The organism is Cystobacter fuscus (genome assembly GCF_044360685.1).
In the GTDB taxonomy this organism is placed as follows: Bacteria; Myxococcota; Myxococcia; order Myxococcales; family Myxococcaceae; genus Cystobacter; species Cystobacter fuscus_C.
The window spans coordinates 5407664-5463160 of the sequence record NZ_CP043491.1 but is presented as its reverse complement, the minus strand read 5'-3'; the positions used below and the strand labels follow the sequence as shown (position 1 = coordinate 5463160).

53 protein-coding genes, 2 tRNA genes and 1 riboswitch (2 of these 56 only partly in view) are annotated in these 55497 nt (G+C 68.0%); of the genes, 15 read left to right on the top strand and 40 right to left on the bottom strand.

Features of this window, described 5'->3' with window-relative positions:
• Positions 1 to 90 carry the beginning of a DUF3616 domain-containing protein gene (locus tag F0U63_RS22355; RefSeq protein ID WP_395847933.1) on the bottom strand. Its footprint begins 990 nt before the window's first position, so 90 of the gene's 1080 nt are visible here — the first part of the coding sequence; the start codon lies at positions 88 to 90; its stop codon lies beyond the left edge, outside the window.
• Between the two features lie 148 nt (positions 91 to 238).
• On the opposite strand from F0U63_RS22355, the gene F0U63_RS22350 reads away from it, so the two are divergent.
• Positions 239 to 451 carry a hypothetical protein gene (locus tag F0U63_RS22350; protein WP_395848406.1) on the top strand — a complete coding sequence of 71 codons (213 nt, stop codon included), beginning with the start codon at positions 239 to 241 and terminating at the stop codon, positions 449 to 451.
• A gap of 302 nt (positions 452 to 753) precedes the next feature.
• Complete coding sequence (locus F0U63_RS22345) at positions 754 to 1380, top strand: TetR/AcrR family transcriptional regulator (RefSeq protein WP_395847932.1); 627 nt, start codon at positions 754 to 756, stop codon at positions 1378 to 1380.
• Between the two features lie 98 nt (positions 1381 to 1478).
• Here the strand turns inward: F0U63_RS22345 and F0U63_RS22340 are convergent, their stop codons facing one another.
• Entirely contained in the window at positions 1479 to 2006 is a 528-nt protein-coding gene (locus tag F0U63_RS22340) for a GNAT family N-acetyltransferase (protein WP_395847931.1), read from the bottom strand.
• Positions 2007 to 2083: 77 nt separating this feature from the next.
• Entirely contained in the window at positions 2084 to 2368 is a 285-nt protein-coding gene (locus F0U63_RS22335; RefSeq protein WP_395847930.1) for a DUF427 domain-containing protein, read from the bottom strand.
• 109 nt (positions 2369 to 2477) lie between these two features.
• On the opposite strand from F0U63_RS22335, the gene F0U63_RS22330 reads away from it, so the two are divergent.
• Positions 2478 to 2840, top strand: a complete 363-nt coding sequence (locus F0U63_RS22330; protein WP_395847929.1) for a DUF3565 domain-containing protein — start codon at positions 2478 to 2480, stop codon at positions 2838 to 2840.
• Here F0U63_RS22330 and F0U63_RS22325 read toward each other — a convergent pair.
• Complete coding sequence (locus tag F0U63_RS22325) at positions 2834 to 3742, bottom strand: LysR substrate-binding domain-containing protein (RefSeq protein WP_395847928.1); 909 nt, start codon at positions 3740 to 3742, stop codon at positions 2834 to 2836. The genes F0U63_RS22330 and F0U63_RS22325 overlap by 7 nt on opposite strands.
• A gap of 121 nt (positions 3743 to 3863) precedes the next feature.
• Here F0U63_RS22325 and F0U63_RS22320 point away from each other — a divergent pair, with 121 nt between their 5' ends.
• Entirely contained in the window at positions 3864 to 4574 is a 711-nt protein-coding gene (locus F0U63_RS22320; protein ID WP_395847927.1) for a glutathione S-transferase family protein, read from the top strand.
• Between the two features lie 339 nt (positions 4575 to 4913).
• Here the strand turns inward: F0U63_RS22320 and F0U63_RS22315 are convergent, their stop codons facing one another.
• The gene (locus F0U63_RS22315; protein WP_395847926.1) at positions 4914 to 6770 is read right to left on the bottom strand and encodes a chondroitinase-B domain-containing protein; all 1857 of its coding nucleotides are present in this window, start codon (positions 6768 to 6770) and stop codon (positions 4914 to 4916) included.
• Positions 6771 to 6998: 228 nt separating this feature from the next.
• Here F0U63_RS22315 and F0U63_RS22310 point away from each other — a divergent pair, with 228 nt between their 5' ends.
• Positions 6999 to 7598, top strand: a complete 600-nt coding sequence (locus F0U63_RS22310) for a hypothetical protein (RefSeq protein WP_395847925.1) — start codon at positions 6999 to 7001, stop codon at positions 7596 to 7598.
• A 97-nt stretch (positions 7599 to 7695) separates the two neighbouring features.
• On the opposite strand, the gene F0U63_RS22305 is transcribed toward F0U63_RS22310, so the two are convergent.
• Positions 7696 to 8484 carry a hypothetical protein gene (locus tag F0U63_RS22305; protein ID WP_395847924.1) on the bottom strand — a complete coding sequence of 263 codons (789 nt, stop codon included), beginning with the start codon at positions 8482 to 8484 and terminating at the stop codon, positions 7696 to 7698.
• 76 nt (positions 8485 to 8560) lie between these two features.
• Between F0U63_RS22305 and F0U63_RS22300 the strand changes: the two genes are divergently transcribed.
• Positions 8561 to 8833: a hypothetical protein gene (locus tag F0U63_RS22300; RefSeq protein WP_395847923.1), complete on the top strand. Its 273-nt coding sequence runs from the start codon at positions 8561 to 8563 to the stop codon at positions 8831 to 8833.
• A gap of 67 nt (positions 8834 to 8900) precedes the next feature.
• Here the strand turns inward: F0U63_RS22300 and F0U63_RS22295 are convergent, their stop codons facing one another.
• The 3 genes from F0U63_RS22295 to F0U63_RS22285 are packed head-to-tail and all read right to left on the bottom strand — an operon-like array spanning position 8901 to position 11798.
• Positions 8901 to 10706, bottom strand: a complete 1806-nt coding sequence (locus tag F0U63_RS22295) for a serine/threonine protein kinase (protein WP_395847922.1) — start codon at positions 10704 to 10706, stop codon at positions 8901 to 8903.
• A gap of 16 nt (positions 10707 to 10722) precedes the next feature.
• Positions 10723 to 11583 carry a DUF2381 family protein gene (locus tag F0U63_RS22290; protein ID WP_395847921.1) on the bottom strand — a complete coding sequence of 287 codons (861 nt, stop codon included), beginning with the start codon at positions 11581 to 11583 and terminating at the stop codon, positions 10723 to 10725.
• Between the two features lie 47 nt (positions 11584 to 11630).
• A complete protein-coding gene (locus F0U63_RS22285) occupies positions 11631 to 11798 on the bottom strand; it encodes a hypothetical protein (RefSeq protein ID WP_395847920.1) in 168 nt (55 codons plus the stop codon).
• Positions 11799 to 12192: 394 nt separating this feature from the next.
• Here F0U63_RS22285 and F0U63_RS22280 point away from each other — a divergent pair, with 394 nt between their 5' ends.
• Entirely contained in the window at positions 12193 to 13212 is a 1020-nt protein-coding gene (locus F0U63_RS22280; RefSeq protein WP_395847919.1) for a hypothetical protein, read from the top strand.
• Between the two features lie 271 nt (positions 13213 to 13483).
• Here the strand turns inward: F0U63_RS22280 and F0U63_RS22275 are convergent, their stop codons facing one another.
• From F0U63_RS22275 to F0U63_RS22255, 5 genes are all read right to left on the bottom strand, one after another.
• Positions 13484 to 14743: a toll/interleukin-1 receptor domain-containing protein gene (locus tag F0U63_RS22275; protein ID WP_395847918.1), complete on the bottom strand. Its 1260-nt coding sequence runs from the start codon at positions 14741 to 14743 to the stop codon at positions 13484 to 13486.
• Positions 14744 to 15080: 337 nt separating this feature from the next.
• Positions 15081 to 16238: a trans-sulfuration enzyme family protein gene (locus F0U63_RS22270; protein WP_395847917.1), complete on the bottom strand. Its 1158-nt coding sequence runs from the start codon at positions 16236 to 16238 to the stop codon at positions 15081 to 15083.
• Positions 16150 to 17277 (bottom strand): trans-sulfuration enzyme family protein, encoded by a 1128-nt coding sequence (locus F0U63_RS22265; RefSeq protein WP_395847916.1) that lies wholly within the window; start codon positions 17275 to 17277, stop codon positions 16150 to 16152. Before F0U63_RS22265 ends, F0U63_RS22270 begins: the two co-directional genes overlap by 89 nt.
• Before the next feature lie 39 nt (positions 17278 to 17316).
• Complete coding sequence (gene thrA, locus F0U63_RS22260; protein ID WP_395847915.1) at positions 17317 to 19818, bottom strand: bifunctional aspartate kinase/homoserine dehydrogenase I; 2502 nt, start codon at positions 19816 to 19818, stop codon at positions 17317 to 17319.
• 325 nt (positions 19819 to 20143) lie between these two features.
• Positions 20144 to 20265: riboswitch (SAM-I-IV-variant riboswitch) on the bottom strand.
• Between the two features lie 143 nt (positions 20266 to 20408).
• Positions 20409 to 21566 carry an RICIN domain-containing protein gene (locus F0U63_RS22255; protein ID WP_395847914.1) on the bottom strand — a complete coding sequence of 386 codons (1158 nt, stop codon included), beginning with the start codon at positions 21564 to 21566 and terminating at the stop codon, positions 20409 to 20411.
• Between the two features lie 484 nt (positions 21567 to 22050).
• Here F0U63_RS22255 and F0U63_RS22250 point away from each other — a divergent pair, with 484 nt between their 5' ends.
• Together F0U63_RS22250 and F0U63_RS22245 are read left to right on the top strand one after the other, a co-directional pair.
• On the top strand, positions 22051 to 23124 hold the full coding sequence (locus tag F0U63_RS22250; protein WP_395848405.1) for an SGNH/GDSL hydrolase family protein: 1074 nt from the start codon (positions 22051 to 22053) through the stop codon (positions 23122 to 23124).
• 94 nt (positions 23125 to 23218) lie between these two features.
• Positions 23219 to 23920 carry a 2OG-Fe(II) oxygenase gene (locus F0U63_RS22245; RefSeq protein WP_395847913.1) on the top strand — a complete coding sequence of 234 codons (702 nt, stop codon included), beginning with the start codon at positions 23219 to 23221 and terminating at the stop codon, positions 23918 to 23920.
• Between the two features lie 57 nt (positions 23921 to 23977).
• Here F0U63_RS22245 and F0U63_RS22240 read toward each other — a convergent pair.
• From F0U63_RS22240 to murJ, 4 genes are all read right to left on the bottom strand, one after another.
• Positions 23978 to 24051 (bottom strand) — tRNA-Met (locus tag F0U63_RS22240).
• 88 nt (positions 24052 to 24139) lie between these two features.
• Positions 24140 to 24213 (bottom strand) — tRNA-Met (locus F0U63_RS22235).
• A gap of 107 nt (positions 24214 to 24320) precedes the next feature.
• Positions 24321 to 26336, bottom strand: coding sequence for a S1 RNA-binding domain-containing protein (locus F0U63_RS22230; RefSeq protein WP_395847912.1), 2016 nt, complete (start codon positions 26334 to 26336; stop codon positions 24321 to 24323).
• Between the two features lie 249 nt (positions 26337 to 26585).
• The gene (murJ, locus tag F0U63_RS22225; protein ID WP_395847911.1) at positions 26586 to 28289 is read right to left on the bottom strand and encodes a murein biosynthesis integral membrane protein MurJ; all 1704 of its coding nucleotides are present in this window, start codon (positions 28287 to 28289) and stop codon (positions 26586 to 26588) included.
• Between the two features lie 144 nt (positions 28290 to 28433).
• On the opposite strand from murJ, the gene F0U63_RS22220 reads away from it, so the two are divergent.
• The 3 genes from F0U63_RS22220 (at position 28434) to F0U63_RS22210 (ending at position 32377) form a co-directional block, all read left to right on the top strand.
• Entirely contained in the window at positions 28434 to 29849 is a 1416-nt protein-coding gene (locus tag F0U63_RS22220; RefSeq protein ID WP_395847910.1) for a sigma-54-dependent transcriptional regulator, read from the top strand.
• Between the two features lie 178 nt (positions 29850 to 30027).
• On the top strand, positions 30028 to 31053 hold the full coding sequence (locus F0U63_RS22215; protein WP_395847909.1) for a peptidoglycan DD-metalloendopeptidase family protein: 1026 nt from the start codon (positions 30028 to 30030) through the stop codon (positions 31051 to 31053).
• A gap of 118 nt (positions 31054 to 31171) precedes the next feature.
• Complete coding sequence (locus F0U63_RS22210; RefSeq protein WP_395847908.1) at positions 31172 to 32377, top strand: hypothetical protein; 1206 nt, start codon at positions 31172 to 31174, stop codon at positions 32375 to 32377.
• 12 nt (positions 32378 to 32389) lie between these two features.
• Here the strand turns inward: F0U63_RS22210 and rsmI are convergent, their stop codons facing one another.
• The 9 genes from rsmI to rlmN all read right to left on the bottom strand — a co-directional run bounded on the left by rsmI (position 32390) and on the right by rlmN (position 39308).
• A complete protein-coding gene (gene rsmI / locus F0U63_RS22205; RefSeq protein ID WP_395847907.1) occupies positions 32390 to 33220 on the bottom strand; it encodes a 16S rRNA (cytidine(1402)-2'-O)-methyltransferase in 831 nt (276 codons plus the stop codon).
• An 8-nt stretch (positions 33221 to 33228) separates the two neighbouring features.
• On the bottom strand, positions 33229 to 33612 hold the full coding sequence (locus F0U63_RS22200) for a YraN family protein (protein WP_002625295.1): 384 nt from the start codon (positions 33610 to 33612) through the stop codon (positions 33229 to 33231).
• Positions 33613 to 33652: 40 nt separating this feature from the next.
• On the bottom strand, positions 33653 to 35599 hold the full coding sequence (locus F0U63_RS22195) for an ATP-binding protein (RefSeq protein ID WP_395847906.1): 1947 nt from the start codon (positions 35597 to 35599) through the stop codon (positions 33653 to 33655).
• Between the two features lie 98 nt (positions 35600 to 35697).
• Positions 35698 to 36090, bottom strand: coding sequence for a 50S ribosomal protein L19 (gene rplS / locus F0U63_RS22190; RefSeq protein WP_002625297.1), 393 nt, complete (start codon positions 36088 to 36090; stop codon positions 35698 to 35700).
• 122 nt (positions 36091 to 36212) lie between these two features.
• The gene (gene trmD, locus F0U63_RS22185; RefSeq protein ID WP_395847905.1) at positions 36213 to 36947 is read right to left on the bottom strand and encodes a tRNA (guanosine(37)-N1)-methyltransferase TrmD; all 735 of its coding nucleotides are present in this window, start codon (positions 36945 to 36947) and stop codon (positions 36213 to 36215) included.
• Positions 36947 to 37468, bottom strand: coding sequence for a ribosome maturation factor RimM (gene rimM, locus F0U63_RS22180; protein ID WP_395848404.1), 522 nt, complete (start codon positions 37466 to 37468; stop codon positions 36947 to 36949). Before rimM ends, trmD begins: the two co-directional genes overlap by 1 nt.
• Positions 37469 to 37488: 20 nt before the next feature.
• Entirely contained in the window at positions 37489 to 37767 is a 279-nt protein-coding gene (locus F0U63_RS22175; RefSeq protein WP_395847904.1) for a KH domain-containing protein, read from the bottom strand.
• A 25-nt stretch (positions 37768 to 37792) separates the two neighbouring features.
• Entirely contained in the window at positions 37793 to 38056 is a 264-nt protein-coding gene (gene rpsP, locus F0U63_RS22170; protein WP_095987204.1) for a 30S ribosomal protein S16, read from the bottom strand.
• Between the two features lie 88 nt (positions 38057 to 38144).
• Positions 38145 to 39308, bottom strand: a complete 1164-nt coding sequence (rlmN, locus tag F0U63_RS22165) for a 23S rRNA (adenine(2503)-C(2))-methyltransferase RlmN (protein WP_395848403.1) — start codon at positions 39306 to 39308, stop codon at positions 38145 to 38147.
• 156 nt (positions 39309 to 39464) lie between these two features.
• Here rlmN and F0U63_RS22160 point away from each other — a divergent pair, with 156 nt between their 5' ends.
• On the top strand, positions 39465 to 40187 hold the full coding sequence (locus F0U63_RS22160; RefSeq protein WP_395847903.1) for a dienelactone hydrolase family protein: 723 nt from the start codon (positions 39465 to 39467) through the stop codon (positions 40185 to 40187).
• 84 nt (positions 40188 to 40271) lie between these two features.
• Here F0U63_RS22160 and ndk read toward each other — a convergent pair whose 3' ends face one another.
• From ndk to F0U63_RS22120, 8 genes are all read right to left on the bottom strand, one after another.
• Positions 40272 to 40715, bottom strand: coding sequence for a nucleoside-diphosphate kinase (ndk, locus tag F0U63_RS22155; protein ID WP_071903179.1), 444 nt, complete (start codon positions 40713 to 40715; stop codon positions 40272 to 40274).
• A gap of 41 nt (positions 40716 to 40756) precedes the next feature.
• On the bottom strand, positions 40757 to 41659 hold the full coding sequence (sucD, locus tag F0U63_RS22150; RefSeq protein ID WP_071903178.1) for a succinate--CoA ligase subunit alpha: 903 nt from the start codon (positions 41657 to 41659) through the stop codon (positions 40757 to 40759).
• Between the two features lie 24 nt (positions 41660 to 41683).
• Positions 41684 to 42844: an ADP-forming succinate--CoA ligase subunit beta gene (gene sucC / locus F0U63_RS22145; protein WP_395847902.1), complete on the bottom strand. Its 1161-nt coding sequence runs from the start codon at positions 42842 to 42844 to the stop codon at positions 41684 to 41686.
• Between the two features lie 212 nt (positions 42845 to 43056).
• Positions 43057 to 43890 (bottom strand): succinate dehydrogenase iron-sulfur subunit, encoded by an 834-nt coding sequence (gene sdhB / locus F0U63_RS22140; RefSeq protein ID WP_395847901.1) that lies wholly within the window; start codon positions 43888 to 43890, stop codon positions 43057 to 43059.
• Positions 43891 to 43906: 16 nt separating this feature from the next.
• Positions 43907 to 45787, bottom strand: coding sequence for a succinate dehydrogenase flavoprotein subunit (sdhA, locus tag F0U63_RS22135; RefSeq protein ID WP_395847900.1), 1881 nt, complete (start codon positions 45785 to 45787; stop codon positions 43907 to 43909).
• 261 nt (positions 45788 to 46048) lie between these two features.
• Positions 46049 to 46990: a malate dehydrogenase gene (mdh, locus tag F0U63_RS22130; protein ID WP_395847899.1), complete on the bottom strand. Its 942-nt coding sequence runs from the start codon at positions 46988 to 46990 to the stop codon at positions 46049 to 46051.
• A 22-nt stretch (positions 46991 to 47012) separates the two neighbouring features.
• On the bottom strand, positions 47013 to 48308 hold the full coding sequence (gene icd, locus F0U63_RS22125; RefSeq protein WP_395847898.1) for an NADP-dependent isocitrate dehydrogenase: 1296 nt from the start codon (positions 48306 to 48308) through the stop codon (positions 47013 to 47015).
• Positions 48309 to 48383: 75 nt separating this feature from the next.
• Positions 48384 to 49145 carry a class I SAM-dependent DNA methyltransferase gene (locus tag F0U63_RS22120; RefSeq protein ID WP_395847897.1) on the bottom strand — a complete coding sequence of 254 codons (762 nt, stop codon included), beginning with the start codon at positions 49143 to 49145 and terminating at the stop codon, positions 48384 to 48386.
• A 213-nt stretch (positions 49146 to 49358) separates the two neighbouring features.
• On the opposite strand from F0U63_RS22120, the gene F0U63_RS22115 reads away from it, so the two are divergent.
• Positions 49359 to 49958 (top strand): hypothetical protein, encoded by a 600-nt coding sequence (locus tag F0U63_RS22115; protein WP_395847896.1) that lies wholly within the window; start codon positions 49359 to 49361, stop codon positions 49956 to 49958.
• Positions 49959 to 49968: 10 nt separating this feature from the next.
• Here the strand turns inward: F0U63_RS22115 and F0U63_RS22110 are convergent, their stop codons facing one another.
• Complete coding sequence (locus F0U63_RS22110; protein ID WP_395847895.1) at positions 49969 to 51042, bottom strand: type IV pilus twitching motility protein PilT; 1074 nt, start codon at positions 51040 to 51042, stop codon at positions 49969 to 49971.
• 186 nt (positions 51043 to 51228) lie between these two features.
• Here F0U63_RS22110 and F0U63_RS22105 point away from each other — a divergent pair, with 186 nt between their 5' ends.
• Positions 51229 to 51624 (top strand): STAS/SEC14 domain-containing protein, encoded by a 396-nt coding sequence (locus F0U63_RS22105; protein WP_395847894.1) that lies wholly within the window; start codon positions 51229 to 51231, stop codon positions 51622 to 51624.
• Between the two features lies 1 nt (position 51625).
• Here the strand turns inward: F0U63_RS22105 and menE are convergent, their stop codons facing one another.
• The 4 genes in view from menE to menH are tightly spaced (at most 5 nt apart) and all read right to left on the bottom strand, a layout consistent with a single transcriptional unit that may run on beyond the window.
• Positions 51626 to 53068: an o-succinylbenzoate--CoA ligase gene (gene menE / locus F0U63_RS22100; protein ID WP_395847893.1), complete on the bottom strand. Its 1443-nt coding sequence runs from the start codon at positions 53066 to 53068 to the stop codon at positions 51626 to 51628.
• Complete coding sequence (menC, locus tag F0U63_RS22095; protein ID WP_395847892.1) at positions 53065 to 54138, bottom strand: o-succinylbenzoate synthase; 1074 nt, start codon at positions 54136 to 54138, stop codon at positions 53065 to 53067. The genes menE and menC overlap by 4 nt, the downstream gene beginning before the upstream one ends.
• Before the next feature lie 5 nt (positions 54139 to 54143).
• Entirely contained in the window at positions 54144 to 55055 is a 912-nt protein-coding gene (locus tag F0U63_RS22090) for a 1,4-dihydroxy-2-naphthoate polyprenyltransferase (protein WP_395847891.1), read from the bottom strand.
• A protein-coding gene (gene menH / locus F0U63_RS22085; protein WP_395847890.1) for a 2-succinyl-6-hydroxy-2,4-cyclohexadiene-1-carboxylate synthase crosses the window boundary here: on the bottom strand, positions 55052 to 55497 show its final stretch. It continues 454 nt past the right edge of the window; only the last 446 of its 900 coding nucleotides appear in the window; its start codon lies off the right edge, out of view — the gene reads right to left on this strand; it ends in the stop codon at positions 55052 to 55054. The genes F0U63_RS22090 and menH overlap by 4 nt, the downstream gene beginning before the upstream one ends.

Sequence of the window (55497 nt, the reverse complement as noted above, 5' to 3'; positions counted from 1 at the left end):
GAACACCGCCGCGGAGAGATCCTCGTGGAGCTCCTCCTTGCCGGAATCGAACCGCAGCAGGACACGACCGAGGAGTGGAGCATGCAGCATGGAAGTCCTCCGGGCTGGAAGCCTTCCGCTTAAGCATGACCCTCGGGCGAGGCAATAGCGGCGGCCTCCACCTGTTCTGGCGCCAACCCGGGCCCGGTGACCAAAGTCGCGATAGGAACAGGCCGTGGCCGACTTCACCCAAGAGCAGATGGATGCGGCGCTCCACCGCGCCAGCCAGGAGCTGTGCTTTCCTTCCTACTACGAGGCCTGTGTCCGGCCCCTGCTGCGCAACCCCGAGGGGCCTTGGCCCCGGTGTTGTGCTGGCGGCTGCGAGCCTTGTGCACAGAGCTTGATCCGCGTCGCGCTGCGCACGCTGGAGCTCCTGGGCACGCCCCGCGTGACGCCCCTTCCGGAGTGGTGATGCGGAGCGCCGCGCCCCGGGCGCTCATGCCGGAGTGCACGTCGTCGTCGGTGCGTGTCGCTCCCTCGCCCTGGGCCCAGAGGAACTTCCCGTTCTCGAGGATCAGCGGATGCGGCACGCTCCGGGCGACGTGCTGAAGACCGCGCCGATCCTCCGGGTTCCTACCCTTAGTAAGTTACCAAAAGCAGGACCGCCACGGTTTTTTCGGAGGGAGGGCCCGGGGGCGGCGACACGGCTCGTGCCGCGCGCCTGGCGGCGCGTTACAGTGACTTGACACCGGTTCAGGTGCGAGCCGCGCTGCCATGAGCGAGACATCCAGCAAGAAGCTGCCGAAGGCCCAGAGGCGCGACCAGTTGCTCGACATCGCGCAGACCATCGTGCGCGAGGAAGGGACGGATGCGTTGACGCTCGGCTATCTCGCCCAGCGAGCCGGCGTCAGCAAGCCGGTGGCCTACGAGCACTTCAAGACGCGTTCCGGGCTGCTCATCGCGCTCTACGCGGAGATAGACGCCCGGCAGGTCAAGGTGCTGAGGGAAGCGCTCGAGCGCACACGGCGCCGGCTGGAAGACGTCGCCCACGTGGTGAGCCACGCCTACATGAATTGCTACACCTCGGTGGGTCCGGAGTGGCATGCCATCTCGGCCGCGCTGAAGGGCGACGAGGAGATGGAGGCCTTCCAGCGGGAGCTGCTCGACAGCTACGTGGCCCTCTATCGAGAGGCGTTCGCGCCCTTCACGAACCTGTCGAAGGAGGAGCTCCACCTGCGCTGCGTCGGAATCGTCGGCGCGGCGGAGGCGATTTCGCGGGAGATGATTCGAGGCCGCGTCGAGGAGGCCAAGGCCGCCTCGACCCTGGCCGCGCTCATCATCCGGGGGCTCTCCACGCATCCGAATCGGGCGAAAGGGAGGTCTGTGGAGGGTGAGGGCTGAAGCGCTGGCACCTCGAGGCCCTTCCCCTCTGGCGTCTGCCCGCGGTGTGGAGGCAGGCGCGGGGGCCGGGGTTGGCCTCAATGTGTGTCAGGAGGACTTCATCGCGCGAAGCGCAAGACGAAGGCCTCGAGGAACACGGAGGGCGTGTCCAGGTCGGCCGACGGCTCGCGGATGAATCCGCGGCGCTGGTACATGCGCGCCACGCCCTGCGCGCCCCGGCGCACGTGCAGGCAGATGGCCGAAACGCGCCAGTCCTCGCGGGCCATGCGCTCGGCCTCCTCCAGCAGGGGCGTCGACAAACCCTGGCCGTGGAATTCCACGGAGGTGGCCAGGTGCCGCAGGTCCGCCGCGTCCGGCAGCCACGCCTCCGAGCCCGGTGCCCCCGGTGGCCACAGCGCCACCGTGCCCACCACACTGCCATCCACTTCGGCCACCAGCACCTTCGCCACCGCTCGCTTGCCCGCGACGTCCCGGAGACTGCGCTTGCGCTCCTCCGTGTAGACCACCTCCGGTAGCTTCTTCGCGTACTGGGTGATGAAGGCCTCCACCAACAGCTCGCCCACGACCGCGTCGTCCTCAAGCCGGGCTTCGCGAATGACCACCCGCTTCTGCAGATCCGTGCTCATGCGGCGGCCTCTATCATGCCAGGCACCTTTCGGTGTGACGCTGACGGACCGTGCCCCAAGGGCCCTCCGATGGATGCTCAGGGAGTGAGCTCGACGTCTCCCCAGAACCCGATCCAGTGGTCAATCCGCTTCATCGACGCCTGGGGTGCCTCGTAGGACCAGGCCGCGCGCTCGCTCCGGCCGCTCGCGTCCGAGACATCGTAGAACTGGACGCCATGCGGACACGCCCGGTCGCTGTCCGTCTTCGGCGCGGGCCGAAGCAGCCCCATCTGGACCGACGCGCGCGGAAAGTAGTGGTAGCCACCGACCTCGACGGTGTCGGAGCTCTCCGCGATCACCCTGCCTCGTAATGTCGCTCTCATGTCGCGAGTATTCTAACGCCTCGAGAGGAGACGCACCGAGGCATCACCGATTCGCCGTTGGCCCGGAACGAGTTCTTTGACACCTTCCCAGAATGAGGATGCACGTCCGATGAAGCAGAAGATGACGGGATTCCACCTCGATGGTGAGAACCACTGGGTCGCCGAGCTCGAGTGCGGCCACCGGCAGCACGTGCGCCATGAGCCCCCGTGGATGGAGCGCCCCTGGGTCCTCACGGAGGAAGGGCGGCGCAGCCGTCTGGGCATCGAGCTCGACTGCAGACGTTGTGACGAGGTCGGCCATGCGGTCGCCGAGGCGGTGCGCGAAGCCCTGGCGGCGGCCGCCCGGCAGGCCTACGAGGAGGCGGGCATGAGCGGCCTGTGTGCCGAGGGCCGCTGGGAACTCGCGCTGGATGCGATCCGCGCCGCCGGGCTCACCTCGGCGATCCACCGCGCGCTGGCACGTCCTCACTGAGCGCGGGCTCGCCCCTTCTGGGCGAGACACTCGATCAGGAACTCCACCGTCGCCCGGACCCCGGGCAACTGGCCGCGCCGGTGGGGCATGAGGAGAGTCGTCGTCACCCTCCCCGCCTCCCACCCGGGCAGCACCCGGATCAACTCGCCCGAGCGCAGGGCCACACGACACATGCTCTCGGGCAGGCAGGCCACGCCGAGCCCGGCCTTGGCGGCTCCCAGCAGCACGGTCGATTCGTTGGCCGCCATGACGGTGATCGGACTGACCTCGACGCGCTCGCCCGCGGGGCCGAGCAGGCGCCAGCCCGTCGAGTTCAGCGCGGCCACGAGGCCATCATGGCGCCCGAGCTGCTCGGGCCGCTCCAGCGGTTCCCGCGCCGCCAGGTAGTCCGGGGTGGCCACGAGGATGATGGGCTCGCTCACGAGCTGCCGCTGGACCAGACCCGAAGCCGGAAGCGGTGTGAAGTGGGAGCGCACCGCGATGTCGTAGCCCTCCTGCACGACGTCCACGAAACGGTCGGTCACGTCCAGCTGCACCCGCAGCTTGGGGTAGGCGCGCGCGAGCTTCGGCAGGTGCTCGGCCAGGTAGAGCTGGGCCGTCGGTACGCTGGCGGTCAGCCGGACCGTGCCGCTGGGCTCGGCGACGCGCCCGCGCACCACCTGCTCCGCGGCCTCCGCCTCGATCAGCACCGCACGCGCGCGCTCATGGAAATCACGCCCCACCTCGGTGAGGGTGAAGCTGCGCGAGGTGCGATGGACGAGCCGGGCAGCCAGGCTCGCCTCGAGCTCCGCCACCCGCTTGCTGATGGTCGCCTTCGGCACGCCGAGACGACGCGCCGCCGCCGCGAAGCCTCCGTGTTCGATCGCGGCCACGAAGAGCGCCAGGTCGTTGAGGTTGAGCATCGAGCCCCCAAAGTCCATACGGGTAGACGTTGCGTCGCCGTTCTAACCTCTACCCGGGCAAAGTCCACGACGACAGAGTGATGGGACCCGAATCAACGGGCTTTCAACCACGGAGAATCTCGTGTCCCCCATCCTCTTCTACGGCGTCCCGTCGGGCTGCTCGTTCGGCTCCATCGTCGCGCTCGAGTGGCTCGCGCGGCCCTATCGGCTTTGCCGCATCGAGATGCCGAGCGTCGTCACGAGCGACACGTACAAGCGCATCAACCCCCTCGCGGAGACGCCCTCCCTGATGACGGCCGACGGCAGGGTCATCAGCGAAACCATCGCCATCCTGAATCACCTCGGTCCGCTCGGTATGGACCGGCGGCTCGCCTTCCCCCAAGGCACCCACGACTTCGACCACTGGAACCAGATGCTGGCCTTCCTCAACACGACCTTCTTCGGCTCGTTCAGCCCGCTCTGGTATGCCTACGAGCACGCGTTGAAGCCGGAGGCGAAGCAGGCGCTGACCGATTACGGCCGAGCCAAGGTCGAGAAGGCCCACGCCAGACTCGAGGCCCTGCTCGGCGACCGCCCCTGGTTGCTCGGCGAGCACCGCACCTGGGTGGACGCCTACTTCATCGGCATCGCCCGCTGGACCAGGTACCACGACGCGGTCGACCACCGTGCATTCCCGAACGTGCAGCGGCTCATCGAGAAGCTCGAGGCCGATCCGGCCGTGCAGTTCGCCCACGCGATCGAGCAGCAGCGGCCAGCCGTCTCGGCGGGTGGCTTCGAAGGCGAGGTCCGTCTCGAAGAAGCAGTGGCGTCCATCCGGCGCGCTGCTGCCTAGAACCCTACCAGCGCTCGTGCCACTCCAAGCCATCCCGAGCGATGTTCATCGATCCAGACATTGATGATCATCAATTGTGCGGAGCACCTCCCGTCAGCGAGGTCCTCCCGCAGGTCCTGCAAGCGCCGTGATAGGACGGGGCCTGACTGATCCACTACCTTTGCAGCCATGACCAACAGCATCTCGCGGGACTGCAGTGGCTCATGGGCAAGGCGGAGTCGGCGCGTCTCCGCTGAAGAACTGTCGGCAACGGAATGAGTTCTTTGACACCTCCTCGGGCCTGAAGGAGCGCACACTCAGCGCGTGCGCCCCCGTCAGTCTGGTGCCCGACCGTCATCCTCAAGGGGCATTCGGGCCGACATCGGCCGACGACAACGGCGCGTGGTCGATGGGGTCGGTGGAGTACTCATCCGCGCCGACGTCGTTGGCGGCGCGCAACTGCCCATCCATGTCTTCCGCGACGTAGGTGTACGAGCCCGTCGCCGCGTTGATGGCCTGACTCGTGGAGCTCAGTTTCTGCAGACCGTTGACCGCGGTCAGGGACGGATTCACGTTGCGGATCTCACTGGACGTCCGCGACTTGTTGCTCAGGGCCGAGCCGTACCCGATGTTGCCCTGGAACAGGGTGTTGCTCGTCTTGAGCTCGTTGTAGAGGGTGCCCGTCGTGTTCCGGATGAGGTTGTTGGCGACCTTCGAGTCCACCGGTGCGTACGTATATTTCCTCCCGATGAGGAGGCCCGCCGTGCTGTCGACGACCGTGTTGTTCACGACCTCGGCCCGGTAGACCCTCCAGTGTTTGCTCAGATCGCTCGCGGTATAGGTGCTGGAGGTCGGCCCTCCGTCGAAATCGCCCCCGTCGATGAGGAGCGCGTCATCGGTCAGCTTCGCCAGGTAGTTGTTGTAGACCTTGTGGTCGGTCCCGTAGAGCCGGATGCCGCCCACGCCGGACTTGCTGCCATCACCCAGGATGAAGTTGCCGTAGATGCTGTTGTTGTTTCCGTGCCGCGCGGTGAGCTGGCCCTGCGACGTGATGATCGTGTTGTAGCGGATCGTGTTGTGGCCGCTCTTGATGGAGATGAACTCCGGGTCCCCGTCGCAGTTCTCGAACAGGTTGTACTGCACGGTGGCGTGGGCGTCGAGCAGTGACAGGGCGGACAGGCCGAGGCGGATGGTCTCCAACCCGTTGGCGAGGCGCGGCCCGACGTCGTGGAAGTAGTTGTACTCAATCACGTCATACTGGGTCATCTGCGTGGAGTAATTGCCATCCAGGGCGATGACCGGATCGATGTTGCTCTTTCCGCCGAAATCGTTGTGGTCGATCCGGTTGTGGTGGCTCCCGGAGCCCTTGATGAGCAGCCACTTGATCTGGGTGCCGTCCTCGATCAGCGCGAAGGTGTTCCGGGTGACCCGGATGTTGTTGGAGCCATCGAGCACGAGGGCGCTGTTGCCGGTGTTGGTGAACTTCAGGCCCGAGATGACCACGTGGGAGGAGCTGGCCACCTGGAGGGAGGCGCCGCCGGAGATGATGGCCTTGCCCCGGTTCGCGGCCTTGAGGGTGATGGGACTGGAGGAGGTGGCGTTCTTGCCCTTGAGGACGAAGGCGCCGCTGTTCGTATAGGTGCCGTCCGCCAGGACGATGGTCGTGCCCGCGGTCGCGCTGGCGAGGGCCGTGGTGAGTTGAGCGGCGTTGGAGACGTTCACGATGTTGCCCGAGGGCGCTTCCGCGGCGCTCCCGTGAACCTCCACCTCCAGGTAGCTGTTCCAGGCGTTGGAGGAATTGCCATACCCCACGAGCCTCACGTACCGCGCGGACCCGACATCCGGGAAGTCGAACGTCTGGAGGCTGCTCGTCAGGCTGCTCGTCGCTTTCGAGCGCACGGTGGAAAACGTGGTGCCGTCCGTGGAGGTCTGGATGTCGAAGGTGGAGGTCCGCGAGGCGCCGTTGAGGAAGGCGATCTTCACGAAGGCCACCTTCTTGGGGGCACCCAGGTCGAGTTGGAGCCACTGTCCATCTCCCTCCGCGGACCAGCGGGTGGTCAGGTCTCCGTCGACGGTATTGGCGGGGATGTTGCCATCATCCGTGCTCGCGGTGACGGAGGTGGGCGGAATGGAGAACCGCTCATCCGCCGCGAATCCCGGGAAAGGAGTCAGACCCAGGAGCAAGCTCGAGCCGATCACAAGTTGCCGACGTGCCATGTGCATTCCTCTGAGGTGCGTCACAGTGTCGGCCAGCTATACATGATTTCCTGTTTCTACTGGAACAACTCGCTCATGACGCACGTCCCCGGGATGGGTGTCAGACGACTCGTAGGTACGGCTCGGGGAGCGTGAGGGAGCGCACGAGTTCTTTGACACCTCCTCGGCCACACCTCCTCGCGGACACTTCCTCGCGTGTATCCTGACGCCGCGAGAGGAGACTCACCAATGCACCACCCGATTCGCCGTTGGCTGCCCCTGTTCTGCCTGATGTCACTGGTGCTTTCCGTGTCCGCCTGGGCCAAGGCGCCCCCACCCCTGAAGACCGTGAAGCTCACGGTGAAGGAGCGGGAGTCCCTCCAGGGATTGGAGGCCTTGTGGGGCACCTGTGAGAGCCGCCAGCTCGCCGAGAGTCAGCTCTTTCGTCTGCAGCAGAAGGGCTCGGTGCTCGATGGGAAGGTGTTCGTGGCAGGCACCTGCATGGACGCGGCGGGAAAGGTGAGATTTGGCCTGCTCGCGGGCAATGCCCTGGCGCAGTCCCTGCCCGAGCACCGCGCCAACACCTGGGGCATCCACGAGGTGGAGGCCGTGGCCTTCCCCGACGTGGATGGCGATGGCCGCTCGGACATCGTGACCATCGTGTCCGCCATGACGGGCGTGGGTCCCGAAGGGGCCGTTCCCTTCAATGTCGCGGACGTGTGGTTCCAGACCGAGGACGGCAGGTTCGTGGCGGACTCCCAGGCGGAGGCCGTCCTGGAGGACGTGCGCAATCCCACGGTGAAGACGGCCATCGCGGCGTTGAAGAAGGCTCGCGTGCGGAGCAAATGACCGGCCAGGGGGCCCCGGTGTCAGACGATTCGTAGGGGGACTCGGAACGAGTTCTTTGACACCAGGGCTCTCGGACCGCCACCCCAGAGGGAGGGGGTTAGGAACTTTTGAGTTCCTTCGAGCCACGCACGGCCATGGACATGGGAAAGAGGGCGCGGTGGTTGATGTTGGAGTAGTACACCGCGAGGTAGAACTCACCCGCGACCTTCACCCATGTTCGTTTGGCTGGGTGGGCCTGTCTCATCAGCCAAGCTTCCGCTTCTTCGAGCGTGGAAAACGAGGCTTCGGCTTCGGGCGGATCGAACTCCTCGAGCCAGGCGAGATACCGGTGGAGACGGCGATTCCATGGCAGGCGCCGGAAGTTGGTTTCGCGGTCATACACCACATCATGGGGTTTGTTGCCGATCAGCACCTCGGCGAAGAGAGGTGGGCTCGGATGTTTCTGGAGCCATGCCTCGGCCTCGTCCCACGTGTCGAACGCGGCCATGACATAGGGCGGTGCGTTGGCCTCGAGATGTTCGAGGAAATGAGCGAAGGCTTCGTGCTGACGGGTCGAGGAGATGAAGCGAAGCGCGTCGAGGATGACCTGAATGGCCGGCTGTTCATCCGCGGCTGTCGGATCATCGAGAAGCCTCTCGAAGAAGGCCTCTGTCTTGCGCAGCTGTTCGTGCAACTGCGTGGAACGCTCGTCGGCGGCAGGAGGAGAGCCGTGATGCCAACCACTCACTCGATAATCATCGAAGGGATACCATTGGCCCGTGGCGGAGATGAAATCCAGGGCATCCCGTGCGAGGCCGAGAATCCGCGCTTGATCTAGAGACTGCCCGTCGTTCCAACGTCTTCCAATCGTCTGCTGTGCCTCCGAAAGGATGAGCGGATTCGTCATGGCATCACCACCAGGGAGCGGAGTTCGGATGCGGTATCGTAGGATGCGAGCATGACGAAGGGTCGGAAGGTGTGAAATGAAGACGGAGGAAAGCGCGCTGTGGTTCTGTGCGAAGATCAAGGCGATTCGGACCGAGGCAGGACACGACGTAGAAAAACTCGAGGCGCTCGCTCAATCCCCGAAACTTGTGGCCGAGGCTGCGGCTCGGTTTCCCGACGACCCTTTTCTTGCAGCACAGGTTCGCACGGCAATTGAGTTGGAACTCCCTCTGGCGAGGAGGGGAATCTTCCTGCTGGACGGTCCGCCGACGGATGAGCAGCTCGCGGAACTCCACCGCCAGAACAAATGAGCGGTCTGGGAGCGTCAAATCAGAGCGCCGCCTCAGCGCACAACGCAGGCGGCGCCCATGGGCCCCCTCACGGCCAACTCCAGACAGCGCTCACCGGCAGCACCCGCCTCAACACGGCGGCCCCTTCCTTGGAGCCTTCAAGCTTGGGCACGCGCCCGACATGGTCGCCCAGGATGATGCACACGGGGTACTGTCGACCATCAGGGAGCACGGCCAGGGTGTAGCGGCCCATGACAGCCGGGCGCTTCTTTTGCACATCCATCTCGGAATACGTGTCGTAGATACCGGGGCCTGTCCAGAGACGGCCGTGGAGCAGCGTCCCCTCGGGCATATTGCCATCGCCCTCCACGATTTGGCTGACGACGGGTCCATCCTGGTAGACCCCCGGCACGCCCAGGCCGCTCGGCTGGTTCACATCCACGACAGCCCGAAGTGTGCTGCCCAGCCGAATCTTCAACTCCTTGAACATGGCCTCGGTTGCCTCCCTGGGGCAATCAGCGGGCTCTGGGGGCTTCACCTGGGCGGCGGGGCAGCCGGCGCCGACGACAGCACACAGCCAGGCGGCGAGGAAACTCGAAGGGGCAGAGCGCGAAGGAGTGGGCACAGCTGGGCTTCCTTTCTCGGGGCCAGACCCAGGCAGCAGCGCCTCGGGTGGGGGTGCGAGTGTGGAGCGCACCAGCCACAAGGCAAGGCCGAGCACGATCAGACCCGCGAGTAGGACCCTGGGCCACGTTGTGCGCCTCGGGCGGGCAGGTGCAGCGGGGGGCTCCTGAGGAGCCGCCTGGGACTCTTCCTTCGCAGGCTCAGGCGGCGGAGCCTCCTCTGGCTCCTCGGACGCCGTCTCCGACGGCTGGGCTGGCTGTTCCGCTACCTCCTGGGGCGTTGGCTCCGCTGCTGGACTGCCCTCAACAGCGAAGAGCGGCCGCCTCCAGGCGGGGGACTGCCTCTCCTTCTCGGCGGCTTTCTCCAGCGCCTCGAGCAGCGCCTGGGTGTCCGGGTACCGGTCCTCGGGCCGTTTCTCCAGCAGCTTCATGGCGATGTCGCTCAGGGAGCGCGGCGCCAGGGGATTGAGGAGGTGCGGGGCCTTTGGAGGACGGGTGGCGATGGCGGCCACCAGTTCCTCGTCCGGCAACTCCGGATTGAAGGGGTGCAAGTCCGTGAGGCCCTGGTAGAGCAACACCCCCAGGGCGTACAAATCCGCGGCCACGCCCCCTTGGAAGGCTTCGCCTCGCTTCCACGCCTCGGTGCGGGTGTAGGCCAGGAGTTCGGGCGGAACCAGGTGCAGGACGCCCTCGGGCAGGCCCAGCGTCTTCGTGAGCGCCCCCGGCAGCCGCGCGGTGCCGAAGTCGATGAGGAAGGGGCGGCCGTCCGCACGGCGGATGAGGATGTTCTCCGCCTTCAAATCCCGGTGGTAGACGCCGCGCGCGTGGAGTACGCCCACGGTTCGCACCACGTCACTGAAGGTGTCCACCAGCCCAATGGCGTGCGGAGGCGTACGCCAGCGCCACTCGTGCCACGTGTCCCCCTCCACGTAGTCGGTGATGAGGAAGGGATAGCCCTGGGCGGGGTTGGGCCAGAAGTCCACCCCGTACACGCGCAGCAGGTTGGGGTGCGACGAGTAGGTGAAGAGCGCTGCCGCCTCGCGCGCCAGCTGCCGGTAGGCGCTCTTCTCCTCGACGTACTTCTCTTCTGAGAAGCCCTCCTTGGATTGGGTGATGGGGCGCAGCGCCATCTTCATGGAGTACGGGTGGCCGTCGCGCTCCACCTTGAAGACGCGGGAGGAGCCTCCACGGCCCAGTACCTGGACGATCAGCCAGGGGCCCACCACATGGCCGGGTTGGAGGTGGTCCGGGTGCAGGGATTCCATCGTCATGGGGCCTGCCTCCTTTCTAGAGAGCCACGTCGAGGGTGGGGAGGGGCCGGACGCCGCTCTTGTCCAGCAGCTCGAGACGGAAGACATCGCCCACCTCCCAGGAGGGGGCCTCTGGCTCCACCGTGACGATGCCCTCTTCACCCGGCGCGAGCTGTGCCTTGTTCATGTCCACGGAGAGGACCTTCACGGCGGTACCGTCCGCACGGATGAGCCGCGCCACGCCTGGCCTCCAGGGGCTTTGCCCCGGAAGGTTGCGCACACGGACGACAGCGAGAGCCCAGGAACTGGCGCGATACCCCTCTCCGCCCGCCACCTCCAGCCCACCCCACGCGCCCTCGGGTGCACTCATGATGCGTCGGGCCTGCACTCCGTACGGGTCCAGCCGCCCGGAAAACACGAGCCCGGCCAGCCCGCTCGAGGCCCGAAGTGTCGCGAGCTCCGCCTCTTTCTCCGCCAGCGCCGCCTCCAACGTCTCGACGGTGCGCGGGCGGCGCACCACCTCTACCTCCTTGTCCACCCGCGTGGGGTGGGAGGCGAGCACGAGCGTGACACCCGCCGGGGAGGCTCCGTCCTTGTAGCGCACCCGCACCACCAGCTTCTCCTCGACGCCCAGGTCGACGGAGGGCTCCAGGGCGACCAGACGCTCCCCGACATCCACCCAGCGGAAGCGCATCGGCCGACCCTCCACCTCCACCGAGGCCTTGTCGATGGGAGCGTCGAAGCGGATGTAGGTGGCGGTACCGGCGGCCACACTCACCTCCGGCCCGGCCTCCTCCGGGTTGCCGGAGAGGGTCACACGCCGCTCCTGGCGCTCGCGGGCGGGGGGATGGGGCTGAGCTGCTGCTGTGGCTCCAGTCAGAACAAGCGTGAGCGGCAACCACGGGAAAAGTCGGGTCAGGGCTGGGCACCTCCGAAGTCACGAACCTAGCAGATGCCGCAACCAGGACGGCGCGCCTTCGTCGCTCCAGCAACGGCCGTGCCCATCGTCAGCACCGCCCCTGTCGCCAGCCGCGAGAGGGTGCGCACCTTCTCCGCATAGGGCTTGGCCTGGGCATCACCGGTGCGCTCCCCTCGTGCACCGTCCTCTCGCATGGACGCCCCCCCGGTGGCGCGTCGGGCCAGCGAGCATCCCTCTCATGGGGTAGCTCGTCGCGCACGCCGTCTGCAGACCGAGGAGCACCAGCACCACTGCGCGCGAAGCCCACCACGGCCTGCCCTTCGAACTCCGCTGATCCTCAAGCTGCCCACCGCCGCCCTCCCCCGCCCCAGGACTTCGGTACTCATTCGCCATGGCGCTGGCCTTTCCCCCAGGTGAAATAACCCTGAAGGATAGGATGCGGGCCACCCAACCCGAGATGGGTGTCAGACGACTCATAGGTACGACTCGGGGAGCGCGAGGAAGCGCAACAAGTTCTTTGACACTTCCTCGGGACCACTCGTCCTTTGGAAGCTTGCCAAAACTACACATGCCACGGAGAACAGCGCCATGAACCCGCCGCCCTCTCGTTACAACGGTCCGTTTGACGTCTTCTTCGAGCAGTTCATCGAACCCAACCTGCCAGCTCCTGAGGTCGTACTGGAACTGCACGCGGATCTTCGTCGCTATGTCGAGGAGTTGGACCCCATCTTCTTCCTACGCGAGATTTCAGGGGTCGAGCGATTGCGACGAAGTGGCAACCTCTTCCCCCCTCAAGTTGCATCAGGCGGTCGGGTAGCTTTCACCGACAATTCTCCCCAGTGGGCCCTCCACGCACTCGCATATAGGAACGCGCTACCTCAGGGGTCTGGATTCTCTGATTGGCTCAGGCGACGAATGCCCTGCCACATGTTCGACGTCCGCAGGGACGAAATCGGCGAGACGTTGAACGACTCCGGCTGGCATGCAGCCCACATCTTCGAGGTCAAGAATGGGGACACCACCTGGAGGTCCTGGGGCAGTGACGAGTTGGTCCGGCGATTCGTCCGCAATGTCCATCCCTGCAACTTGCTTCTCCTGCCCAAGAGCGACTGGCAGCGCTTGGGCAGGCAGGCAGACCTGCTGGCCTTCGCTGTAAACCGCTATCGAGAGCGTTACGGCAGCGTCCTTGACGAGGCGCTTGCGTGGATGGGCGCCGCTACGCCTGAATCCGGCAGTGTTCCGAGCATTCGGTACGAAGCGGTGGCCACCGCCCCCAACGCGGCTCCCAACACCCTGGTTCTGAGAGAAACCGCGGCGGGGCGCATCCACATCCGTAAGTTCGGCGTCCGATTCGCTGGACTGGACGGACGGGACAAGTTCTCGGTCGCAGTCGAACTTCTCAATGGGACGGTCTTTGGACCACTGAATGACGTTTCAGTGCTCGACCTGTTCTCGCGCCTGGATGTCAATGGCGAGAACTTCCGAAATAACAAGTACCGCTCAACCGATTACTTCTTCGTCGAAGGCGACGAACTCCGGGGCAAAACTTGTTGCGCACAAAGTCTAGCGGAACGGTTGCACGCGCTCCGACGCGGAGCGGCAGCCTAATCTGCTGGTGGAAACGGAACTGACCGTGCGGAGGCTGGCTCCGCCCGCCCCTCGGCAGTTTAACGCGCTCCTCGTCCGTGGTAAAAGACTTCAGCTTCCTGCTCGGGAGGCCTATGCGGTCACCTTCGTGCCCTGGGCAGAAGGTGTCGGCGGACGGACGGGCGGTGTCAAAAAACTCGTTTCGACACCGCACACCTACGAATTGTCTAACACCTTGTTCGGCTCTGCCACCACCTCACAATGCCGAGGACCGTGGCCCCCAGGTCACGCATCAACAGTTCCCATTCTCGAACCGCCGCACAACAGTTGTGTAAGTCTGCTCAGGAATCTTGCTGTAGTCGAACAACATGAACATTGGTGCCGTCAGTTGTGTTACATGCTCGACAAGGCGCTCTTTGACTTGACCCAATACGACAACAATCTCGGCATGACATTCCGCCTCATGGGAGATTTTATCCACCGGCGCCATGAGATACGCATTTGTCGCACTGGTTAGCCTCCGGTTCGCCAACCCATGATGAGAAACGCGCACACTGACTTGGGCATCCGGCGCCACTCCGAGCCCCGTGTAAAGATTCAACGCAAAAAGCAATGCCTCGGTAACACGCACGATGCGCGTGTCGAAATAAATCTCGTTTTTTGTGCATTGGTCTTCGAATAAGCTCTGCTTAAGAAAGAAGGCCCCATTGGAGCGCAATGCCCAGTAGTCATATAAGGACCGTTTCGTCATGGCGTTCTGCCCAGACGTAATCTCAGCTCTAATGCCATCCATGTGCGGCTTGGGTTTGTATGCCGCGACATTTGGAATTACCATGCCGATGGGCCGACCGAACGTGTGGATTTCTGAGTTCTCAACACATGTGAGCAACTCCGGTTGCGACTTACTGATTGAGATATGAGGCCAAAGGCGCAGTTCCATATTGGCTGTGTAACCAGCCGCAGCCAGCCCTTTGATGGCCGAGGAGGCCTCCCGGTCAAACCATTGATCATCGAGCGCCGCGTTATTGCCAGGGGGGATGACGCCAACAGATTGCGGTGTGGGTCCAGACGTATGAAACGGATTCGGGCCAACAGGGCGCTTCGTCAATGCAGGGGCGCCGTGAATAGCTCTCAGCAACTCCTCGCGTTTGGCGACATACGAGGCGTCGTCATTGAAGTTGATGTAGACACGGGGCCCGAGGAAGCGAGGCACTTCGATTGAGGACTTGTTATTTCTAATAATGGGAATAAACTTCCGCGTGTCGATGTTTTTTACAACTTCGGCAGTGACTACGAGGCGCTCAAAGCCAACGCCGCCCTTTCCGGCCTCGGCCTTTTTGACGTAGTTCTCCGAGCAAATGAGCAGCACTTTGGCGGACTCAAGGATTCCCGCTTGCATAAAGAGCGAAAGATCCTGGCCGGGTTCGAGATCGAGTTGATCGATTATGGCGTCAACGCCATTGTCGCGGAGATCATTGGCGAGGGTGAGCACCCATGATTTGTGCTCCGGGGTGTCATGCGAGTACGAGATAAACACGCGCGGCGCGCTCATTGAAGCCTCCGAGTCATCGGGTTGACTGACCCGGAGGCATACTGCGGCTGCATGTAGCGTCGAGTTTTCGTGTTACCGAACGGGTGTCGCATGCAGTCAGACTAGCCGGTCATGGCGCAGGCTACACTGCACCACATGTGCACCCGGGGGCGACATGCGCCTCGGGGGAAACATGAGGTGTTCTCAACCCCAGATGAGCAACCGAGGCAGGCTCAGTTGCGAGGCAGCCAACGCCACCTGGGCCCGCTGACGTCCGTGGCGCCATCATCCAGCGTGGCGAAATCCACAATGATGCCGAGCCGGTGCGGCTCATGCCGCCCTCCCCTGTGGGTGCCGCTCACGCCGCCACGCGCACCGCTTGTCCCAAGGCGAGCGCGAGGTCCTCCTGGAGGTCCTCCAGATCCTCCAGCCCCACCGAGTAGCGGATGAGCCCATCGGTGATGCCGCGCCGCTGCCGCTCGGGCGCGGGGACGGATGCATGCGAGTGGCGGGCCGGCACGGTGACGATGCTCTCCACCGCGCCCAGCGACACGCCGAGCAGGGGCAACTGGAGCGCCTCCACGAAGGGGGCCGCCCACTCGTCGCGCGCGAGCCGGAAGGACACCACCGCCCCCGCCCCCGGGTAGAACACCTCCTTCACCTCGGGCCTGTCCGCGAGCCAGCGGGCCAGCCCCGCCGCCGTCTTCACCTGCCGCTCCAGGCGCACGCCCAGCGTCTTGATGCCTCGCTGGAGCAGGAAGCAGTCCTGCGGGCCCAGCACCGCGCCCACCGCGTTCTGGAGGAAATACACCTCCTGCGCCAGCGCCGCGGTCTTCACCGCCACCGTCCCCGCCACCACGTCACTGTGCCCGCCGAGGTACTTCGTGGCCGAGTGCACCACGATGTCCGCGCCCTCGGTGATCGGCCGCGACACGTACGGCGACAGGAACGTGTTGTCGACGATGAGCAGCGCGCCACAGGAGCGCGCGAGGATGGACATCGCGAGGATGTCCGTGCGCTTGAGGAACGGGTTGCTGACGCTCTCCACCAGCAGCGCCTTGGTGTTGGGACGAATGGCGGCGCGCACCGCCTCCGGGTCGCTCGTGTCCACGAAGGTGGCCTTGAGCCCGAAGCGGCTGAACACTCGCGTCAACACGCGGTAGGTGCCGCCGTAACAGTCGTCCGTGACGACGAGGTGGTCCCCCGCGCTGAACAGCATCAGCACCGTGGAGATGGCGGCCATGCCGGAGCCGAAGGCAAAGGCGGCATGGGCCTCGTCCAGCTCGGCGAGCACTCCCTCGAGCGCCTTGCGCGTCGGGTTGCCCGAGCGCGCGTAATCAAACTCGCCGGGTTGATCCAACCCCGGTTGGTCGAACATGGAGACCTGGTAGATGGGCACCGCCGCCGCGCCGGTGGCGGGATCGGTCTCATGCCCGGTGTGCAGCAGGCGCGTCGCGAAGCGGGTGGGCACAGCGGGCACCTTCGAGCGCTTGGGCCAGGTCGGCGATGATGTCATGACAGTCCTCGATTCCCACGGAGAGGCGAAGCAGTTTGTCGGAGATGCCCAGTTGCTCCCGGCGCGCGAGGGGGATGTCGGCGTGGGTCTGGGTGGTTGGATAGGTAATGAGTGTCTCGACGCCGCCGAGCGACTCGGCGAAGAGGCACACCTGGACGGAGGCGAGCACCCCGGGCACCAGGGCCGCCTCGGTGACGTTGAAGGACAGCATGCCCCCCACGCCCGGGTAGAAGACGCGCTCCACCAGCGGGTGCGTGGCCAGCCACGCGGCCACCTCGCGCGCGTTGGCCTGGTGCTTCTCCATGCGCAGGGCCAGCGTCTTCAGTCCGCGAATCACGAGGTACGCGTCCTGCGGCCCCAGGATCGCGCCAATGCCATTCTGGAGATACGCGAGGCGCTCGCCCAGCGCCGCGTCGCGCGCCACCAGCGCGCCCGCCACCACGTCGTTGTGCCCGGCGAGGTACTTCGTCGCGCTGTGCACCACGATGTCCGCGCCCAGCTCCAGCGGCCGCTGCAGCCACGGCGTGAGGAAGGTGTTGTCGACGATGAGCAGCGCCCCGGCCTCGTGCGCGATGTCGGCGATGGCCGGAAGGTCCGCCGTCTTCATCAGCGGGTTGGTGGGGGACTCCACGACGATGGCCCGCGTGTTGGGACGCAGCGCGGCCCGCACCGCCTCCGGCCGAGTGGTGTCCACGAAGGTGAAGGGCACGTGGAGGATGCGATCCACCAGCCGGTACGTCCCGCCGTAGAGGTCCTCGGTGAGGAGGATGTGATCCTCCGGCCCGAAGAGCTGGAGCGCGCAGTGCAGCGCGGCCATGCCGGAGCTGAAGGCGAGGCCCTGGCTGCCGCCCTCCAGCCGGGCCAGCGCGTCCTCGAGCGCGCTGCGGGTGGGGTTCTTGGTGCGCGAGTAGTCGTAGCCGGTGGACTGGCCGAGCGCGGGGTGCTGGTAGGTGGCGGACTGGTAGATGGGGACGGCGACCGCGCCGGTGGTGGGGTCCCGGCGCACGCCCGCGTGGACGAGCGCGGTGGCGAGTTTCATGGAAGGGGCTCTTTCATTCGGTGAAGGCTAGGGAAGAGGTCAGCGGCCGCGCAGCGCCTGGGAGATGCGGAGGATGTCGGCCAGCACGCCCGAGGCCGTCACCGCGCCGCCCGCGCCCGCGCCGCGCACGACGAGCGGAAAGTCGCTGTGGCGCGTGGTGGTGAAGGACACGAAGGACTCGGAGCCGCGCAGGTCCGCCCCGGGCTGGCCGGCCTCCACGGGGGCGGGGCCCACGCGGATGACGGGCGAGCCGGTGCCCACCTTCGACGGATCGATGCGCGCCAGGTAGCGCAGCACCGTGCCGGCACTCCGGCAGCGCGTGACACGCTCCGCGAAGGCCGCGTCCAGGGCCTTGAGCCCGTGGAGGAACGTGTCCACGGAAGCGCCGGGCCGCGGGTCCTCGGGGACGAAGGGCTCCAGCGCCACGTCGGAGAGGGACAGGGGCAGCCCCAGCTCACGGGCGAGGATGAGCGCCTTGCGCGCCACGTCCGTGCCGCTCAGGTCCTCGCGCGGGTCCGGCTCGGTGAAGCCGCGCTCCTTCGCGGTGCGCACGGCCACGGACAGCGGGACGCCGGCCGTCAGCTCGTTGCAGATGAAGCCCACGCTGCCGGACAGCGACGCGGTGATGAGACGCACGGTGTCGCCCGTGCGCACGAGGTTGGCCAGCGTATCGATGACGGGCAGGCTGGACGCCACCGTCGTCTCGTAGTGGTAGGCGACATGGTGGCGCCGGGCCTCGGCGAGCAGCGCCTCCCGCTCGTCCCACGGCAGCGCCAGCGGCTTCTTGTTGGCCCCCACCACGTGGATGCCCCGGCGGAAGGCCTCCGTGTAGAGCGCCTCGATGCCGCTCGCGGCGGTGCAGTCCACGAGGATGGGCACGGGCAGCCGGCGCAGCTCGTCCAGCACCGGCACCAGCGTGCGCGTCTCCGCGTCCACCGGCTCCACGCGCGCCAGCCGCTCCTCCAGTCCCTCCAGCGGCAGACCCGCCGCGTCGAACAGGGTACGCCGGCTGTCGGCGAGGCCCACGACTCGCAGGGCGATGCCGTGCTTGTCCTGGAGCAGCGCCTGCTGCGCGCGCACCTGCGCCAGGAGCTGGCCGCCCACGGTGCCCCGGCCGAGCAGGAAGAGACTCACCTGCTGGTGCGCCAGGTTGAAGGCCGCGTGCGTGGTGCGCACGGCGATGGCGGTATCCGCCGCGTCCACGACGCAGGAGATGGAGCGCGAGCTGGCTCCCTGGGCGCTCGCACGCACGTTGACGCCCACCGCGCCCAGCGCGCTGAAGAAGCGCCCGGCCACGTTGGCGCCCTGCCCCATGGCCTCGGCCACCAGCGTCAGCAGCGTCACCGGCTCGCGGAGGGCGAGGGGCTCCACCTCGTTCCGGGCCAGCTCCTGGGCCAGCTCGCCCTCCAGGGCGCCCCGGGCACGGAGCAGGTCCGGCCGGGGGACGACGACGGCGATCGACTGGCCATTGGCCGACTGCGTGGACAGCCACACCGTGACGCTCGCCTCGCGCAGCGCGGCCAGCACGCGCTCGCCGAGCTGGAACTGGTCCGACAGCTTGCGCACCTCGATGCCGAGCAGCGCGAGCTCCTCGCGGGTGGCGATACACGTGGGCCGCTGGCCGTCGCGCGAGCCGATGGCGTCGATGAGCGTGCCCGGGTGGTCCGGGTGCATCGTGTTGCGGATGCGCAGGGAGATGCCCGCCTCGATGAGCGGAATCATCGTGCGCGGGTGCAGCATGCGCACGCCGACGGCGGCCAGCTCCAGCCCCTCGCCGTGGGTGAGGTGCGCCACGGGGTAGGCGTCGCTCACGAGGTCCGGATCGGCGGTGTGCAGGCCCAGCACGTCCGTCCACACCGTGACTTCCGTCGCGCCAATGCCCTGGGCCACCAGCGCCGCGGTGTAGTCCGAGCCATTGCGCCCCAGCGTGGTGGTGCGCCCGTCCGGCGTCGCGGCGATGAAGCCGGGCAGGACGGGCACGGAGGCCCGCCAGCCCGCCACGGCCGCATGGAGCCGCTCGCGCGTGAGCGCCACATCCACCCGGGCCGCGCCGAAGCGGTCATCCGTCACCAACAACTCCCGAGCGTCGCGGAAGGTGGCCTCGGTGCCCGAGGCCGTGAGCAGCTCCGCGAGGAGCGTGGCGGAGACCAGCTCGCCGAAGGAGAGCACCCGGTCGCGCGAGGCCGCCGAGCACTCGCGGGTGAGGAAGAGGCCCTGGAGGAGCTGACGCAGGGGCGTGAGCAGGGTCTCCACCCGCGCCGCGAGCGCCGTGGAGCGCGCTGGCTCCAACGCGGCGGCGTTCGTCTTCGCGAGGTGGGCGATGCGCGCCACCACGGTCAGCGCGCCCTCGAGGTCTCCCTGGGTGGCGAGCCCCGCCGCCTCGAGGAGCCAGTCCGTGGTGTCGCCCATGGCCGAGACGACGACGGCGAGGGGCCCTTGTTTCGCGTGTGTACCAATCAGCTCGAGGACCTGACGGAGCCGCCGGGGCGAGCCCACGGAGGAACCTCCGAACTTCATCACCTGGAAGGGAGCGCTGCTCATCTGCGAACCTCTGGAGGGCCACGCGGGCCCGGGAAGACAGTCAAAGGCAGACACGGCCCGCGCTCCGGGCACACGAGGGCCCGTCGCGGCGCACGCGCGCCCACGGCATGAGAGGAATGGGGAGGAGATGAAGCCCTGGCGGACGCGGACTAGCGTTCGCCGTAGGGCCGGCGCATTCGAGCGCTGCCCGCGCGGAGCTGGCGCATGCTCGCGGCCGGGACACGGCACGGCATGAGGCGATCAGCGGCGGCGTTCAGGGATGCGGCACGGGTGGACGGAACCACGGGAGGGTCCTCTCTCACCGAAGCGGAGGGGTGGCCCCTGCTTCGGACGCTTGGATTGCCCGGGAGGTATTTCTCCTCGAGCCGCATCGTTTGGACACCTTGGAGGTCCGACTCCAGGTTGTCGAGCCACCGCGTGAAGCGGAGGCCGCTCTTGATGCTGGGACAGCAGATAAAACACACGGCGGGCGTCTGTCAATCTCTTCTTGCTTCGTCTCCGGGTTCTGCGGGTCCTCCCCTTGCCCCCCTGCCCCGCGGCACCTCCACGAGAAGGGCCGGGAGGCGGGGCGAGCCACGAGCGGCCTTCGGTCAGGGCGTTTGAAACGACCACTGTTGATTCGTGCCGCCGGTCCATTCCCACTGCTGAACATTTGCTCCGTCCGCCGTGGAGCCGCCGGACACCTCCAATGCCGACCCACTGCTGCTCACGGGTGCGAGGCGATAGAACCCGCCCCCCGTGGCTGTGATTGTCCAGTGCTGGTTCGCGGCGCCCGTATACGTGCGGATGTCGACATTCGTTCCGTTGGCCGTCGATGGGCTGGTGACCTGCAGCGCCTTGCCGCTTTCCACGCCGATGATCTGATACACGCTGTTGCCCAGATGGGTCAGCGTCCAGCGCTGATTGTTCGCTCCGCCGTAGGACCACTGCAGCACATTGGTGTTGTCCGCCGTCCCATGCCCCGCGACATCGAGCGCTTTGTAGGGGCTATCGCGCGGAGTGATGCGGTAGGTTCCGTCGGCGATGATTTCATTGCCGTCGCCGCCATCGTCGCTCAGGAACTGTGTCAGCGGTGGATACCACTTGTTCGCGAGCTTGACGATGCCCGCGTCGTTGGGGTGCACGCCATCGCCCGTATCCGTGGCCGGGTTGAAACCGGTCCATTGATCCACGACGACGATCGGCGAAGCCGTCGTGCTCTTGCTCGCCGCCCAGCCGGGAATCGCGGCGTTGAACTCGATGGTTCGTCGCGGACAGTCCGCGCAACTACCGGGCGCCACTGGAATGATCTGCGCCACCAGGATCTTCATGCTGGGATTGCTCGCGCGCATCTGATCCACGAGCTTGCTGAAGGCAGCCAGGATCTGGCTGGGCGTTCGCGCGCTCCAGACATCGTTGGTTCCGAAGTGCATGAGCACGATGTCCGGGCGTGTCGCGCTCAACCAGCCGGGGAGAAGATTCTGATCCGCCACGCTGGTGGCCAGATATCCACCATGGCCTTCGTTGTCACCGTCGTAAGCGACACCGCACCCCTGGGGCGGCAGCGTGCCGACGAAATCGATATTCGTGAAGCCAGCGCTTCGCAGTTGGTTCCACAGCAGCGCACGCCAACACCCCGGCGATCCGGTAATCGAATCCCCGAGCGGCATGATGCGTGTCTGTGCATCCGCTGGTCGCGGGCAGGCAAGCAGCACGAAAAGCAGAACAGCCAGGATGTTCGTCAAGCGCAGCGCATGAGTCCGATACATGACACTTCCTCGTGTACGATGCAGAACTTCCAATGATGCGCGAGCGGGCGCATACGCCCGTGCGGGGGGAATGATAGTGCACTACACGATGAAACCTGTCAAAACGCTTTTTTCGTGACAACACTCCTTAGTCAGCGTGACTTGAAAATCACACTACGACTGTCAATCACTTGCCTTGACGTGCGGCACCCAGCCATTCGTGTCGGAGAACGACTCCTTTGACACCTTTCCCAGGACCTTCGAAGGTCCCTCCTGGTGCGAACCAGACACTGAGCCGCCAGCTCGGTGGAATGGACAACCCTCCAGGCAGGCCCCTCTCTGGCCCCTCCTGAGTGAGCTCCCTACGTTGCGCCTCCCCACTCCTCGGGAGGCGTTACGAATGACACGGCGAATCCCAGTGCTCACTTGGGCTCTCTCGGTCCTGCTCGCCTGCGGGGGGTGGCCTCCGGAGGCGCCCCTGCCCCAGGAGCTACCGGGCTCCGTGATGCCTCCGACCCAGGTGTCCTCGCCTGGGCTCACCTGGGTGACGGTCCCCGCGTCCGATCCAAGAATCCAATACATGGGGCGGGTGGATGTCTCCGATGCGTCCGCGGTGTTCTCCTACCCGGGAGTCTCCACCAAGGTCCGGTTCAAGGGAGACGCGATCGCCTTGTTGTTGAAGGACCGGAGCACCGGCGACAAGCGGACGACCAACTACTATCAGGTCACGCTCGATGCCCAGCCGCCCATGAAGTTCGCCGTCCACGGGGAGCAGGCGGTGTATGAGATGGGCTGGAGCCTGACGCCGGGCGAGCACACCCTCGAGCTCGTCAAGCTGACGGAGAGCGAGGTCGGCACCAGCGAGTTGCAAGGCTTCAAGGTCCACGGAGAGCTCCTGGATCCTCCGGCCCGTCCGGCCTTGAAGCTCGAATTCATCGGGGACTCCATCACCTGCGGCTACGGAAATGAGGCGTCCATTCCGGAAGCCAACAACCCGACGACGGGCTTCCACTCCATCAACCAGAACATCACCCGCTCCCATGGCTGGCTCACCGCGCGCAACCTCGGCGCCGAGGTGATGACGGTCTGCTATTCGGGCCGGGGGATGTACCGCAACAACACCGGAGACACGGCGGGAACGCTCCCTCAGCTCCATGATCGCGTCCTTCCCAGGCAGGCCACCCCGCGTTGGGACTTCGCGCGCTACACGCCCTCCATCGTGGTGCTCAACCTGGGCACGAACGACTTCGCCCCGGGCACACCAGACGCCGCCCGGTTCACCGCGGCCTACCAGGACTTCGTCGCCCGGCTCCGCGGCTATTATCCCAAGGCGAGGATCATCTGCGCCGTGGGCCCCATCATGAACGACTGGTACCCCTCCGGGCAGAAGCACTGGAGCAAGATCCAGGACTGGGTCTCCTCGGTGGTGAAGGACTTCAACGCCCGGGGGGACGCCCGCGTCCACTACCTCGCCTATGCGCCGCAGCAAGGCCCCTACGGTGAGGACTGGCACCCCTCGGCCGCGACCCAGGAGGCCATGGCCACCCGGCTGACGGACTTCATCCGCTCGCTGAAATGAGCGCGAAGCCCCCTCGGCCGGTGGGGACTCAGCTCGAGGCGGCGGATGGCTTCCCGTGGAGGCGGCGGAAGTCGAACCGCGTAGACTCACGAGGGTGAGCGAGTACGTCACCCATCGCGGCGTCCTGCCAGGACAGGCGCTGGAGTCCCTGCGCGGCGCCCTGCTCTCCTCGCGCTTCGTGGCGAGGAGCCCCCTGATGGGCACCTTCCAGGGCAGCCGCGGCTTCGCCCTCATCTTCACGGAGGCGGGACGCGCCACGCTCGAGGAGCGCTTCCCCTTCCTTCGCGACTACCTGGCCCAGGTGCTCGAGCCCCGGAGCTGGCGGGGACTGCTGCCCTGGCGCGAGCGGCTGCTCGGCCCCAGGCCGGAGCGGCTCCGCCCCAATGCCTTCTACCTGAACCTGCTGCTGCTCGAGGCGGGCCGGGGCGTGGGCCGGCACATCGACGCGACCTTGCAGGAGCCCAGCGGCGTGCCGGGAGCGACGCCCGAGCACGTGAGCGTGCTCTACCTGAACGTGCCCGAGGGCGCGAAGGGAGGCGCGCTGGTGCTCTCCCGGGGACAGCTCGCGCTCGGCGAGGTGCGCCCGCGGCCGGGCATGCTGGTGCACTTCCGGGGCGACCTGACGCACGAGGTCCAGCCCTTCACCGGTGGCCCCGAGGGCGAGCTCCGGGCGAGCCTCGTGTGCGAGCAGTACGCATTCGCTCCCGAGGCGCTGGCGCGGCTGCCCGCGTTCCGCATCCAGTCCAAGGCGGGCTTCTCCGCGTACCTGGAGGAGCACCGCGCCCGGAGCGGTTGAGGCCCGGAAAAGAAAAAACCCCGTGGACTCATCGTCCACGGGGCTTCGTCTTCAGAGTTGCGGGGGCAGGATTTGAACCTGCGACCTTCGGGTTATGAGCCCGACGAGCTACCAGGCTGCTCCACCCCGCGATACCGTTTGCTGCCTTTGTTGCGCTTCTCTTTGTCAGACACCAGAGACCCTGTCACCTTTTTTCGACAGGGTCTCTGGCCTGTCAAGTTGCGGGGGCAGGATTTGAACCTGCGACCTTCGGGTTATGAGCCCGACGAGCTACCAAGCTGCTCCACCCCGCGGCGAAGTGAGAGGCTTAGTACCGCCCTCCCCCTGGACCGTCAACTCTTTTGATCGAACGGCGGGAGACACGTCTGGGATTCCCCGTGTCTCCCGCTCGGGGCACGAACTACTTGCCCAGCTTCTGCTTGAAGAGGTCGGCGAACGTGCCGAGCCCCTTCTTGCCGCCACCCACGGGCTGCTGGGTCTTCGTCCACGCCTCGACCTCGGCGCGCTCCTCGGCGCGCTCGGCGGCGGTGATGGACAGGCGGATCTTCCCGGAGGCGTCGATGTCCACCAGGGCCACCTTCAGCTCCTGGCCGAGCGAGAACTTCTTGCGCAGGTCCGTGCCGCGCTCGGTGCCCGTCTCGGCGGCGGGGATGAGCCCCTTGCCGCCCGGGAACGCGAGGAACACGCCGTAGGGCTCGATGCGGTCCACCTTGCCCACCACCACCTGGCCCACCTTGGGGCGCGGCGCCGCGGGCTCGGCCGGCTTCTTCTCCTCGGTGGCGGCGGCGACGGGGCGCTCCTCGGCGGGGCGCTGGGCCTCCTCCTCGGAGATGCGGCGCAGACCGATGCGCTTGTCGTTCGCGTCGATCTTCTCCACCTGCACCCAGATGACCTCGCCCTCCTTCACGGCGTCGCGCGGGTGCGCGATGCGGCGCTCGGACAGCGCGGAGATGTGCACCAGGCCGTCCACGCCCGGGCGCAGCTCCACGAAGGCGCCGAAGGGCTGCAACCGCACCACCTTGCCCTGCAGCCGGTCGCCTTCCTTGATCTCCGCGATCGCCGTCTTGAAGGGATCCTCCTGGCGGGCGCGCATGGAGAGGGTGATGCGCTCCTTCTGCTTGGACTTGTCCGGCGAGTTGGGCTGGCCGGGCTCCATGCGGAGGATCTCCACCTCCACTTCCTCGCCCTGCTTCACCACGTCGCTCGGGTGGGCCACGCGCATGTAGGACATCTCGGAGACGGGAATCATCCCCTCCACGCCGCCCAGGTCCACGAAGGCGCCGAAGTCACGCACGCCGGTGACCTTGCCCTTGACGACCTTGCCCACTTCCAGCGTCTGGCGCGTCTTGGCGGCCAGCTGCTTCTGCTCGTCCTCGAGCAGCGAGCGGCGCGAGAGCACCACGTTGCGGTCGCGCACCTCGGTGACGCGGAAGGTGAGCTTCTCGCCGATGAAGGCGTCCGGCTTCTCCACGAAGCGGATGTCCAGCTGGCTGATGGGGCAGAAGGCGCGCACGTCGCCGATCGCCACCTCCACGCCGCCCTTGTTCACGCTGAGCACCATGCCCTCCACGGGCATGCCGGAGGAGCGGGCCTCGGCGAGCATCGCCATGTTGGCGCTGCCCTTGGCCAGCGCGCGGCTGAGCAGGATGCCCCGGGCGCCCGCCTCGATGACGTGCGCCTCGATGGTGTCCCCCACGCCGTAGCGCAGGACGCCCTCGTCGTCCTTGAGCTCGCGCAGCTCGATCATCGCCTCGCTCTTGGCGTTGGACAGCGTCACGAAAGCCGTGTCCGCGCCGAGCTGGAAGATGGTGCCGGTGACCTTCTCGCCCACGCGCACCGCGCGACGGCCGGGCACGCCGCCATCCTTCTGCTGCGCCTCGAACATCTCCGCGAAGGACTTGTCCTCGGGGACCTCCTCGTAGAGCGCGCTGGAGGGCGCGGGCACCACGGGCGCCTTGGGCGTCACGGGCGCCGGCGCCGGAGCGGCCGAGGCCTCGGGAGCCGCCTCGGCGGTGGGCTCGGAGGACGCCGCCGGGGCCGGGGTCACCGGTCCGCGCGTCTCCACCGCGCCCGAGGCGCGCTTGACCACCACCATGGGACCCTGGGGCTGGCGCTCGCCACCCCCGCGGCCTCCCCCGCGCTCACCGCGCGGACGGCGCTCCTCGCGGGGCGCGCCCTGGGGCTTGCTTCCCGCCTCGCCCGTGGGCTTGGGGGCAGCCGCCTCGCGCTCGCCACGCGGGCGATCCGAACGGCGGTCCTTGTCGCCGCGGCCACCGCGCTCCTCGCGCTCGCCGCCACGACCCGCGGGAATGCCGAGCATCACGTCACCAAAGGTGGCCTTGGGCTTCTTGGGGCCAAAGCCCCCTGCCCCATCGCCGCCACCAGAACCCACGGAACCGTTCTTCTCGTCGCTCACTGCGGGGACCTTCCTGAACGAAATCGAAATCCAGCGCTGGGGGACCATGCCCCCCCGCTGGGGGAAAAAGGCGGCGCACTCTACACACGCGCCGCGTCTGGACGGAAGACGCATCTGGTCATCTTCCGCACTCCGGCCTTGAATCCCCCCATAACGCGGGAGGACACGACGTCCATCCCCCTCGCCCCCCAAGGGGCATGCCCGCCTGCTCCGCACCCGTCCCCGGACGCCAGGCGAGCGGAGGGAGGCCTAGGCGGATCGTTTGCGCCGCAACACCCTCTGGAGTACCGCCTTCGCCTCGGGGACGCCCAGGGCGCTGGTGAGGCCGAAGTAGACGAGGCCGAAGGGCAGCACCACCAGGGGGAAGACGAGCACCGGGTGCAGGTGGGGCGGAGGCAGCACGCTCCCTCCCCACTCCGCCAGGGCCCGGGGGGAGGGCCCCAGCAGGTGGGTCAGCGCCACCTTGATGCCCAGGCCCGTCAGGCCCGCCGCGAGCGCCGCTCCCCACAGCTTCGCCATCCCTGGCGGTGGGGGCACCGGGCCAATCTGGGAGGCGAGCGTGCGCCGCAGCATCTGCGCCTCGAACCAGGCCATCACTCCCCCGGCCAGGGGGAGGAAGGCCGCGCCCAGTTGGGAGGGCAGGCCGAGCAGCCCCGGCAGCCGCAGCGCCAGGAACCACGCCAGGGCGGCGCCCAGCACCACCCGCAGCGTGGCGAAGCGCAGGGGCGTGCGCGTGTCCTTGAGGGCGTAGAAGGTCGAGGCATACAGGCGCCCGAGCGCCGAGGCGACGAGGCCCACCGAGGAGCCCATCAGCACGTACCAGAGGTAGCGCGTGTCCGCGGCGGTGAAGCGGCCCCGCTGCAAGAGCATCGCCGCCACCACGTCCCCGATGAAGAGCAGCGCCACCGCCGAGGGCACCACGAAGAAGGCGATGCGGCGCGAGCCCGCCTCCAGCCGCGCGCGCAGCTTGCCCGCCACGGCCTCGCCTGCCCCGGTCGCGCGGGACATCTCCGGCAGCTCCGCCGCGGAGATGGCCATGCCGAAGAGGCTCACCGGGATGAGGTAGATCGTCTGCGCGTAGGTGATCGTGGACAGCGCCCGGACGGAGAGGAGCGAGGCGTAGGACGTGTCGACGTAGGCGCTGATCTGCACCACGCCGCGTCCGAGCACCACCGTGGCGAAGCTGCGCAGCACCTGGCGCACGGACTCGCTCGCCGTGGACAGGTGGGGCCGGAAGCGGCCGAGCACCCGGAGCACCGAGGGCACCTGCACGAGGAACTGCAGGGCACAGCCCACCACCACGCCGTAGGAGAGCACCACCACCAGGGGCTCCTCGGCGAGCCCGCTCAGCCCGCCGCCCACCAGGGCGGTGATGATGGCCAGGTTCCACACCACGGGGGCCACGTAGGACAGGAAGAACTTGCGGTGGCTGTTGAGCACGCCCAGGCACCACGCGGACATCACCAGCAGGCCCGTGCCGGGAAAGAGGATGCGCACCAGCCGGATGGTCAGCCGGCGCTCCTCTCCCTCGAAGCCCGCGGCGATGGTGTCCACGAAGAGCGGCGTGGCCAGCATGCCCAGCGCCACCAGCACCGCGGTGGTCAGCGCGAGCAGGCCGAACACCGCGCTCGCCACCCGGTCAGCCTCCTTCTCGTCCCCCTTGCCGAGCAGCCCCGCGTACACGGGGATGAAGGAGCCGGACAGCACGCCCTCGCCAAAGAGGTTCTGCAGGAAGTTGGGGATGCGCAGCGCCGCCTTGAACACGCCCGCCGCCACCCCATTGCCCAGGAAGTAGGCGATGAAGGTCTCGCGCACCAGGCCCACCAGCTTCGAGGCGAGGATCCCCGCGGCGACGAACAACGCGCCGCTGCCCTTGGTGGCACGCCCCTGTACCGCGGGACGAGGAGAGGGAGAGGAGACGGGGGCTTCGGGGCCAGGAGTGGGAACGGTCAAGGGGAGCGCACTCTATGTCGGCGCCTTCACGGGCTTGAAGCCCGAACTCCCTCGCTCCCCCGGGTTTCCCTTGACGCTCCCCCCAACGGACCGCGATGGTCGACCGCCTCGCGTCGGCCCCCCGGCCCGGCGCCGCGACCTCCCATGCCGAAAGTACTGGTCATCGACGACGAGACGAACCTCCGCAAGGTGCTCGCCGCCATGCTGCGCCGGGACGGCTTCGACGTCACCGTCGCGGCCGATGGCGAACAGGGCCTCGCCGAGTTCCACAAGAACGGCGCCGACATCGTGGTGACCGACCTCGTCATGCCCAAGGCCGGCGGCATGGAGGTCCTGCGCGCCGTCAACGCCGCCAACCCCGACGTGCCCGTCATCATCATCACCGCCCACGGCACCGTGGACTCCGCCGTCGAGGCCATCAAGGCGGGCGCCTTCGACTACGTCACCAAGCCCTTCGATCAATCCGAGCTGTCGGCCGCCATCGCCAAGGCCGCCAAGGCCCACGTCGTGGCCCAGCGCTCGGTGCGCGCGGATGCCAAGGCCCGCGCCGCCATCATCGGCGAGTCGCCCCAGCTCCAGGAGGTCTTCAAGATCATCGACAAGGTGGCGGACACCCCCTCCACCGTCCTCATCACCGGCGAGAGCGGCACGGGCAAGGAGCTCATCGCCTCCGCGCTCCATGGCGCCTCGAGCCGCCGGGACAAGCCCTTCATCAAGATCAACTGCGCCGCCATCCCCCACAACCTGCTGGAGTCCGAGCTCTTCGGCTACGAGCGCGGGGCCTTCACCGGCGCCGTCACCTCCAAGCCCGGCCGCTTCGAGCTGGCCGACGGGGGCACGCTCTTCCTCGACGAGATCGGCGAAATCCCCGTGGAGATGCAGGTGAAGCTCTTGCGCGCGCTCCAGGAGGGCGAGTTCGAGCGCGTGGGCGGCATCAAGACGACGCGCGTGGACGTGCGCCTCATCGCCGCCACCAACCGCGACCTGCAGGCGGAGATCGAGGCCGGCCGCTTCCGCAAGGACTTGTACTACCGGCTCGCGGTGGTGCCCGTCACCCTGCCCGCCCTGCGCGAGCGCCGGGGCGACATCCACATGCTCGCGACGCACTTCGTGGAGAAGTACAACCGCAAGCTCAACAAGAAGATCGAGGGCATCGCCGACGACGCGCTCGCCCTGCTGCAGGCCTACAACTGGCCCGGCAACATCCGCGAGCTGGAGAACCTCATCGAGCGCGTGCTGCTCTTCGCCGACGGGCCGCTCATCACCGCGAAGGATCTGCCCGAGCCGGTGCGCCAGGCCACGACTCCAGTGCCCGCCTCCCCGGCCGCCCTCGCGGAGACGCCTCCAGGCGAGGGCGGCCTCAAGGACATCGTCCGCATGAAGGCGGCCGAGCTGGAGAAGGATCTCATCACCAAGGCCCTGGAGGAGACGGGCGGCAACGTCACCCGGGCGGCCCGACTGCTGCAAATCAGCCGCAAGTCCCTTCAAACGAAGATGAAGGAATTTGGCCTGCGCGACACGACCGCCCAAGATGGGCGGGATGACGGCGCCGACGACTGAGACCCGTGGCGAAATATCGCCGCGACACCAACGGTTTCGGTCCCCGCGCCACCCCCCTCTTCACCCTATGGGAGCCTGAATGCGGCCGCCTCTTCCCACCCTTGGACCTCAACCGAAGAAGAGCCCCCTGGGCCCGGTGATAGGTCTCTCATTGCTTCTGGGTCTGTGCACCGGAGGCGTGTGGTGGTGGAAGCACCGGCCCGCCTCGCCGCCCTCGGCGGAGACCGGGGACGCTCCCGAGAAGGCCGAGGCCGTGGATCCCGCGAAGGCCGGGGCGCTCGCCGCCACCCCGTCCTCGACCAACCCCCACGAGCCGCCCCTGGCCCCCACGACGGTGGATCCGGTGCCCACCACCCCGCCCCGGGGCGCGGTGCCCGCCGTCCCCGGCGAGCTGTCACACGCCGCCATCCGCGTGGAGGGCCCGTTGGAGACGGCCGTCGTCGCGGCCGCCGGTGCCTCCGTGGGCCCCGCGCTCGCCCAGGTGGTGACGCGCACGTTGGTGTGGTGGGTGGACGTGCCGGGAGACATCCGCCGCGGGGACACCCTGGACGTGCTCTATGAGGTGCGCTCCAACGAGGAGCCCCTCGTGCACGCGGTGCGCTTCACCAGCGGCAAGACGGGCCAGACGCACCGCGCCTACCGCTACCAGGCCGCGGGCGACAAGAACGCCCGCTACTACCTGCCGAGTGGCGAGGAGCTGGAGCTGCGCCTGGTGAATTCGCCCCTGGACGACTACGAGCAGGTGACGTCGCTCCTGCGCGATGGCCGCAAGCACAAGGGCGTGGACTTCAAGACGCCCGTGGGCACGCCCATCAAGGCGCCCTTCACCGGCATCGTCCGGCGCAAGAACTGGGCCTTCCGCTTCAACGGCAACTGCATCGACCTCGAGGAGGTGGGCGGCAAGCGCCGTCACGCCCTCTTCCTGCACATGGACGAGCTGCCGCGCTCGCTCAAGGTGGGAGACCGTGTCGCGGTGGGCAGCGTGCTGGGCCGCAGCGGCAACAGCGGCCGCTCCTTCGCGCCCCACCTGCACTATCAGCTCGAGGCCGCCGACGAGCGCATCCTGGACCCCTACGAGAACCACCGCACCTATCGGCGCTCGCTCCCGGCGTCCCAGCGCGCCGCCTTCGAGACCGAGATGCGCCGGCAGGATGGGCTGCTCGGGGCCACGGCGATGGCCGGTTCGGGCGGCGCGGGCAATTGACCGCATCCGTTTCTTGACACCCCCGTGCCCGGCGGCTAGCGTCCCCGAAATTTCTCAACATTTCCCGGGGGTTAGGCGGTTGGGTGTGCTTGCCGGGGGGTGTGATACCGGAGGTCGGATGTCCAGGCTTCGCGCCGTTGCCGCCGTCCTGACGCTGGGGGTGCCCTTCGCCGCCACCGCGGCGGACATCACCCGCGTCGCTTCTTCCTTCGAGGATGATGATCCCTTCGGGCTCTTCATCGACGCGGGCGTCGAGTACGCCCAGCGCAACTCACGGATCGTGCGCGAGACGCCTGTCACCCCTGGTGGCAGCAAAATCCCGTACAAGCTCGGCGATGCGTTCACGTACGGGCAATACGAGACCCGGCTGAACGTCGACCTGGCGGTGGGCATCTCCCGGGACGTGGAGTTCTCCTTCGGCCTGCCGCTGGTGCTCCTGCAGAACGAGTACTGGAACCGCCCGGCCGCCGAGCAAGGCTCACGCGCGGACCTCTCCGACATCGACATTTCCGGGCGCACGCGGGCGTACCGCTGGGGTCTGGGCAACGCGCGCTTCGGGCTCGGGTGGGCCATCTTCAACCAGCGCAAGGACGACACGAAGCCCACGTGGGTGGCGCGCCTCAACTACGAGGCCCCCACGGCTCCGGCGTTCGATCCGAGCTACGACACCGCGGCGACCGACCGCACGACGGTCGGAGACCGGGTGCACAAGTACACGCTGTCCACGGCGCTCTCGCGGAAGATCGGCCTGGCCGAGCCCTACTTCAAGGTGGCCTACACCATCCCGGTCCGCGGCCCGTTTGCCTACTCCAACTGCGACAACACCTTGGGCATGGGCACCCCGGAGAACTGTGGCAAGCCCGGGTGGAGCCGAGGAGAGACCGGCATCCAGGCGCCGCACGTAGTAGGCGTGACGATGGGTTCGGAGTTCCAGGTTGGGGACCGGTCCGCGCGCATGCTCAAGCTGGACGCGCGCGTCGTGAGCAACTTCGTGTCCGCGGGCCGCTACTACAACGAACTGAGTGGTGCGCTGGGCAAGCTGCTCTCCTCCTCGGAGTACCTCCAGTTGGGAGGACAGCTCGGCGCGACGTTCCAGCTCAACGAGTACTTCTCGTTCCGTGGCACGGCCGCGTTCCTCTACAACACCGACCACGCCCTCACGGCCGAGTCCGTGGGCCGGGACGAGGACAACAACGGCCAGGCGGACTCCGACGTCGACCGGAATCCCAACTTCAACCCCGTCTGGGATCAGCCCGGGGGGCGCTTCTACGCCGTCGGGAGCCGGGATCTGCACTTCACCGCGACGATCAACTTCACCTTCTGAGAGCGCTGCGCCTCAGCGCTTCTTCAGCCCGAGTCCGAGCCGGTACACGTCCTGACCGGACCAACCGGCGCGGCGGGCCAGCTCGGTGCTCAGGGGCTTGAGCTTGTCGCCCCGGCCGAGCCCCGCCTCCAGCGCGCGCAGCAGTTCCTCCTCGCTCCAGCGGTGCTCGCCGGTACGTCCCTCCACCAACACCACCACCTCGCCCCGAGGCTCCTCGGCCGCGTAGCGCTCGCCCAACGAAGTGAGCGTGCCGCGGGCGAACTCCTCGTGCACCTTGGTCAGCTCGCGCGCCACCACCGCGCGCCGCTCGCCCAGCGCGTCGCGCAAGTCCATGAGCGTCTCGGCGAGCCGGCGCGGGGACTCGTAGAGGGCAATCGTGGCGGACAGGGGGGCCACCTCTTCCAGCATGGCCTGGCGCTCGGGGCCCTTGCGCGGCAGGAAGCCCAGGAAGTGGAAGCGCCCGGTGGGCAGACCCGAGGCACTCAAGGCCGCCACCAGCGCCGTGGGGCCGGGCACGGGCACCACCTTCACGCCGCGCTCGAGCGCCTCGGCCACCAGCTTCTCGCCCGGGTCGCTGATGCCGGGGCTGCCCGCGTCCGTCACCAGCGCGCAGTCCTCGCCGGCCACCAGCCGATCCAGGATGCGGCCGGCGCGCTGGCCCTCGGCGAAGGCGGGCAGGCTCACCGTGTCCGCGGCGATGCCGAAGTGCTCCAACAACACGCGCGAGTGCCGCGTGTCCTCGCAGGCCACGAAGGCCACCTGCCGCAGCGTCTCGAGCGCCCGCGAGGACACATCCCCCAGGTTCCCGATGGGCGTGGCCACCAGATAGAGCGTTCCCGACATCGACAGCCTCACATGCCGGCGTCGAAGGCGCCCGGCAGGTGCTCCACCGTCGCGCGCTCGCCGCGGCCCACCACCGAGATGACATCGAAGCGCAGCTCCCGATCGCGCACCCCGTGCGCCATCAGGTAGTGCATCGCCGCCTTCACCACCCTGCGCTGCTTGGCGAAGGACACCGTGTGGGAAGGATCTCCCCACACCGCCGTGGAGCGCATCCGCACCTCCACGAAGCACACGGTATCCCCGCGTTCGGCCACCACGTCCAGCTCTCCGTGGCGGCACGCGTAGTTGCGCGCCCGCACCCGGTAGCCCTGAGTCTCCAGGAAGCGCACCGCCGTCTCCTCGCCCTCGTCGCCGTACTGCTTGCGCTCGCCCCTCGTCCCGTCCCGCTCCATCCCCACCCTCCCCGGCGGCCCCGCCCTCGGACCTCGTGCCCTACAGATTGACAGTCCCGTCCGACAACTGCGGGAAGCCCGCGAGCGGCGTGACGTGGAGCACCTGCGTGAGCGTGCCCAGGTGCTTGAGCATCCGGCCGAGCAGTGGCAGCCGGGACTCATCCACGCCGATGAAGGCGTCCTCGACGATGAGCGGCAGCTTCACGCGGGCGGACACCTTCTCCACCAACGTCAGCCGGAGGCTCAGGAAGAAGAGATCCACCTCGCGCGGAGGCAGCTCACTCAGCGGCAGGCGCCGGCCCGAGGCGCCGATCACGGAGGTACGTCCGTCCCGGTCCCACTCCACCCCGGTGTAGCGGCGCTCGGTGAGCGCGCTGAAGTACTGCACGCACCGCTCCCGGGCGAGCCCCATGACGGCCTGGATGTCCGTGGCGAGCAGATCCCCGGTGAGCCCCAGCAACTGGGGCGAGGGATCCTCCAGGGCCTGCGTACCGTGGGCGGCCGTCTCCATGCCCGGCACGACGCCCCCGGCCAGGTGCGGATTGCGCGCGAGCGCGATGGAGTCCTTGACCCGGCTCAGCTCGCGCTCCACCTCGCGCAGGTCGCGCACGAAGGAGCCCTTCTGCTCGATCTGTGCGTTGAGCAGCTCGATCTGCTGGCGGATGATGGGCAGCTGGTTGCCGGCGTCGATGAAGTCCGGGTGCTTCTCCTGGGAGATGAGCTGCGTGCGCAGCTCGGCCACGGTGGCGCCGAGCTGTTCGCGGCGCTGCAGGCGCGGGGGGATGTCCTGGGGGGTGTCCACGTCGAACACCTCCATGGCCTTGCGCACGGGGCCCGCCTCGGCCTCGAACTCCTCGGCGATCTTCTTCTCGCGCGCGGCGAACATCTCGCCCCGGCGCTCCACTCGATCCTTGTCCTGCAACTCCTCCACGTAGCGCAGGGCGAGCACGGCGGCGAAGCCGAAGGCGGGCACGTCCAACAGCGCCACGTAGCGGACCGTCTTGGGCACGAAGAAGCTGGCGATGAGGCACGCCACGCCCACGCCCACGGCGATCCAGAAGTTGCGGTTGCGCACCAGGGGCTGCACGTCGGGCAGACGCGCGGCCTCCTCGTCGGCCACGTCCTTCTCGGACAACAGCCGCGCGAGCGCCTCGTCCCGCCGGGCGAGGACCCGGCCATAGCGCTCGGCGCGCGCGACGATGTCCGCGGGCAGGCCCATGGACTCGGGGGTGGGCTCGGCGTTCCACAGCGCCTCCGCCTCGCGCAGCTTCTCCTTGAGCGGCTCGGTGCTGCGCAGCTTCGACTCCAGGCTGAAGACCTGGGAGTTGAGTCCATCCACCTCGAACTGGAGGTTGTCCACCTCCTTGCAGAGCACGAGCTCCTTCTCCAACTCGCGCTGCTTGGCTTCCGCGGCGGGGATGTCCGAGGCGGGCAGCACCGACTGCGCGGCGGCGAGGCCCGGCGAGGAAGCCGTCCGCACGGCGGGCATGCCGGGGGAGGACAGCGTCCGGGCGGCGGGCATGCCCGGGGTGGACATCGTGCGTCCGCCAGAGCGGGGCCGACGCGAGGGCAGCTGCGCGGCCTGAAGGGTGAAGAGCTGTTCGAAAGTGGTGCGCGGCGGCAGCCCCACCTGGCCGCGGAGGAACTGATTGGCCTCGCCGGTGTCCTGCGTCACGAGCTCGGGCTGCTTCGTGGTGGGGTTGAGCCGGTGCAGCGTGCCCCCTCCGCCCATCTCCCGCAGCACGCGGTAGGTGAGCGTGTCCTGCCCCACGAACGTCAAGGCGCCCTTGCCCGGCTTCTGCGCGGTGGCGGAGAAGGCCGCGTCCCCACCGCGGCCATCCGCGTAGAGCAGCGCGAGCGACAACCCGGCCAGCGGACTCGGCTCCGCCGTGGGCGGCTTGAGCACGAAGTACCCGGTCTTCAAGGCGAAACGGCCGGCGGGGGAGAATCCCCGGACATTCTGGACAGCAAGCTCAACGAAGTGCATGCGCCCCCCATTCTAGCGCGTGCGGATATGAAAAAAGGGAGCGTCCCTGAAAAAGGGCGCTCCCCAGAAAGAGACCGGCCGAGCAGGCCGGAGTCGACTCAGGCCTTGGCCTGGTGGGCCTTGGCGGCGCGGCGCATCTCCGCGTCCTCCTGGCTCTCCACGCGGGAGGCCTTGCCCTTGAGGTTGCGGATGTAGAAGAGGCGGTTGCGGTTGACGTGACCGCGGGTGAGGACCTCGATCTTCTCGTAGCGGGGGCTGTGCACCGGGAAGATGCGCTCCACGCCGACGCCGAAGGACACCTTGCGCACGGTGAAGGTGGCGCGGTTGTAGCCCCGCGTCTTGCGGATCACGAGACCCTCGAAGGCCTGCACGCGCTCCTTGTCGCCTTCCTTGATCTTCCAGTGAACTCGAACCGAGTCACCCGTTTGGAAAGCGGTGACGTCCTGACGGAGGTTCTTGGCCTCCACGTACTCGATAGCGCTGCGACGCATGACTCACTCCAGAAAAGCTTGGACTGGCGGTACGAAAACTTGAGAGCGGGCCGTCCTACCAGAGAGCCGGGGGGCGGACAAGCCCGCAAAGCACCACCCGGCACTGGAAACCAGCGGAAGGACTACAACTCCTCCTCTTTCTTCTGCAACAGCTTCACGTCCGCCTTGCCCAGCTCCAGGCGAGCGAACAGATCCGGCCGCCGCTGCTGGGTGAGCCGCAGCGCGTGCCAGCGCCGCCAGCGGGCGATCCTCGCGTGATCTCCACACTGGAGCACGGCGGGCACCTCGGCGCCCCGGAAGGAGGGAGGCCGGGTGTAGTGTGGATGCTCGAGGAGGTTCTCCTCGAAGCTCTCGGTGACACTGGAGGACTCGTTGCCGAGCACCCCGGGCAGCAGCCGCGCCACGGCGTCCACCACGGCCAGGGCGGCCACCTCGCCCCCGGTGAGGATGAAGTCGCCGAGCGACACCTCTCCATCCAGGAAGGGCATCACGCGCTCGTCCACTCCCTCGTAGCGGCCACACACGAGGATCAACCCCGGCTCCCGGGCGAGCTCACGTGCCCGGGCCTGGGTGAACGTCGGACCGCGAGGACTCATCAGCAGGGCCTTCGCGCCCGCGGGAGCGCGGCTCCGGGCGGCCTCGAGCGCGGCCACCAGGGGCTCGGGCTTCATCACCATGCCCGCGCCGCCGCCGTAGGGGGCATCGTCGGTGACGCGGTGCTTGCCCTCGGCGTAGTCGCGGATGTGCGTGACGGTGACGCCCAGCAGACCCTTCTCGCGCGCCTTGCCGAGGATGCTCGCGCCCAGGTAGCCCAGGACACTGTCGGGAAAGAGGGTGAGCACCTCCACGGGGTACATCACGCCTCCTCTTCCGGTCCGCCTCCGCCCGCCTCCAGGTACTCCGGAGGCTTCACCACGAGCCGTCCGCCCGGGATGTCCACGGTGGAGACGAAGTCGTCGGCGAAGGGCACGACGAGTTCCTCACGGCCCTCGGCGCGGATCACCAGGTTGGGCACTTCCCCGGTGTCCCAGAGCTCCTCCACGCGGCCGAGCACGTTGCCGGCCTCGTCCACCGCGGTGAGGCCCACCAGGTCACCCTGGAAGTACTCGTCCTCTTCGGGAGGCTCGAGGTCCTCGCGGAAGACGAGCACGGTGGCGCCCACCAGGGCCTCGGCGTCCTCGCGGCGCTCCACGTCCTCGAAGACCACGAGGGTCTCCTTGGGGGTGGGCCGCACGGACTCGATGCGCAACAGCCGCTCCTGGCCCGCGCGGGTGCGCACGAGCACGCGCTCGACATAATCGAGCGACTCGGAGGCGGGATCGAAGGGCCGCACGGCCACCTCGCCCTTGAGACCATGGGCGCGGGCCACGTAGCCCATCTCGAGATGAGGCTTGAGGCTCACTGTCCCTCGGGAGAGGCGGTGGGGGCGGCCTGGGGCAGGCGCCGGTCGTCCTGGATTTCCAGACGGACCTTCTGGCCCTGCTTCTGCCCCGCGGCGCCGAGCAGCGTCCGGAGGGCGCCCACGGTGCGCCCGTCACGGCCGATGACCTTGCCCACGTCCTCGGGGGAGACCTTCAGCTCATAGAGCTGGGCCCCGTCCACCTCGGACGCGCGCAGGCCGACCTGATCGGGGTGATCGACCAGGGCCCGCACCAGATAGAGGATGAGTTGCTCCACGCTGTCGACTCAGCCCCGGGAGGGACTAGGAAGCGGGGGTGGCGGCGGCGGTGCGCTTGTGGCGCTTGATGAGCTCGCCAACGGTCTCGGAGGGCAGCGCGCCGCTCTTGAGCCAGTACTCCAGACGCTCCGCGTCGAACTCCACCTTGGCCGGGTTCTGGTTCGGATCGTAGGCGCCCACGGCCTCGATGAACTTGCCGTCCCGGGGGTTGCGGGAGTCGGTGGCCACCACGTGGTAGTACGGCTTCTTCTTGGCGCCCGCGCGGGCGAGACGGAGGACAACGGCCATTTCTGATGCTCCAGGTGAAAACTGAAGGTGAGACGAGAAGGTGATCAGCTTGGAGGGGGGCGCTCTTAACGCCCCCACGAGCGGATTGTCAAGGAAGCTCGGGGCTTTGCGGCGTTTCCGAGGGGCTCTCCCCTCCCCGGTTGGCCAGCTGGCCACAGGCGCCGGCGATGTCCCGGCCCCGATTCTGCCGGATGAAGGCCGCCACGTGCCCCGCGCAGAGCAGCTCCCGGAAGCGCTCGGCGCGCTCGTCCATGGTCGTCTGGAAGCCCAGGCCGGGGTTCTCGTTGTAGGGGATGAGGTTGACCTTGGCGGGGATGCCGTCGAGCAGCTGGATGAGGCGCGCGGCGTCCTCGTCCGAGTCGTTGAAGTCGCGCAGGAGCACGTACTCGAAGGTGATGCGGCGGCCCTGGCGCAGGGGGAACTTGCGGCAGGCGTCGAGCAGCGCGGCGATGTTCCACTTGCGGTTGACGGGCATCGTCTTGGAGCGCTGCTCGTCGGTGCTCGCGTTGAGGGAGATGGCGAGCTTCACGTCCGTCTCCTGCCCGAAGCGCTCGATCATCGGCACGAGGCCCACGGTGGACACGGTGATGTGGCGGTGGCTGAAGTTGGGTCCGTCCTGGGACTGGAGGATGGAGAGCGCCGTCTTCAGGTTCTCGAAGTTGTGCAGGGGCTCGCCCATGCCCATGAAGACCAGGTTGGAGAGCGGGCGCAGGGTCTCCAGGCCCTCGTTCTTGCGCACCTCGCGGTTGACCGCGTGCACCTGGGCGACGATCTCCCCCGGGGAGAGGTTGCGCTTGAGGCCGAGCGTGCCCGTCATGCAGAAGGTGCACGCCATGGCGCAGCCCACCTGGGTGGACACGCACAGCGTCTTGCGGTCCTCGGAGGGCATGTAGACGGACTCGATGTAGCGGCCGTCCCGGGTCTTCCAGCGGTACTTGATGGTGCCGTCCACCGAGCGCTGCTCGGCGTCCTTGACGAGGGGGACGATCTCCGCGCGGGCCTTGAGCTTCTCGCGCAGGGCCTTGGACAGGTCGGTCATCTCGTCGAACGAGGTGGCACCGCGCTGGTGGATCCACCGGTAGAGCTGGCCGGCGCGGAAGGCGCGCTCGCCGAGCTGCTCGGTGAGGAAGCGGGTGAGCCCCTCCAGGGTAAGGCTGGAGACCTCCGTGCGCGGCGTGGCGGCCGGGGTGGGCGCGGGCACGGGCGGAGCGGCGGTGTCGACGGTGGCGCTGGCGGGCTCTGTCGGCGTCATCATGGTTCCAACGGAGAGGTGTAGGAGCCACTTCCCACAACCAGGCCGGTGGAGTCAAAGGAGGGCTCGTTCCCTTCCCCGCCCTGGATCTATCCTCGCTCGTTCCGGCCCCCGTCGCGTCACGGGCGGCCCTGGCACGACGGAGGGACACACACCATGAGCATCGGCACCCGTGCAGTCGAATACATCCATGGCGACAAGACCTTCGAGGGCGTGCTGGCCTACGACGGCCACCGCGAGGGCAAGCGTCCCGCCGTCCTGGTCTTCCACGGGTGGGAGGGCCGCAGCGAGGCTCAGCTCGACTTCGCCAAGAAGCTCACCGATTGGGGATATGCGGGCTTTGCCTGTGATCTCTACGGCAAGGGCCTGAGAGGTACGACACCCGACGAGTGTCGGGCGCTCATGACTCCCCTGGTGTCGGACCGGGCGACGCTGCGCGACCGCATCCTGAAGACCGTCGAGACCGTCCGGAACCAGCCCGAGGTAGACGCCAACCGGGTGGCCGCGATCGGGTTCTGCTTCGGAGGGCTGTGCGTCCTGGACCTGGCGCGCACGGGCGCGGACGTGCGGGGCGTGGCGAGCTTCCATGGCCTGCTCGGCCGCCCCGCGGATCTCGCGGAGACGGAGATCAAGGCCAAGGTCATGGTCTTCCACGGGTGGGACGATCCCATGGCGCTGCCGGAGGACGTGGTGGCCCTGGGCCGCGAGCTCACCCGGTGCAAGGCGGACTGGCAGGTGCACGCGTACGGCGGAACCATGCACGCCTTCATGGCGCCGTTCGCCAATGATCCCGCCTCGGGCATCCTGTACAGCGAGAAGGCCTCGCGCCGCGCGTGGACGTCGCTCGCGCCCTTCCTCGCCGAGATCTTCTTCTCCTGAAAGACGAAGGCCCGGTCCCCGCGAAGCTGCGCGCGGGAGCCGGGCCTCGAAGTCCACGGGGCCTCTCATCGAGGCCCAGCGGGACTACTTCTTGCCGGAGTACTCGTAGCCGTGGATCTCGGTCTCGCGGAAGAAGTACGCGATCTCGTTCTTCGCGTTCTCCAGGCTGTCCGAGCCGTGCACCGTGTTCTGGTCGATGCTGGTGGCGAAGTCGCGGCGGATGGTGCCGGGGGCCGCGTTGGCCGGGTTGGTGGCGCCCATGAGATCACGGTTGGCCGTGACGGCGTTCTCACCCTCGAGCACCATCAGGACGACGGGGCCGGAGATCATGAAGCTCACCAGGTCCTTGAAGAAGGGACGCGCCTTGTGGACGGCGTAGAACCCCTCGGCCTGCGCCTGCGACAGGTGCTGCAGGCGGATGGCGACCGGCTTGAGACCCTTCTCCTCGAAGCGGGAGATGATCTTGCCGATGACGCCCTTCTGAAGCCCGTCGGGCTTGATGATGGACAGCGTACGCTCGATGGCCATGGTTCTTGGCTCCTCGTTGTGACGTGGAAAAACGGGGGGAACTAGCGGCTCTTCTTCGGAGGACCGCGCTTGATGGCCTCCTGCAGCGTGGTGCCCAGCTCGGCGGGGCTGGCGGCCATGAGGAAGCCCGCGGCCTCCATGGCCTTGATCTTCTCGGACGCCGTGCCCTTGCCGCCGGAGATGATGGCGCCCGCGTGGCCCATGCGCTTGCCCGGAGGAGCCGACTGGCCGGCGATGAAGCCCGCGATGGGCTTCTTGAACTCGCGCGCCACGTACTCGGCACCGGCCTCCTCGGCGTTGCCGCCGATCTCGCCGATCATGATGACCGCGTCCGTCTCCGGGTCGTCATTGAAGAGCTTGAGCACGTCCACGAAGTCCGTGCCGTTGACCGGGTCGCCGCCGATGCCCACCGCGGTGGACTGGCCCAGGCCCAGCTGGGTGAGCTGGTACACGGCCTCGTACGTCAGCGTGCCCGAGCGCGACACCACGCCGATGCGGCCCGGCTTGTGGATGTGGCCCGGCATGATGCCGATCTTGCACTTGGCGCCCGGGGTGATGACGCCGGGGCAGTTGGGACCGATGAGGCGCACGCCCGGCTTGCCCTGGATGTAGCGCTTGGCCTTCACCATGTCGTTGACGGGGATGCCCTCGGTGATGGTGATGATGAGGGAGATGCCCGCGTCAGCGGCCTCCATGATGGAGTCCGCGGCGAAGGGGGGCGGCACGAAGATGACCGAGGTGTTCGCTCCGGTCTGCTTCACCGCGTCGGCCACCGTGTTGAACACGGGGACCTTGCCCTCGAAGTCGGTGCCGCCCTTGCCCGGCGTCACACCGCCGACCAGCTTGGTGCCGTACTCCAGCATCTGCTTGGAGTGGAACGAGCCCGCCGAGCCGGTGATGCCCTGGCAGAGGACCTTCGTGTCGTTGTTGACGAGGATGCTCATGGCTTGACCTTTCTCTGCCTGGAACTACTTCACCGCGGCGACGGCCTTCTCGGCGGCCTGGCGGAGGTTGTCGGCGGGGGTGATGGCGAGGCCGGAGTTGCTCAACAAGTCCTTGCCCTGCTGCACGTTGGTGCCCTCGAGCCGGACCACGAGCGGGATCTTCAGCTGCACTTCCTTCGCCGCGGCGATGATGCCCTCGGCGATGATGTCGCACTTCATGATGCCGCCGAAGATGTTGACGAGCACCGCCTTGACCTGCGGATCGGCGAGGATGAGCTTGAAGGCCGCCGTCACCTTCTCCTTGCTCGCGCCACCGCCCACGTCGAGGAAGTTGGCCGGGGCGCCGCCCACCAGCTTGATGGTGTCCATGGTGGCCATGGCCAGACCCGCGCCGTTCACCATGCAGCCGATGTTGCCGTCCAGCGCGATGTAGGCCAGGTCCCACTCTTTGGCCTGGGTCTCGCGCGGCTCCTCCTCCGCCATGTCGCGATAGGCGAGCAGATCCTTGTGCCGGTAGAGCGCGTTCTCCTCGAAGTCCACCTTCGCGTCGAGCGCCACCACGCCGCCATCCTTGGTGATGACCAGCGGGTTGATCTCCACCAGCGACGCGTCCGCCTCGGTGTACACGCGGTAGAGCGCGGAGCAGAACTGCACGAACTTGTTCACCGTGGGGCCGGTGAGTCCCAGGCCGAAGGCCAGCTTGCGGCCCTGGAAGTCCTGGAAGCCCGCGATGGGGTCCACCGCCTCGCGGAGGATCTTCTCCGGGTGCTTCTCGGCCACTTCCTCGATCTCCACACCACCCTCGCGGGAGGCCATGAAGGTGATGCGCGAGGTGGCGCGATCCAGCGTCACGCCGAGGTACAGCTCCTGACCGATGGCCAGGCCCTCCTCGATGTAGACCTTGTTGACCGTCTGGCCCTCGGGCCCGGTCTGGATCGTCTTGAGCTTCATGCCGAGCATCTGCTGGGCGAGCTGCTTCGCCTCGGCGGGGCTCTTGGCCAGCTTCACGCCGCCGCCCTTGCCGCGGCCGCCCGCGTGAATCTGGGCCTTCACGACGACCACCGAGGTGCCCAACTCCTTCGCGGCCTTCTCGGCCTCGTCGGGAGTGTTCGCGAGGATGCCTCGCGGCGTGGGGACCCCATACTTCCGGAAGAGTTCCTTGCCCTGGTACTCGTGGATCTTCATCGAAGCTCCGGGTGACGCGGAATAACGCGAGACTGGCCGCCGGGAGCCAGCCCCCCGGGACGGCTGCCTCTCTCGCGCAGAATGGCCCGCTTGGCAAGGCCCGAGTGTCAAGTGCCCTGCTCTGGCGGACGGGAAAACACCGAGGCTCCGGCCCGGCGAATCACGCCAGACACGGAGCCTCGGAATAAATACGGCGAGCTGACACGTGGGCGCTAGCCCGGACCGCCCGTCGCCTTCTTGTCGCCTTCCTGATTGAAGAAGATGTCCTTGATGATCTGCTTGGTCACCTCGCGGTTCATCACCGCGATGGAGGTGGTGAGCGGGATCTCCTTGGGGCACACCTTCACGCAGTTCTGCGCCTTGCCACAGTCCTGGATGCCGCCGGGGCCCATGAGCCCGCGCACGCGCTCCTCGGAGTTCATCTTGCCCGTGGGGTTCATGTTGAACAGCCGCGCCTGGCTGATGGCGGCCGCGCCGATGAAGTCGTTGTCGATCGTCACCTGCGGGCACGCCTCGAGGCAGCTGCCGCACGTGATGCACGTGGACAGCTTGTACATCACCGAGTGGTCCGCCGGAGACTGGCGCGGGCCGGGGCCCAGGTTGTGGGTGCCGTCGATGGGGACCCAGCCCTTGACGCGCTTGAGCGCCTCGAACATGCGATCGCGGTTGACCGACAGGTCGCGCGAGACGGGGAACTTCTTCATCGGCTCGAGCGTGATGATGGGCTCGCCGTTGCCGACGATGCGATCGATGAGCGCGGAGCACGCCATGCGCACCCGGCCGTTGATGTTCATGGCGCAGCTGCCGCACACCTCTTCCAGGCACGCGGCGTCCCAGATGACTGGGGCCACCTTGCGCCCGTCGGTGGTGACGGGGTTGCGCTGGATCTCCATGAGACAGGAGACGACGTTGGCTCCCGGGCGGTAGGCGATGCGGAACTCGTCGTAGTGCCCCTGCTGATCCGGACCGTCCTGGCGCCAGATGCGGAAGGTGACGTGCTTGGTCGTGGTGCTGACAGGCGCTTGCGTCGTGTTCGCGTGGTCCATGTCGTTCCCTCTCTGCTCAGGCGTACCAGCGCGGCTCGGGGTCGAGCACGGGCGTGGGGATGTCCTCGTAGCTGATCTGCGGCGACTCGGGCGAATAGGAAGCCAGCGTCGCCTTGGCCCACTTCTCGTGGCGCTTCTTCCACAGCCCCATCCAGTTGGCGTCCTGCGTGGGGTCCTTCGTGGCGGGCTCGGGCAGCGAGAAGTCCGGCTTGTAGTGGGCGCCGCGGCTCTCGTCGCGCATCAGCGCGCTCTTGGTGATGACCTCGGCCAGCTCGAACATGTTCCAGAGCTGGTTGGCGTAGGAGATGCTGCGGTTGGCCACGTTGCCCGTGTCCAGCGCGTTGAGGTTCTTCCAGCGATCCTTGAACTCGCGGATCCGATCCAGCGTCTTCTGGAGCCGGTCGTTGTAGCGCACGACGGTGACGTTCTCCGTCATGATGTCGCCGAGCTCCTTGGTGAGCCCGTACGCGTTCTCCTTGCCGTCCATCTTCTTGATGGAGGCGAAGCGCTCCTCCCAGAACTTCTTCGCCTCGGCGAAGTGCTTCTGCAGGTCCGCGTCGGTGGCGCTCTTGGCCTGGCTCTTGGCGAACGACGCCATGGCCGGGCCGCTGAGCATGCCGGCGTAGATGCAGGACAGGAGCGAGTTGGCGCCCAGGCGGTTGGCGCCGTGGTAGGCGTACTCGGCCTCGCCCGCGGCGTACAGGCCGGGGATGCGCGTGGTGTGGTTGACGGGGCTGCCCACCAGCGGCGTCTGCGTCTTCGAGTCCGCCTCGAAGGACACGTGCAGGCCGCCCATCGAGTAGTGCATGCCCGGGAAGATCTGCATGGGCACGTGGCGCGGATCATCGCCCACGAACTTCTCGTAGATCTCCATCACGCCGCCGAGCTTCTCGGTGAGCTTGGCCGCGGGGATGTGCGTGACGTCCAGGAACACGGCGTCGCGGCCGCCGATGCCCAGGCCCAGCTCGCGGCACACGGTGAAGATCTCGCGCGTGGCCACGTCGCGCGGCACGAGGTTCTTGTACTTGGGGTACTTCTCCTCGAGGAAGTAGAAGCGCTCGCTCTCGGGGATCTGCCGGGGATCGCGCACGTCGCCCTTCTTGCGCGGCACCCACACGCGGCCGCCCTCGCCACGCACCGACTCGCTCATCAGGCGCAGCTTGTCCTCACCCGGGATGGAGGTGGGGTGCACCTGGATGAACTCGCCGTTGGCGTAGATGGCCCCCTCCATGTACGCACGGCCCGCGGCGGTGCCCGTGTTGATGATGGAGTTGGTGGAGCGGCCGAACACGATGCCCGGACCGCCGGTGGCCAGGCACACGGCCTCGGCGGGGAAGGTGCGGATCTCGTTGGTGCGCAGGTCCATGGCCACGCTGCCGATGCACCGGCCCGAGCCGTCCTTCACCGTGCCGAGCCACTCCCAGTACTCGTACTTGGTGACGCGGCCCTCGGACTCCCAGCGGCGCACCTGCTCGTCCAGCGCGTAGAGCAGCTGCTGGCCGGTGGTGGCGCCCGCGAAGGCGGTGCGGTGGTGGAGCGTGCCGCCGAAGCGGCGGAAGTCGAGCAGACCCTCGGGCGTGCGGTTGAACGTCACCCCCATGCGATCCAGCAGGTAGATGATGCCGGGGGCCGCGTAGCACATGCCCTTCACGGAGACCTGCTCGGCGAGGAAGTCTCCGCCGCGCAGCGTGTCCTTCACGTGGATGTCCGGGCTGTCACCCTCCCCCTTCGTGTTCACCGCGCCGTTGATGCCTCCCTGGGCGCAGACCGAGTGGGAACGCTTGACCGGCACGAGCGACAGGATGTCGACCTGGTGCCCCGCTTCGGCCAGCTTGATGGTGGTCATCAGCCCGGCGAGTCCGCCGCCCACCACCGTGAATCGCGCTGCTGCTGCCATGCTGCGTCTCCTTGGTGTCCCCGAGATCCCGTCGCCGGGTCACACGCCGGCGCCGCCTGCCCGTCTTCGCGGGCGCGGGAAACCGGACCTCTCGGTGCAGTGCTACGGCAAGTTAACTGGTGGATTCAGCAAGCCGCAAAGATTACCGGATCACGGAGAATAAGCGCGCTCCATCACCGGCATCAGCCGCGCTCCGCCCAATCCCCTCGCGGGACACTTCGTCCCACGGGAGCAGCCAGGCGGAGCGACGGCGCGCGGCAATTACAGCTTGACGCTCTCGACGGTCTTCTTCACCGAGTCATAGGAGCGGGCCAGCTCGGCCTTCTCCGCCTCGTTGAGCTCCACGGTGTGGATCTTCTCCACGCCGCCCGCGCCGATCTGCACCGGCACGCCGAAGAAGACGCCGTTGATGCCGTACTCGCCATTGAGCATGGCGGCGGCCGGGAGCACGCGCTTGCGGTCGAGCAGGAAGCTCTCGGCCATGGCGATGGAGCTGGCGGCGGGCGCGAAGTAGGCGCTGCCCGTCTTGTACAGGCCCACCAGCTCGGCGCCGCCCTTGCGGGTGCGGTCGATGATGGCGTCCAGCTTGTCCTTGGCGATGAGCTGGGTGAGGGGCACGCCGCCCACGGTGCTGTGGCGAACCAGCGGCACCATGTCGTCACCGTGGCCGCCGAGCACCAGCGCCTCCACGTCGCGGATGGAGGTGTTGAGCGCCTCGGCGACGAAGAACTTGAAGCGGCTGGTGTCGAGCACGCCCGCCATGCCCACGACCTTGTTCGAGGGCAGGCCGGAGATCTTCTGGAGCGCGTACACCATGGCGTCCAGCGGGTTGGCCACGTTGATGACGAAGGCGTCGGGGCAGTGCTGCTTGATGTTGCCCGCCACGTCCCGCATGATCTTCAGGTTGACGTCGAGCAGGTCCTCGCGCGTCATGCCCGGCTTGCGCGGCACGCCCGCGGTGATGATCACCACGTCCGCGCCCGCCACGTCCTTCCAGTCCGTGGTGCCGGTGACGCGACAGTCGTAGCCGTCCACCGCGGAGAGCTGGTTGATGTCCAGCGCCTTGCCCTTGACCAGACCCTCGGCCGCGGGGATGTCGTAGAGGATGACGTCGCCGAGCTGCTTCTGCACCGCGAGCAGGGCCAGGTTGCCACCGATCTGACCACCGCCGATGAGGCCGATCTTCTTCTTGGTGTGAGCCATGTGGTTTGTCTCCTCGTGACGACTACATGTTCTTGATGATGGCCTGGCCGAACTCCGAGCACTTCACCTCGGTCACGCCGCTCTGCTTCTCCTGGTTCATCAGGCGGGCGAAGTCGTAGGTGACGGTCTTGCTGCCGATGGCCTTGTCCATGCCCTTGATGATGAGGTCGGCCGCCTCGTTCCAGCCCATGTGGCGCAGCATCATCTCGCCCGAGAGGATGACCGAGCCCGGGTTCACCTTGTCCAGGTCCGCGTACTTGGGCGCGGTGCCGTGGGTGGCCTCGAACACGGCGTGGCCGGTCAGGTAGTTGATGTTGCCGCCCGGCGCGATGCCGATGCCGCCCACCTGCGCGGCGAGCGCGTCGGACAGGTAGTCACCGTTGAGGTTGAGCGTGGCGATGACGTCGAACTCGTCCGGACGCGTGAGCACCTGCTGCAGGGTGATGTCCGCGATGGAGTCCTTGATGAGGATCTTGCCCGAGGCGAGCGCCGCCTTCTGCTCGGCGTTGGCGGCCTCCTCGTTCTTGGCGGCCTTGGTGGCCTCCCACTGATCCCACGTGTAGACCTTGTCACCGTACTCGCGCGCCGCGAGCTCGTAGCCCCACTTGCGGAAGGCGCCCTCGGTGAACTTCATGATGTTGCCCTTGTGCACGAAGGTGACGCTCTTGCGCTTCTCCACCAGGGCGTACTCGATGGCGGCGCGGATGAGGCGCTCGGTGCCTTCCTTCGACACGGGCTTGACGCCCAGACCCACGTCCTGGGGGAAGCGGATCTTGCCGAACTCCTTGGGGAACTCCTTCTTGAGGATCTCCAGCACCTTGGCGGCCTGGGCCGAGCCCGCCTCGAACTCGATGCCCGCGTAGATGTCCTCGGTGTTCTCCCGGAAGATGACCATGTCGACCTTCTCGGGGGTCTTCACGGGGCTGGGCACGCCCTTGAAGTAGCGCACGGGGCGCAGGCACACGTACAGGTCGAGCAGCTGGCGCAGCGCCACGTTGAGCGAGCGGATGCCGCCGCCCACCGGCGTCGTCAGCGGGCCCTTGATGCCCACCAGGTACTCGCGAAACGCCGTCACGGTCTCGTCGGGCAGCCAGTTGTTGACCGTCTTGAAGGCCTTCTCGCCGGCGAGCACCTCGAACCAGGAGATCTTCTTCTTGCCGCCGTAGGCCTTCTCCACCGCCGCGTCGAAGACGTTCTGCGAGGCGCGCCAGATGTCGCGGCCGGTGCCGTCACCCTCGATGTAGGGGACGATGGGGTTGTTCGGCACGGTCAGCTTGCCGTTCTGCAGGGTGATCTTCTCGCCGCTCGGAGGCGCCATGGACGAAGCTCCTGATGATGAGGAAATGAGGGGGACTTAAGGGCGGCGGATGCTTTGCGCCTCTGGCCCCTGGCGTCAAGGAGTTTGGCTGCCCGCCGAACGTCCTGACTTATCGGAGCCAGTCCGCGCCACCTCCCACCACCCGAAGTGCATCACCCGCTCGTCCATGAGTCGCAGCCAACCCGGCGCGTGCTGGTAGCGCAGGGGCACCAGTCCCACCTCCTCCAGGGCCCGGGCCACGAAGGCAAAAGACCAGAAATACAGGGTCACCGGGGGATCCGCCTCCGGCAGCCGCCAGCTCGCCTCCTCGTGGGCCTCGAGCCCCGGCCGGCGCTCCAGCACCGTGAAGAGCAGCCTCCCCCCCGGGGCCAGCGCCCTCGCCAGGTGGCCCAGGGTCCGGGGCAGGTCCTCGCAGAAGTCCAGGCACCCCACCGCCAGGGCCACCCCGAAGCGGCCCTCCTCCCCGGTGATCGGCTCCCGGTAGCTGTGCGGCCGGTACGTCCCATGAGGCCGGCCCCGCCGCGCCACCTCCAGCATCTCCGGCGAGAGATCCAGGCCCACCACCTCCACGTCCGGCGGCAAAGCCCGCGTGAGCAGCCCCGGCCCACACCCCATGTCGAGCACCCTCGCCCCCGGAGTCACTGTCTCCGCGAGGAAGCGCTCCACCCGCCCCTCGTAGCGCTGGAGCGAGGGAAAGAAGGCCTCATAGGCCTCGGCGATCTCCCCATAGGCGTGCCGCACGCCCCGCTCCTGCGCGTCGGGGACGAAGCCCTCGGGCCCCGGCTCCTGAGCCGTGGCCCCTTCCGTGGATGAACTGCCGGTCCGGCTGCCGCTCATTCCCCGGGTTGTAGTGCATGCCTCCCGTCCCCTTCCATCGCCCAGCAGGGGCCCTGGACTTCCGTCCACCGTCCAGGAGTGAATTCATGCGGACACCTGGTGAAGGGAAACCCGCACTCGATGGAAATCTACACCTAGAGTACCCTTCAGCTCTCAGCGGAACGCGCTTCCGCCGGAACGAGCGGACCCTCCGGGTCGGAACCCTTCGACACCATGAGCCGATACATCACCGACGAGCGCATCCAGTGCCTGGGCCAGAACATGAGCATCGTCAGCTCGGGGCTCGGTTCATTCTGGCGGCTCGCCAGCCGGTTCATGCTGGAGGAGAGCATCGGGACCACGGGGCCCGACGGGCTGGTCCAGTTCGAGTCGGAAGCGTGGTACCCGCTCACGGCCCATCTCCGGGTGCTCGAGCGGATCCGCAAGGACTTCGGAGAAGTGGCCTTGCGGCAGGTGGGGGCCTCGCTCCCGAGGTTCGCCCGGGCCATGCCCGCCGGCATCGACGTCCGCTCCGCGTTCCAGCACCTGGACGTGACGTACCACCTCAACCATGCCGTCAACGGCCAGCCGATGTTCTCCGAGCACACGGGCCAGCTCCAGGACGGCATCGGCCACTACCGGGCGCGCTCCTTCCCCCGCCACAAGCAGATCCTCTGCGAGTGCACCGGCCCCTACCCGTGTGCCTTCGACGAGGGGTTGCTGCTGGCCTTCGCGCGGCTCCATGAGCCCTCGGCCACGCTGGCGCACCTGGAGCCCGCGATGTGCCGCAACCAGGGCGCCACCCGCTGCACCTACTCCGTGGCCTGGACGTAGGGGCCCGGGCTCAGGCGGAGTCGAGCACGCGCTGCAGTTCGTCCGGCCGGGGGGCCGCGCTCATGGCCGTCTCCAGGGTGATGGCCGTCTGCTGGTAGAGCTGGCTGAGGTGCTGCTCGAAGGTCTGCATCCCGAACGGCTCGCCCCCATGCTCGATGACCTCCTTGAGCTCGTGGGCGCGATCCTCGCGGATGAACTGCTCCACCTGCGGCGTCTGCACGAGGATCTCCTGCGCCACGGTGCGCCCCTTGCCATCCGCTCGGGGCAACAGCCGCTGGGAGATGATCGCCTTGAGGCTGTCCGCCAGGCGCATGCGCACCATCGCCTGCTCCTCGGCGGGGAACACCGACACCAGACGGTTGATGGTGCGCGGCGCGTCCATCGTGTGCATGGAGGTGAACACCAGCCGGCCCGTCTCCGAGGCCTTGAGCGCGATGTCCACCGTCTCCATGTCGCGCATGTCGCCCACGAGGATGACGTCCGGATCCTGCCTCAGCGCGGCGCGCAGCCCGATGGCGAAGTTCTCCGTGTCCGGGCCGATCTCCCGCTGGGAGATGGAGGACTTGACGTTCTTGTGGATGAACTCGATCGGATCCTCGATGGTGAGGATGTGCAGGTTCTCCGTGCGGTTGATGTGATCGAGCATCGCCGCGAGCGTGGAGCTCTTGCCCGAGCCGGCGGCACCGGTGACGAGCACCAGCCCCTGCTCATTGCCGGCGATCGTCTTGAGCACCTGCGGCAGCCCCAGTCCGTCGATGGTGGGGATTTCGTCCGGGATGATGCGCAGGATGCAGGCGATGGTGCCGCGCTGGCGGTAGATGTTCACGCGAAAGCGCGCCACGCCCGGCAGGCCGTACGAGGTGTCGTACTCCTGCAGGCTGTCGAGCTGCGTCTTGGTGAGCGGGTCGGAGATGACGTGGAGCGCCACCTGGCGGGTATGATCCGGGTGGAGCTTCTCCATCTTCAAGGGCCGCAGGACCCCGTTGACCCGGTAGATGGGAGGGTCACCCGGCCGGAAATGGATATCCGAGGCGCCGTTCTGCACGCCCACCGTGAGCAACTTGTTGAGGGTTGGCTGATCCAAGCGAGTTGAGCTCTCCCGTGGGTCGAAGTCTAGCCACAACCCCCCGGGACCAGCCAAAATCCCGCCGAAACGGGCCCTGGGTCCCCCCACCCTCGCGCCCGCCGCCTCCCTTGCTCTTCCTGGTCCGCGAGCACGAGTCCAGGTACAAGTCCACTTCCGCCCCCCTGCTCAAGAGGAGATGAATCCTTGTTCCGGATTCGCGTCGATGAAGCCCAAGCACTCGTGGAGTTGCAGCTGGAGGGCATCATCCGCGAGGACGAGATGCGGCAGTTCATCGCCGAGTCGCTCGCGGCGACCCAGACGCTGACCGCTCAGGGCCGCTACATCCGGGTGCTGTCCGACATGCGCCTGCTCAAGGCCGCCTCCCCCGAGGCCGCCGAGATCCTCCGTCAGGGGCAACAGACCGCCATCGAGGCGGGCATGCGGCGGCTCGCCCAGCTCGTCGACAGCGAGCTCACCGCGCTCCAGCTCAATCGCATCGCGCGCGCCAGCGGCATGTACCGCATGATGCGCCGCTTCCAGGACGAGCAGGAGGCGCGGCGCTGGCTCATGTCGGATGAGGAGCAGCACGACACGGCGTGACTCACGCCTCCCGCGCCCGCTCGCGCAGCACCGTGCGCTCCACCTTACCCATGGCGTTGCGTGGCAGGGCGTCGATGGAGAGGAAGCGCGCGGGGACCTTGAAGCCCGCCAGCGAACCGCGGCACCACGTGCCGAGCTCCTCGGGCAGCCCGGCGCCCGCGCGCACCACCACGAAGGCCACCGGCACCTCGCCCCAGCGCGTGTCCGGCACGCCCACCACCGCCACCTCCCGCACCGCCGGATGGTCGGCCAGGACCTTCTCCACCTCGGCCGGGTAGATGTTCTCGCCTCCCCGGAGGATCAGATCCGTGCGCCGCGACAGCACCGTGAGCCGCCCCCGCGCGTCCAGCCGGCCCACGTCCTTCGTGCGCAGCCAGCCATCCCGCAGCGTCTCGCGCGTGGCCTCGGGCCGGTTCAGGTAGCCGGCCATCACCGTGGGACCGCGCACCTCGATGTCCCCCTCCTCGCCCACCCCGAGGGGCTCACCCGAGGGCCCCACGACACGCAGCTCCAGCCCCGGCAGCGCCCGGCCCGCCGTGTGCCCATCCGCCTCGTCCGGACGCTCGGTGGCCACCTGGGAGCAGGCCTCCGTCAGCCCATACGTCTGCAGGGGCCCGAGTCCGGCCGCCCTCGCCCGCGCGAGCAGGGGCGCTGGCACGGGTCCTCCGCCAATCAGCGAATACCGGAACGAAGCGGGCACCGGCCTGTCCCCGCGCGCCTCCAGCACCTGCTCCAACGTCGTGGCCACGAAGCTCGCGTGGGTGACGCCCTCCTCGTCGAGTGCCCGGTTGGTGTCGTCCACCGCGAAGCGCTCGCGCAGCACCAGACAGCCCCCGTCGTAGGCGGTGCGCGTGAGCATCGCGAGGCCCCCCACGTGGAAGAGCGGCAGCGTGCCCAGCCAGCGCGGCGCCGGGTGCGCACCCAGGTTCGCCGCGGAGCAGCGCGCGGACGCCCGGAAGTTGCCCTCGGTGATCACCGCGCCCTTGGGCCGGCCCGTGGTGCCCGAGGTGAAGAGGATGACCCGGGGCGACGTGTCGTCCAGGTCGACGCACTCGGGCGAAGGTTCGCCCACCGCGTCCGCGAAGGACTCCAGGGGCTCGGCGTCCGGGAGGCGGGCCCGGAGCGGCTCGAGCGCCAGGAGGAGCCGGGGAGCCACGTCCTCGACGAGGGGCCGCAGTTCCGCCGACGTGAGCCGCGCGTTGAAGGGGGCCAGCACCGCCCCCACCCGGCCGAGCGCGAGGAAGAGATGCACCAGCGCCACGTGGTTCGTCGACAACACCCCCACGCGATCTCCCGGCCCCACGCCGCGAGCCCGGAGCGCGGCCACCCACCGGCCCACCTCGGCGTCCATCTCCGCGTACGTCCAGTGCCGGCCCGCGAACGTGAGCGCCAACGCGTCCGGACGCGTCCGCGCGCCGGCCCGGATGGGACATGAGCCCTTCATGAATGCACTCCCTGGCCCGGTGTCCGCGGCAACAGGATGCGGCCTCGGATCGGGCGGAATGGGTGGCGGTCCGGCTCGTTCTGGAACAGGTGCCCCACGCCGAGCCCCGAGGCATATCGCCCCGACGGCAACGCCGCCGCCAGATGCGCGGCGCCCGCCCGGGCGATCACCCCATCGAGCGAGCTCGTCACATAGGCGTCCACGCCCTGGCGGGCCGCCTCGCGCGCCAGGGCGAGCGTGGGCAACAGGCCTCCCAGCACCATGGGCTTGAACACGAGCAGGCGCACCGTGGGCGTGGACGTCAGCAGCTTCCGGGCGGCCCCGGGCAGCGCCAGGGACTCATCCGCCGCCAGGGGACACGGCGCCCGCGCGGCCAGCCGGCACAGGGCCTCGAGCGCCTCGGCCGCCACGGGCTGCTCGCACAGCTCGAGGCCCTGCGAGCCCAACACCTCCAACGCGTGCTCCGCCTCCGGCTCCGTCCACCCGCCATTCGCGTCGATCCGCACCCGCGCCGCCCCCGCCGCACCGCGCACCGCCGACAACCGCGTGGCGTCCTCCTCCACCGGGCGGCCCGCCACCTTGAGCTTCAGCGTTTCATACCCCTCGGCCACCGCCCGCCGCGTCTCGTGCGCCAGCTCCTCGGGGGACGCGGCGCCCAGCAGCGCGTTGACGTGGACCTCCGCGCGCGCCCCGGACGACAGGAGCTGGCACAGGGGAAGCCCCCGCCGTTGCGCCAGGAGATCCAGACACGCCTGCTCCAGTGCGTGCCGGGCCGCGGGGTGATTCGCGGGGAAGTGCTCCTCGCCGCCTTCCGCCCAGGGCCCTGGGAGAGGCGGGCCCGCCGCGTCTCGCAACTCCGGGAGCAGCGCGGTCAACACCCGCTCGCACGCCTCCGGCGTCTCCGTCCCGAACTCCGCCAGGGGCATCGCCTCGCCCCACCCCACCCGCCCCGCGTCGTCCACCAGCCGCACCACGAAGCCCTCGCGGGCCGCGTAGACGCCCGCCGCCGTCCTCAGCGGCCGCACCATCTCCAGGCGCAACCGCTCGAGGCTCGCTTCCACGATGCGCATCGCGCCTACCTCAGGAACAGCCCCACCGAGAACAACAGCCCGAACACGAGCTGGAGTCTCGCCGTCCCACCCAGGGCGGGGTTGAGCGGCGCGCCCTCCTGCCCGAGCACGAGCTTGAGCAGCGGCACCGCCAGGGGCGCGCTCAGCCACGCGAGCATCACCCACGGACTCGACAGGCCCAGGCTCCACATCGCCAGGGGCGTGACGAAGGCGAGCGCCAGCAGCGCCACGTACTCGGCCCGTCCCGCGCGCAGGCCCAGGCGCACCACCAGGGTGCGCTTGCCCGCCTTCACGTCCGTGGCCGCATCGCGCAGGTTGTTGACCACCAGCAGGGCCGTGCCGATCGCCCCCACCGGAATGGCCGCCCACCACGCCGCCGGCGTCACCGTCAGCGCCTGCACGTAGAAGGTGCCCGGCACCGCCACCAGCCCGAAGAACACGAAGACGAACACGTCGCCGAGCCCGTGGTAGGCCAGGGGAAACGGGCCGCCCGTGTACGAGTAGCCCGCCAGCACCGACGCCACCCCGATGGCCACGATGGGCCAGCCGCCCACCACCACCAGGTAGATGCCCGTGAGCACCGCCAGCCCGAAGCACGCGAGCGCGCTCGCCAGCACCGTGCCCGGAGCGATGAGTCCGCTCTGCGTCACCCGCTGGGGCCCCACCCGCTCCGCCGTGTCCGCGCCCTTCTTGAAGTCGAAGTAGTCGTTCGTCAGGTTGGTGCCCACCTGGATGAACATCGAGCCCACGAGCGCCGCCAGCGCGGGCATCCACCGGCCCACGCCCAGTCCATACGCGAGCGCCGTGCCCACCATCACCGGCACCAGCGCCGCCGTGAGCGTCTTGGGCCGGGCGGCCATCAACCACGTCTTCAAGGTGGGGCGAGGCACCTGCACCGCCGGAGCAATCGCGTTCATGGGGTGGGCTGGGACTTCTTGGGCAGGGAGGGATCCACGGTGGCGACCGGCGCCGGGCTCGCATCGGCCCCGGCGCTCTCGAACTCGGGGGACTCGTACCAGGGCGTGCGGATGAAGGAGAGCACCTCCTGGGCGAACTCCTCGGGCACTTCCAGGTGCGGCGCGTGGGTGCAGCCCTCGAACGCGCGGCGGTAGACCACCGGCAGCTCCTCCGCCATCCGCCGCGCCGTCAGGGTGAACTTCTCGTCCAGCGCGCCCGTGAGCAGCAGCGTGGGCAGCCGCTGGCGCTGCAGCTCCGGCCAGTAGTCCGGCTGCACCCCCAGGCCCAGACACTCCAGCGCCCCGGCCAGCCCCTCGGCCGTGTTCGCCAGCCGCCGGGCCCGCAGGGCCGCGCGCATCTCCTCGGGCAGGCGCTGCAACCCCGCGAACAGCGGCAGCGACT

Excerpts from the sequence above, each read along its gene's own strand:
- F0U63_RS22265 (WP_395847916.1), bottom strand. The coding sequence starts at position 17,277 with ATGAAACTCGCCACCGCGCTCGTCCACGCGGGCGTGCGCCGGGACCCC.
- F0U63_RS22305 (WP_395847924.1), bottom strand. The coding sequence starts at position 8,484 with ATGACGAATCCGCTCATCCTTTCGGAGGCACAGCAGACGATTGGAAGA.
- menE (WP_395847893.1), bottom strand. The coding sequence starts at position 53,068 with ATGAAGGGCTCATGTCCCATCCGGGCCGGCGCGCGGACGCGTCCGGAC.
- F0U63_RS22090 (WP_395847891.1), bottom strand. The coding sequence starts at position 55,055 with ATGAACGCGATTGCTCCGGCGGTGCAGGTGCCTCGCCCCACCTTGAAG.
- icd (WP_395847898.1), bottom strand. The coding sequence starts at position 48,308 with ATGGCGCCTCCGAGCGGCGAGAAGATCACCCTGCAGAACGGCAAGCTG.
- F0U63_RS22280 (WP_395847919.1), top strand. The coding sequence starts at position 12,193 with ATGAACCCGCCGCCCTCTCGTTACAACGGTCCGTTTGACGTCTTCTTC.
- F0U63_RS22335 (WP_395847930.1), bottom strand. The coding sequence starts at position 2,368 with ATGAGAGCGACATTACGAGGCAGGGTGATCGCGGAGAGCTCCGACACC.
- F0U63_RS22255 (WP_395847914.1), bottom strand. The coding sequence starts at position 21,566 with ATGTATCGGACTCATGCGCTGCGCTTGACGAACATCCTGGCTGTTCTG.
- menC (WP_395847892.1), bottom strand. The coding sequence starts at position 54,138 with ATGCGCATCGTGGAAGCGAGCCTCGAGCGGTTGCGCCTGGAGATGGTG.
- F0U63_RS22210 (WP_395847908.1), top strand. The coding sequence starts at position 31,172 with ATGTCCAGGCTTCGCGCCGTTGCCGCCGTCCTGACGCTGGGGGTGCCC.
- F0U63_RS22350 (WP_395848406.1), top strand. The coding sequence starts at position 239 with ATGGATGCGGCGCTCCACCGCGCCAGCCAGGAGCTGTGCTTTCCTTCC.
- F0U63_RS22270 (WP_395847917.1), bottom strand. The coding sequence starts at position 16,238 with ATGACATCATCGCCGACCTGGCCCAAGCGCTCGAAGGTGCCCGCTGTG.
- F0U63_RS22250 (WP_395848405.1), top strand. The coding sequence starts at position 22,051 with ATGCCTCCGACCCAGGTGTCCTCGCCTGGGCTCACCTGGGTGACGGTC.
- ndk (WP_071903179.1), bottom strand. The coding sequence starts at position 40,715 with ATGGCCATCGAGCGTACGCTGTCCATCATCAAGCCCGACGGGCTTCAG.
- rplS (WP_002625297.1), bottom strand. The coding sequence starts at position 36,090 with ATGCGTCGCAGCGCTATCGAGTACGTGGAGGCCAAGAACCTCCGTCAG.
- sucC (WP_395847902.1), bottom strand. The coding sequence starts at position 42,844 with ATGAAGATCCACGAGTACCAGGGCAAGGAACTCTTCCGGAAGTATGGG.
- F0U63_RS22295 (WP_395847922.1), bottom strand. The coding sequence starts at position 10,706 with ATGACGATGGAATCCCTGCACCCGGACCACCTCCAACCCGGCCATGTG.
- sucD (WP_071903178.1), bottom strand. The coding sequence starts at position 41,659 with ATGAGCATCCTCGTCAACAACGACACGAAGGTCCTCTGCCAGGGCATC.
- mdh (WP_395847899.1), bottom strand. The coding sequence starts at position 46,990 with ATGGCTCACACCAAGAAGAAGATCGGCCTCATCGGCGGTGGTCAGATC.
- F0U63_RS22340 (WP_395847931.1), bottom strand. The coding sequence starts at position 2,006 with ATGAGCACGGATCTGCAGAAGCGGGTGGTCATTCGCGAAGCCCGGCTT.
- sdhA (WP_395847900.1), bottom strand. The coding sequence starts at position 45,787 with ATGGCAGCAGCAGCGCGATTCACGGTGGTGGGCGGCGGACTCGCCGGG.
- F0U63_RS22200 (WP_002625295.1), bottom strand. The coding sequence starts at position 33,612 with ATGGAGCGGGACGGGACGAGGGGCGAGCGCAAGCAGTACGGCGACGAG.
- sdhB (WP_395847901.1), bottom strand. The coding sequence starts at position 43,890 with ATGGACCACGCGAACACGACGCAAGCGCCTGTCAGCACCACGACCAAG.
- F0U63_RS22120 (WP_395847897.1), bottom strand. The coding sequence starts at position 49,145 with ATGAGCGGCAGCCGGACCGGCAGTTCATCCACGGAAGGGGCCACGGCT.
- F0U63_RS22315 (WP_395847926.1), bottom strand. The coding sequence starts at position 6,770 with ATGGCACGTCGGCAACTTGTGATCGGCTCGAGCTTGCTCCTGGGTCTG.
- rimM (WP_395848404.1), bottom strand. The coding sequence starts at position 37,468 with ATGGGCTACGTGGCCCGCGCCCATGGTCTCAAGGGCGAGGTGGCCGTG.
- F0U63_RS22300 (WP_395847923.1), top strand. The coding sequence starts at position 8,561 with ATGAAGACGGAGGAAAGCGCGCTGTGGTTCTGTGCGAAGATCAAGGCG.
- F0U63_RS22195 (WP_395847906.1), bottom strand. The coding sequence starts at position 35,599 with ATGCACTTCGTTGAGCTTGCTGTCCAGAATGTCCGGGGATTCTCCCCC.
- trmD (WP_395847905.1), bottom strand. The coding sequence starts at position 36,947 with ATGTACCCCGTGGAGGTGCTCACCCTCTTTCCCGACAGTGTCCTGGGC.
- thrA (WP_395847915.1), bottom strand. The coding sequence starts at position 19,818 with ATGAGCAGCGCTCCCTTCCAGGTGATGAAGTTCGGAGGTTCCTCCGTG.
- F0U63_RS22220 (WP_395847910.1), top strand. The coding sequence starts at position 28,434 with ATGCCGAAAGTACTGGTCATCGACGACGAGACGAACCTCCGCAAGGTG.
- F0U63_RS22345 (WP_395847932.1), top strand. The coding sequence starts at position 754 with ATGAGCGAGACATCCAGCAAGAAGCTGCCGAAGGCCCAGAGGCGCGAC.
- F0U63_RS22310 (WP_395847925.1), top strand. The coding sequence starts at position 6,999 with ATGCACCACCCGATTCGCCGTTGGCTGCCCCTGTTCTGCCTGATGTCA.
- rsmI (WP_395847907.1), bottom strand. The coding sequence starts at position 33,220 with ATGTCGGGAACGCTCTATCTGGTGGCCACGCCCATCGGGAACCTGGGG.
- rlmN (WP_395848403.1), bottom strand. The coding sequence starts at position 39,308 with ATGACGCCGACAGAGCCCGCCAGCGCCACCGTCGACACCGCCGCTCCG.
- F0U63_RS22330 (WP_395847929.1), top strand. The coding sequence starts at position 2,478 with ATGAAGCAGAAGATGACGGGATTCCACCTCGATGGTGAGAACCACTGG.
- F0U63_RS22115 (WP_395847896.1), top strand. The coding sequence starts at position 49,359 with ATGAGCCGATACATCACCGACGAGCGCATCCAGTGCCTGGGCCAGAAC.
- F0U63_RS22275 (WP_395847918.1), bottom strand. The coding sequence starts at position 14,743 with ATGAGCGCGCCGCGCGTGTTTATCTCGTACTCGCATGACACCCCGGAG.
- rpsP (WP_095987204.1), bottom strand. The coding sequence starts at position 38,056 with ATGGCCGTTGTCCTCCGTCTCGCCCGCGCGGGCGCCAAGAAGAAGCCG.
- F0U63_RS22325 (WP_395847928.1), bottom strand. The coding sequence starts at position 3,742 with ATGCTCAACCTCAACGACCTGGCGCTCTTCGTGGCCGCGATCGAACAC.
- F0U63_RS22160 (WP_395847903.1), top strand. The coding sequence starts at position 39,465 with ATGAGCATCGGCACCCGTGCAGTCGAATACATCCATGGCGACAAGACC.
- F0U63_RS22285 (WP_395847920.1), bottom strand. The coding sequence starts at position 11,798 with ATGCGAGAGGACGGTGCACGAGGGGAGCGCACCGGTGATGCCCAGGCC.